Here is a 57,671-nt window from a genome sequence, read left to right as displayed (position 1 = left end):
CTTATTACTAGCTGCTATGGCCAATCCATCAAATTCTGATGTATATACGCAACAGTATGCAGAATTTGTCAAAACTTTTTCAAAAGTTGGTATTCCATCTTATTTACCTCATGCATTTTTTATTGCCGGCGGCGCCTTAGCTGTAGAAAATGCCATTAAAGTAGCAATGGACTGGAAAGTTCAAAAGAATTTTGCTAAAGGTCATAAAGAAGAAAAAGGTTTTAAAGTTTTACACTTCGAAAGAGCTTTTCATGGACGTAGTGGTTATACTTTAAGTTTAACCAACACATTACCAGATAAAACCAAATGGTTTGCTAAATTCGATTGGCCTAGGGTTTCTATACCAACCGTAAAATTCCCTCTGGCTGATGACAATTTAAAAACTGCACAAGAAACAGAAGAGTTATCTATTGCGCAAGTAAAACAAGCCTTTACTGAAAATAAAGATGAAATTTGCGCTATCATTATCGAACCAATCCAATCTGAAGGTGGTGATAACCATTTGCGTGAAGAATTTTTAATTCAGCTTCGCCAACTGGCAGATGAAAATGAAGCCTTTCTAATATTCGACGAGGTACAAACTGGAGTTGGATTGACTGGGAAATTCTGGTGTCATGAGCATTTTAGCGAAGCCGCTCGTCCGGATATTGTTGCTTTTGGCAAGAAAATGCAAATCTGTGGAATTTTAGTAGGCAACAAAGTTGATGAAATAGAAAATAACGTATTCAATGTTCCCTCACGTATCAACTCTACATGGGGTGGTAATTTGGTAGATATGGTTCGTTCTACTCAAATTTTAAACATTGTTCATGAAGATAAACTTTGTGATAACGCAGCAAATGTAGGCGCCTATTTGCAGCAAAACCTAGCTGATTTAGCTAAAAAATACGACAAAATGAGTAATGTTCGTGGTCGTGGTTTGCTTACCGCTTTTGATTTTCCTACCAAAGAAATGAGAAATGAATTTGTGCAAAAAGGAATGGAGCATAATGTAATGTTTTTAGGTTGCGGCAACCAAACTATTCGCTTCCGCCCTGCGTTATGTATCGAAAAACAACATATCGATTTAGGTATGGAGGTAATGGAAAAGATTTTACCAACTTTATAAATTAGAAAAACAGTGGCACAATTTCATCGCAAATTGTGCCCTTCTTTCCGTTTTACTCCTCGCTTTTAGCTTCGTCGTGCTCACTACAATAAGGTTTATAAAATTCAGTTACTCCTATTAAACTAAAACATCAAATGCAAAACAAAAACAAACGCATTTTCATTATTCTCGTTATTTTAGTTGTGGTAGTTTGGGTAGCAAAAGATTTATTCAATCAACCAGAAATTGGCGATTTAAAGGGCGGATTTGAAGAAGTTGCCAGCTACAGAAATGAAAACAATACTGGCCCAGTACAAAGAATTTATGCTGTAAGTGTAAAAGATACTGCAGCAGCAGAGCTCATAAAATATGGCAACTTAAAGCCACATTCTAAATACGGCAATACCAAAGTTTATTTTTTTGTAAAAGGAACACAAATTCCAACTCAGCTAAATCCCGGTCAAATCAATTTTGATAAAAAATACAATTCATCATGCTATGCTTTGTACGAAAAAAGTGCAATGGGTAACTTTGGCTTAATTAAAACACCTTTTAAATAAGTTTTTAGTGATTTATACAACTTGCAGATTTTGATGTACAGATTTCGTTTTTAAACCCGATAGAACCAAATAGCCCGCAGCGAGGTACGAGCAAGGCTATAGGTGATAGCGGGACTGCAAAACCTATAAAAAACAAAACGCTCATTTTCAGAAAAACAATAAATTATACAGCGCTATTTTCTAACTAAACAAAAGCCGAAAAACCAGTAATCGCTCTACCAACAATCAACGTGTTAATTTCTTTCGTTCCTTCATAAGAATAAATTGCCTCAGCATCTGCAACAAAGCGAGCTACATTATATTCTAACAAAATTCCATTACCACCCATTACTTCCCTAGCCTTACTTACCACATCTCGGGTACGTAATGAGCAAAAAACTTTAGCCAATGAGGCATGTTCATCTTTTAACAAACCTTGGTCTTGCAATTGCGACAAGCGGAAACACAAAGTTTGCATGGCTGTTAAGTTAGAGAGCATTTCTACCAAATGATTTTGTATCAATTGAAAAGAAGCAATGGGTTTACCGAATTGTTTTCGTGTTCTTGTATAATCTAAAGCATTTTCATAGGCTCCGCGGGCACAACCTACCGCTTGCCAAGCAACGCCAGCTCTGGTCATTTGTAAAACCTTGGCAGTATCTTTAAACGAATTGGCATTTTGTAAACGGTCTACTTCATCAACCTTACAATCTGTTAGCGTAATTATGCCATTCTGCACAATCCGCAAAGCCATTTTATCTTGCATTTTTTCTACTGCAAAACCCGGATTATCTTTTTTAACGATAAAGCCCTTTACCTCTTGGTCATCTAAATCTCTTGCCCAAATTATTAAAATATCAGCAAAAGTTGCATTGCCAATCCATTTTTTCTGTCCATTTAACGTCCATGTATTGCCCACTCTTTTACAGGTGGTAGTTAAGCCACCAGCAGCGGCTGAGCCAACTTCTGGTTCGGTTAAGCCAAAAGCACCAATGGTTTTAAATTGCTGCATAGATGGAAGCCATTGTTGTTTCTGTTCTTCAGATCCGCATAAATAAATGGAGCCCATGGCTAAACCACTTTGAACCCCAAAAAATGTAGAAATTGAAGTATCAATCCTGGCCATTTCCATTGCTAAAATACCTTCCATTAAGTTAGATTTTCCCGGACAGCCATAACCTTTATAAGTTAAGCCACAGATATTTAGCTCTGCTAATTTAGGGATAATCTCAAAAGGAAATTCTGCTTTATTCCAATAGTGATTTACAATTGGTTTAACTTCCTTCTCTAAAAAAGCCCTAACCTTAAGTTGTAATTCTCTATCTTCATCATGCAGTGCTTCATCTCCCAAATGATAAAAGTCTCCCTCAATAGGCGGCAACTCTTTTACTTTATTAGTTCCGCCCATTAATTTCATCATTCCAGCCAACTGCTTTTCATCAAGAGATGAAATTGTTTCTACCATTTTTGGTAAATCAACTTTTTTAGATAAAGCATCTAGCTGATTAAAATCAATATGCTTAAAAAGTTTGTATGCGTTTTTTAAGGATGAAAATACATTTGCCATAATTATTCGTTTTTAGAGTAACAAATAAAATGGAAGATTGTTGGTTATTAGCTTTTAGTGATCAAAACTTACAACAAATTAAACAAGTTGTCTACTCCTATTAATTTCCTTGAAGTAAAACCTTCACCATATTTACCACCTATTTGCTTACCAAATTCTCTGGCTCTGCCAACAACAGCTTCTAAAAATTCTGGTGATGAAATGTAGGTTTGTGGTTCACTATCATCCGGACTATCAAACTGTGTTTTAAAAGCTCTAATCGACTCTATTTTTTGGTCCATGAATTCGCTTATATCTATAATTACATCTGGTTTAATATATCTATCTTGAATGTATTGAAGAACTAATCGAGGTCGCCAAGCTTGTTGTTTCTCACCATCAACAATGGTTTCGATTTTAATAAGGCCTGATAAGAAAATTGCATCATTAGACAAATCTCCAGCCCTACCATGGTCTGGATGCCGGTCGTCTAAAGCGTTGGTTAAGATAATTTCTGGTTGATACTTGCGTACCATTTTAATGATTTCTAACTGATGTTCTTCATCATTTTTAAAAAACCCATCTTTAAATCTGAGATTTTCGCGTGCATGCAAACCTAATATCTCAGCTGAATCGGCTGCTTCTTGATCTCTAGTTTCGGCTGTGCCACGTGTGCCTAACTCACCTCTTGTAAAATCTACAATGCCAACTTTTTTACCCAATGCAATATGTTTTAAAATTGTTCCGGCGCAGCTTAATTCTGCATCATCAGGATGAACAGCAAATACAAGTATATCTAGTTTCATGTAAGTTTTAATTTTGAAGGAGTGCATTTTGAATGAGTGAATATAAAGTACTTTAAAAAATTCAATCCTTTTCTCATTCTCTCATTTATTACTTCAGCAACCGCTGGATTTTCTTTTTAATTTTTGAGGAACTTGGTTTGGTGAATGAATAAAAATAATCAACCGCTTCCCCTTCTTTATTGATCAAATATTTATGAAAATTCCATCTTGGAGTTGAATTAAAATTTCCGTTTAACTTTTTATCGCTCAAAAACTTAAATAATGGATGGGTTTGATTTCCTCTAACCATTATTTTCTCGAACATAGGAAACTGCACACCAAAATTAACCTCACAAAACTCATTAATGGCTGCATCATTTAAAGGCTCTTGGCCTCCAAAATCATTTGAGGGAAAACCTAAAACTTCAAAACCCTGATCTTTAAACTCTTCTCTAAGATCTTGTAGTTCTTTTAATTGAGGTGTAAAACCACATCCAGATGCTGTATTTACAATTAATAAAACTTTTCCCTCAAAATCGGCTAACACTTTTTCCTTTCCATTTAAAAGTTTAAGCTTAAATGGATAAATTGTTTTTTTAGAATTCATTTTGCTTTTATTGATAGTAGCCTGAGCTAACGATGATGGATTCGATATCCCGCTCTTCGTTGGCGTTGTAGGTAGTTTTAAGATTATGGCCCACAACTCTTGCTACTAATTGATAAGAGAACGCTGCAAAACCACCTTTAGTTTGTTTAACAATATCATAAGTTGTTCTACCCACTTCTCTATCTATCAACTTTGTTAATATTTGGCCTTGTGTAATGGTTAATTCTTTAATTTCTGTATTAAACATGCGTTTAATTTCAGCATCACAAGCTTTAACTAATTTTTTCTGCTCCTTTTTTTCATTAACAGCTGCCAAATCACGTTCTAATTGCTCGTAACGTCTTTTTGCAAACAAAGCATATGGCATTACCTTTAATACATTATATCTTAATCTGTTAAATGCAGCTTGTTCTTGTGCCGATCTCCAAATCCTGTTTCCATTAATGATAACCTCATGCAAACCAATCCAAGGGATCATTACACCATTGTCATTAGTGGCCGCAACCCTTATCGTGTCATTTTTGCCAAGCTTTGGGTATATAGCACCAGTAGTACTTTCTTGCGCTTTTATTGTTTGCGCAGTAAGTATGACAAATAACAGAACAAAGAGACGAGAATATTTCATAAATTTATGCCTATACAAAGTTAGCGCTATTTTTATATATTCGTTTTTTTCTATAATCGAATATAAACTTTTAAAGTTAAAAATACTACAATTTTACCTGAAAAATACAAATGAAGAATACTTTAGTAATTGATATTGAGGCAGAAAAGCAAGAAATTTTAAAAAGGTATAGGGCGCTTTTGCGTGCATCAAAATCTACATTACAAAAAGGAGATAAAAAAGAGATTAGAAAAGCATTTGAAATGGCATTAGAAAGCCATCAAGATATGCGCAGAAAATCTGGTGAACCTTATATTTATCATCCTATTGCCGTAGCTCAAATTGCTGCAGAAGAAATTGGCCTTGGTACAACATCTATTGTTTGTGCTTTATTGCATGATGTTGTTGAAGATACCGACATCACTTTAGAAGATATTGAGCGTGAATTTGGCAAAAAAACAGCCAAAATTATTGATGGGTTGACAAAAATTTCTGGAGTTTTTGACTACAACAGCTCATTACAAGCAGAAAATTTTAGGAAAATGCTGCTTACACTTGCAGATGATGTTCGTGTAATTTTAATCAAACTTGCTGATCGTTTGCACAACATGCGAACTATGGATTTTATGCCTAGGCAAAAACAGCTTAAAATTGCTTCAGAAACTATTTATTTGTATGCTCCATTAGCACATAGGTTAGGTTTGTATGCCATCAAATCTGAGTTAGAAGATTTGTCGATGAAGTATTTGGAGCCTGATACTTATAAATACATCGCTAATCAATTAAATGAGAAAAAGGCCGAGCGAAATACCTTTATTAAAACATTTGTTGAACCAATAAACGAAATTTTAGCCGAGCAAGGATTAGTTGCCAATGTTTACGGTCGCCCAAAATCTATCCATTCTATTTGGAACAAAATGAAAAAGAAAAACATCCCCTTTGAGGAAGTTTATGATCTTTTTGCCATTAGGATTATTTTAGATAGCGCACCCGAACATGAAAAGGCAGATTGCTGGAAAGCCTATTCAATTGTAACTGATTTATACAGACCAAATCCAGATCGTTTGCGAGATTGGGTATCATCTCCAAAAGGAAATGGTTACGAATCGCTACACACTACCGTAATGGGGCCGAAAGGACAATGGGTTGAAGTACAAATACGTACCCAACGGATGAACGAAATCGCCGAAAAAGGTTTTGCTGCCCATTGGAAATATAAAGAATCAAGTAATGATAATGGTTTAGACCAATGGATCCAAAAGGTTAGAGAAATGTTGAGCAACCCGGAGGCCAATGCACTCGACTTTTTGGACGATTTTAAAATGAACCTATTCTCTGATGAGATTTTCATTTTTACACCAAAAGGCGCTTTATTGCAACTTCCTCTTGGTGCAACTGCATTAGATTTTGCTTTTGAGATACACACCGATGTAGGTGCTAAATGTATTGGCGCAAAAGTAAACCACAAGTTAGTTCCACTTTCTTACAAACTTCAAAATGGAGATCAGGTAGAAATTATCACCTCTGGTAAACAAGTACCTAAAGAAGATTGGCTTAACATCGTGGTAACGGCGAAGGCTAAATCTAAAATCAAATCATCTTTAAAAGAAGAGAAGAGAAAAATTGCTGAGAGCGGCAAAGAGACTTTAGAACGTAAGCTTAAATCGTTAAAAATTACTTACAACACCGATAACTTGCAAAAGTTAAGCTACTATTTTAAGCTGAATTCTACTCAAGATTTATTTATCGCGGTAGCAAACGGAAAAATTGAGCTTAAAGATTTAAAAGAATATTTAGCCAGCGAGAAAGAAGTTGAGAACCGCAGCAGTTTTCATGCACCTGGAGAAGGGCAGCATATTGAAGCCTTACTTAACAAAGTTAAAGGGCCAGAATCTGATGTACTTTTAATTGGCGAAGATTTACAAAAAATAGATTATAAACTTGCCGCATGTTGCAATCCGATACCGGGAGATGATGTTTTTGGTTTTGTAACTGTTGGCGAAGGCATAAAAATACACCGTACCAATTGCCCTAACGCAGCACAGCTGATGGCTAATTATGGCTACAGAATAGTAAAAGCAAAATGGAATAGACAACAAGAGTTAACATTTTTAACAGGATTACATATTGTTGGTATTGATGATGTGGGCTTGATTAATAACATCACAAAAGTTATTTCTAACGATTTTAAAGTTAATATGCGCTCGATAACTGTTGATACCAATGATGGAATTTTTGATGGATCAATTAAGATTTTTGTAAACGATAAAGATCACTTAGATAATTTGATTAAAAATTTGTTGGAGGTAAAAGGTGTAACTGGCGTTACCAGGTTTGATGCTTAGTCAGTTGGCAGTTTTCAGTTGACAGTTTTCAGTTGACAGTTTTCAGTTGACAGTTTTCAGTTTGCAGTTATAAGTTATGGGTTTTGAGTTTTCAGTTTGCAGTTATAAGTTATGGGTTTTGAGTTAAAACCTTGCCAAAAACAATTGAGCAATAGAACAATTTAATGATTGATCAATTAAACAATTTCAGAAGTAATCAACATCTTTACAATTTGTTAATTAATTATAGGTGTAATCATTTTAATCGGTGTAATCATTTACCTACCTTTGGAGAGGAGTTTAAAACTATGTCTGAACAGAATACGAGTGAGTTGGTTAGAAAAATATTCGAAGCCTATCTCGAGAACAAAAACTTACGTAAAACACCTGAGCGTTTCGCAATTTTAGAAGAGATTTATTCTAGAAACGACCATTTTGATGTAGAGACACTTTACATCCACATGAAAAACCAAAAATATCGTGTTAGTCGTGCTACAGTTTATAATACTTTAGAGCTTTTGGTTTCATGCGATTTGGTTACCAAACATCAATTTGGTAAAAACATGGCTCAATTCGAAAAATCTTATGGTTATCATCAACATGATCATGTAATTTGTATAGATTGTGGTAAAGTAGTAGAATTCTGCGATCCACGTATCCATCAAATTCAAAGCATGGTTGGCGATTTACTTAAATTCGATATCAAACATCATTCATTAAACATGTATGGCGTTTGTTTCGATTGTAGCGCTGCTGCAACCATAAAAAATGTGGCTACACAAAAATTAAATGCAACAAATTAATAAATCAATCATATTTCTATTCTTAATTTAAAATAATGACGCAAGTAGACGTACTACTAGGCCTGCAATGGGGCGACGAAGGTAAAGGTAAAATTGTTGACGTGTTAAGTCCGCAATATGACATGATAGCTCGCTTTCAGGGCGGACCAAATGCTGGTCACACTTTAGAGTTCGATGGTAAAAAATTCGTTTTAAACACCATTCCTTCAGGTATTTTTAATGAAGGCATTATGAATTTAATTGGTAACGGTGTGGTTATCGATCCAATTATTTTAAAGAGAGAGTTAGATAACTTAAAAAAAGCCGGACATGATCCGGTTTCAGCTGGCAAATTGGTTTTAGCACGTAAAGCGCACTTAATTTTACCAACGCACCAACTATTAGATGCTGCAAATGAGCAAAAAATGGGTGCTGGCAAAATTGGTTCTACGCTAAAAGGTATTGGTCCAACTTATATGGATAAAACTGGCCGAAATGGTTTACGCGTTGGCGATACTACTTTACCAGATTTTAAAGGCAGATATAATAAATTAGTAGAAAAGCATAAAGAAATTTTATCTCACTACGAGTTTGAATATGATTTAGCTGAAAAAGAAGCTGCGTTTTTTGAGGCGATTGAATTCATCAAAAACATTCCTCATGTAGATAGTGAGCATTTTGTAAACAGCTATTTAAAAGAAGGCAAAAAAGTTTTAGCAGAAGGCGCTCAAGGTACATTGCTGGATGTAGATTTTGGTTCATATCCTTTTGTAACTTCATCAAACACTACAACTGCGGGTGCTTGTACGGGTTTAGGTATTGCGCCAAATAAAGTGGGGGATGTTTTCGGGATTTTTAAAGCCTATTGTACACGTGTTGGTGGCGGTCCCTTCCCTACTGAGTTAGATAACGAAGTTGGAGAAAACCTTCGTCAGGTTGGACATGAGTTTGGTGCAACCACAGGTAGAGCTCGCCGTTGCGGATGGATTGATTTACCTGCTTTAAAATATGCGATCATGCTAAATGGCGTAACCGAATTAATCATGATGAAGGCGGATGTATTGGATGGTTTTGACACGATTTATGCTTGTACGCATTATGAGCACAATGGCGAAACGATTGATTACATGCCATATGACATCATCTCGATACAACCAAAACCAGTGTTAAAAGCCATTGAAGGTTGGAAAACTGATTTAACTGGCATCACTACGAAAGAACAAATTCCTAGCCAACTGGCTGATTATATTGCGTTTTTAGAAAAAGAACTAGAAGTGCCAATTAAATATTTATCGGTAGGACCAGATAGAATGCAGACTTTGATGTTGAAATAAAATCTGTCATCAATTAGATAAAAAAATCCTTCAAGTAATTGAGGGATTTTTTATTTGATTTAAAAATTAAAACACTTTAACTATTGCGCATTTAATTACCTTTGCTCAACTTTATGAGCACTCCATCAATTCACATCTTTAAGCAAAAAGCTTTACAATTTGCTTCATATTTTGAGGTATTTTGTTGCTTAGATAGTAACAATTATAAAGACCAATACAGTAAATATGATTGCCTGATTGCTTTTGGTAAAACTCAAGAACTCAACGTTAGTTATGGTGATGCTTTTGCAAAATTGAAATCATTTTATGAAGTGCAAAAAGACTGGATGTTTGGTTTAATGAGCTATGAATTAAAAAACGAAGTTGAAGATTTAAAAACCAATCATACCGACGAGCTTGATTTCCCCGATTTATACTTTTTTATTCCTGAGTATTTAATTGCCATACAAGGTGATGAAATATGTGTACTAAAGGGCGATACACAAATTGCACAAACCATCAATAATGTTCAATTAAGCGATTATTTACCGAAACCAAAAGTAAAAATTGAACATCGTTTTACGAAAAACGAATATATTGATACCGTAGAAAAATTGCAAAACCACATTAAACGTGGTGATATTTATGAAGTAAATTTTTGTCAGGAGTTTTTTGCAGAAAATGCGGAGATTAATCCTTTACACATATTTCAAGAACTTAATCAACTCTCTCCTACTCCTTTTGCTGGCTTTTTTAAAATTTACGACAAATATATTTTATCGGCTACGCCTGAAAGATTTTTATGTAAAAGAGGCAATAAACTCATTTCTCAACCTATAAAAGGTACCGCAAAGCGAAGTTTAAATACTAATGAAGATGAACTGATTAAACTAAATTTAAAATCGAGTGTTAAGGAGCAAGCAGAAAATGTGATGACTGTTGATTTGGTTCGCAATGATTTAACTAAAAGCGCTGTTAAGAGTTCCGTAAAAGTTGATGAGTTATTCGGAATTTATACCTTCCCTCAAGTGCATCAAATGATTTCAACCATCAGTTGCGAGCTCAATCCTGAAACGCATTTTATCGATGCTATTAAAAATACCTTCCCAATGGGATCAATGACAGGCGCTCCAAAAATTAAGGCCATGGAATTGATAGACGACTATGAAAAAAGCAAACGTGGTGCTTTTTCGGGTTCTTTTGGATGTATTTCGCCTAATGGGGATTTTGATTTTAACGTGATTATCAGAACCATACTTTATAATGAAGCATCAAAATATTTGTCTTTTCAGGTAGGCGGAGCGATAACTTATGCGGCTGTTGCAGAGGATGAATATGAAGAATGTTTGTTAAAAGCTTCGGCGATAATGAAGGTTTTGGGGCAAGCGCCAGTACTTTGACAATCTCCTTCTTGGGTTGTCAAAGTTTGAAACACTAAAACCTCAAACTTTGTCAATCTTTGAAAGATTGGCAAAGTAGGAAAATAGACCAACAAAAAAGGTGGAAAGTAAGTCCTTCCACCTTTAAACCTTCGGCTCTTCAACCTTATTTTTTATAATATCTCATCGCCTCTGGCAAATCTCTTTGTATCCTTGCAATTCTCTGATCATCAGACGGGTGAGTACTTAAAAACACAGGTGGTTTTTGAGAACTAGAACTTGCCTGAGCCATTCTCTGCCAAAATCCAATAGCTGTTTGAGGATTATAACCTGCCATCGCCATAAAAGAAAGCCCCATTTTATCTGCTTCTAGCTCTTGGTTACGTCCATAGTTTAAAATTACTAACTGCCCGCCAATACCATAGGCTTGGTTAATGTAATTTGCATATTTTGAATTACTTGTAGCAACTCCAACTGCTGCGCTACCTACTTGTGCCGCCGTCATTTGAGAAGCTCTTTCTGCAGAGTGTTGTGCAATTGCATGAGCAATTTCGTGACCCATAACCGTAGCTAATCCAGCCTCATCTTTGGTGATTGGTAAGATACCAGTGTAGATGGCTACTTTACCACCTGGCATACACCAAGCATTAATTTCTTTACTTTCAATTAGATTAAATTCCCATTTATAGCTTTGAATTTGTTCTCCATAACCATTTTGGTTCATATATTGAGTTACTGCAGCTGCTATTTTAGCTCCAACTCTTTTTACCATTTGTGTGTTAGCAGAATTTGTAGAAACCACTTTTGTACTAGGATCACTCAATAATTGCTGATAACCAATTGCAGCTTGTTGTTGTAGTTGGCTGTCATCAACCAAACTTAATCTGCTTCGGCCAGTTAATGGCACAGTAGAACATGATGATATTGCTAATAAACTTGTAGCAACACCTAGGATCATTAATTTTTTCATTAGATTTTTCTTTTTACCTCGTTATTCAAATTGATAACAAACATCTATTTAGATAGTTTGCAAATTTGAATTTTAGTTTTGTTTTTTCTTAAACAGGTAAACTTTAGATTCTTTGCCTTTGAGTAGTCGCTCTAAGTTTTTTTGATGAGTTACTAATATAAGTAAGCATACACAGATACCATATAAAACCTCAGATTTAACTGAAGTTTGTAAAATAAATACTGTTCCTATTGGAAATGCAAACCCGGCACATATAGAACTTAGCGATACATATTTTGTACTCAATAAAACTACCACAAAAACCAGAACACAAATTAACGCTGCTTGGTAGTTGACTGCTAAAATCATTCCAAAAAGGGTTGCTACACCTTTGCCACCTCTAAAACCTGCAAAAATTGGAAATAAGTGACCCATAACCGCAATTACCCCTAATGCCAATTGATAATTTACGAATTGAGTAGAATTTTGTGGACCAGTAACTGATAAGCCTATAAAATAAGCCAAGTTACAGGCTGTATATCCTTTAAAAATATCGATAAGCATTACCGCGATACCAGGTTTTTTACCTAAAACCCTAAATGTATTGGTTGCACCAGCGTTGCCGCTGCCATATTCTCTAACATCTATACCATAAAAAGCTTGGCCTAACCATACAGCGGTGGGTATAGAACCAAAAAGATAGGCAGCAATTAGAGCCGAAATGGAATATATCGATATCATGACCTACAATTATACTAAAAAAATCAATTGTAAGTTGAGAGAATTTTTGGTCATTAGTAAGCTTTTAAACTTAAATCTAAACTTTTCACAGAATGTGTTAATGCTCCCATAGATATGTAATCTACACCACATTTAGCATAGTCAATTACATTTTCTTCTACAATGCCGCCAGATGCTTCAGTTATAAACCTGCCATTAATTAATCCTACCGCTTCTTTTAGCAATGGAAGTTCAAAATTATCTAGCATTATTCGGTCTACATTACCTTCTGATAAAACCTCGCTAAGCTCTTTTAAATTCCTTACTTCAATTTCTATGGCTAATTTTTTTGAAGTTTCTTTTAAATAAGCATTTGCGGCTTTAATGGCATTTGCAATTCCACCAGCATAATCAACATGATTATCTTTAATCAAAATCATATCGTACAAGCCTATTCTGTGATTCACACCACCACCAATTTTAACAGCCCACTTTTCTAAATATCTTAAACCCGGTGTTGTTTTGCGTGTGTCTAAAACTTTAGTTTGGTATGGTTTTAATAAATCAACAATTCTGTTTGTTTTAGTAGCGATACCACTCATGCGCTGCATACAGTTTAAAACCAAGCGCTCTGCCAACAAAATCGAATGTGTACTTCCTTCAACTGTAAATGCAATATCACCATAGTTTATTTTTTCTCCATCAGCTATGCTCACATTCACTTTTAAATCAGAATCAATTTGATTAAAAATTTCTAATGCTAATTCTACCCCAGCCAAAATACCGCCTTCTTTTACAATCAGCTTTGCTTTACCTTGGGTATTTTTTGGTATGGTAGATAGGGAAGTATGATCTCCATCACCAACATCTTCGGCAATGGCATTTTTAATAAATAGGTCGACTAATTTTTTATCCAAAACAGTAATTTTTACTCAAAAATAAGAATTTATGAACTAAATAACTATTCTCTATCGGGTTCTATCCTCAATTCGTTGATTAAGAAAGCATTATTAGCTTTTATTAATTTTAAAGTAATAGTCACTCTAAATTTTCCAGTTTTGGTCTGTAGTGAAAGTATCCCGTATCGATAATTTGGATTACTGCTAATGCGATGGATTATAGTAGATTTTGATGGGGAATTTTTTATGAAAAAATCTTTTAAAATTTGTTCAGACTGTGCTTTACTGTATACATCTTCTTGGTCAATTACAATTAACTCTACAGATGAGGCAAAATGTTTTGCGATATCTTTAGCATTTCCTGTTCTAAACTGAGCAGATAAATCATCAATAATATCGGCCTGTAACCCATTATTTGATGGAATTTGCCATAGCAAGAATAATAAAGCAAGTAAAGGTTTCATCATGTGCGTTTGTAAAACAACCTTTTCAAGCTAAAATTATGCCATTTATAAATCATTAAGCATAAAACCTTTCCTTTAAAACTCTAATTGGCTTATATTTGTTTTAAAATATTTCATCAATTTATACCAATTTAATGGAAGCTAAAAAACTTGTACTACTAATTCTTGATGGCTGGGGTTACGGAAAAAAAGATAAATCTGACGCTGCATACGCGGCAAATACTCCCTTTTTTGATTCGATGCTCCAAAATTATCCAAACTCTAAATTGGAGGCATCTGGTGAAGCCGTGGGTTTACCTGCCGGACAAATGGGTAATTCTGAAGTGGGCCATATGAATTTAGGTGCAGGAAGAGTAGTATACCAAGAACTTGGCCGTATTAATAAAGCCATTACAGACAGAACTTTACATAGCAACGATGTGTTGGTTAAAGCTTTTAATTATGCAAAACAGAACAATAAAGCTGTACATTTTATCGGTTTAGTATCTGATGGTGGTGTACATGCACATATAGAGCACTTAAAAGCTTTGTGCGATGCAGCTCATGAACAAGATCTTAAAAATGTTTTTATCCACGCATTTTTAGATGGTAGAGATACAGATCCAAACTCTGGTTTAGGTTATATTCAAAATCTAAGCAATCATTTAAAAACCTCTGCCGGAAAAATTGCTAGCGTTATCGGAAGATATTACGCAATGGATAGAGATAACCGCTGGGAAAGAGTAAAGTTAGCTTACGATTTAATGGTAAACGGTGTTGGAGAAAAAGTTACAGATATTGGGCAAGCTATACAACAATCTTACATTGATGGAATTACAGATGAATTTTTAAAGCCATTAGTTGTTGTTAACGATCATAATGAACCAACTGCCACTATAAAAGCTGATGACGTGGTAATTTGTTTCAATTATAGAACTGATAGAGGCAGAGAAATCACTTCGGCCTTGTGCCAAAATGACTATCCAGATTTTGGGATTAAAAAATTACCATTACACTATGTTACCATGACAACTTACGATGAAAGTTTCAGTAACGTTGCTGTAGTATTCACCAAAGATGATTTATCGAATACTTTGGGTGAAGTTTTAGAAAGTAACCACAAGAACCAAATCCGCATTGCGGAAACAGAAAAATATCCTCATGTAACGTTCTTCTTTTCTGGCGGAAGAGAAAAGGAATTTGAAAATGAAAAAAGAATTTTAGTTCCATCGCCAAAGGTTGCTACTTATGATTTGCAACCAGAAATGAGCGCCGAAGGAATTACAGAAGCAATTAGTAAAGAGTTAGCTTCTGGATGGCCAGATTTTGTTTGCTTAAATTTTGCCAATCCGGATATGGTTGGGCATACTGGTGTTTTTGATGCGGTTGTTAAAGCGGTTGAAACTGCAGATGCTTGCGCACAAAAAGTGGTAACTACAGGTTTGCAAAATGGATATTCATTTATCATATTGGCAGACCATGGTAATTCTGAATTTATGCTAAATAATGATGGCTCGGTAAATACAGCACACACTACAAATCTTGTTCCTTGTATATTAATTGATAAAGATTATAAAAGCATAGCTGATGGAAAACTAGGCGATATTGCTCCTACAATTTTAAGAATAATGGGATTATCAATTCCAGAAATTATGACGGGAGATTGTTTAGTATAATGAGAAAATATGCCCTTTTTTGTGCTTTGGCACTGTTTGCAAGTTGTAATTTAAAAAGCAATGAGAAAGCAGAAACTCAAACTTATTTTAGTGTAAGCAATTATTTTAAGAACGAAGTAGCTAGGTTATCAAAAAACAATCCATCAATTACTAAAACTGTGTTGGTAAATGGCAAAGCCGAAGAAAGGAAACTCCAAATTAAAAATTGGCAACAAGAGTTAAGTTCATTTATAGAAGCTGATATTAATAAAGCATCTTGGAAAGGTTCTTTTCAAATGATAAAATCTGACACTTCAGAAATTTACACAACGCAAAGCGATAAAATTCCTGTTAAGAAGCTAATTATAATCAAAACAGGTGATGGAGTGAAAAGTGTAAAGATTTTTTTAGCAAACGAAAATAACCTCTACACTTCTAATGATAGTTTAGTTTATAATTCTGATGAATTTTACGAAATTAAAAAGACACAAAAAATTAAGTTAATGGATAGCAAAAGATATGTGATCCGTGGAAAATTCAATTAAACAAAAAATGCCTCGAATAAATATCGAGGCATTTTCATTTATTTTATTTTCTATTTAAGACTTGTGATTTGTGCCTTAACATAATCAACCAAACCAACAATATCTTTTCTCAAAGGCTGCATGGTTAAGATTTTTTGAAAATCAGCAATCGAACTGTTAAAAATAGCTATGCATGCAGTTTTTTCGGCTTGCTTCTTAGCTCTATAAGATTTAAAAATAGCGTAATCCTTGTAAGCAATGCCCCTATTCTGAAGAATTTGAACATCTTCTTCCCCACTTATTTCAATTGCCTTAGAAAAATCTTTTATTGCGGAGGTATAAAAATTTTCTCTCATTTGGTTAAGCGACTCTTTGGGAGCATTTGCCACATTAAGTCTAGCTTTACCTCTATAGTAATAAGCAGAGTAATCTAATGGTTTTACTGCAATTAATCTTGTGTAGGCAGAAATTGATTGCTCATAATCGCCACATTGAAAGTAAGAATAACCTAACATTTTAAGCACACTTGCGTTAGCCTGGCCCCCATCAGCTTTTTCTAATTGAACTACCGCATTTTTATAATCACTTTTCATAAATGCCTGTCTACCCATTTTCTCAAAATTTCCTTGAGCTTTAGACGTTGAAAATGATCCAGTAATAAATAATAAGACTAATGCTTTTTTAAAATAACTCATCAAGCGTTTTTTGTTTAATTAAAATTACAAATTTTAAGTTAATGTTTGACTACAAACATGCTGCCAATATACAAAATCAATTCATTTGTAAATTATAAGATAAACGTTAATTTAGGTTAAATATGATATCGGGCTAAATTTATTTTGAAGGCTGACTTTTTTTCAGACAAACTGAGTAAAAATACTTTTGGCACAAGAGTTGAAATTACAAGCCATAACATAGTTATAACACTTTTTTATCGACAATGCTGTCAGATTGTCGTTTTATATATTTTAAAAGTCCTACTTAATGAGTAAACAAGATCACTTTGATTTTAGTCAAGCGCTACCAATTATAAATGAAGATACTGAGTTCTTTCCATTAATGTCTCAACAAGACGAAGATGAAATGAACAGCGAAGAAACGCCAGAAATACTTGCTATTTTACCACTCAGAAATACGGTTTTGTTTCCTGGTGTTGTAATTCCTATTACGGTTGGCCGTGATAAATCTATCAAACTTATAAAAGAGGCTTACAAAGGTGATAGAATTATTGGTGTAGTTTCACAACGTGATGTTTCTATCGAAGACCCAACATTTGAGCAATTAAATAGCGTTGGCACTGTAGCACATATTATTAAAATGCTACAAATGCCCGATGGAAACACCACAGTAATTATACAAGGTAAGCAACGCTTTCAGTTGGTAGAAGAAGTACAGTCTGAGCCATATATTAAAGTTATCATTGCTAAATTTAATGAATCTAAGCATAAAGCTGATAAAGAATTTAAGGCCTTAGTAGCATCTATTAAGGAGATGTCTTCTCAAATTATCCAGCTTTCACCAAATATACCAAGCGAAGCAGGAATTGCACTAAAAAATATAGAAAGCACCTCATTTTTAATCAACTTCATCTCATCTAACATGAATGCAGATGTTGCAGATAAGCAAAAAATGCTAGAGATGGGTAATTTGCGCAAACGTGCAGAAATGGTAATGGAGTTGCTAACAACTGAACTTCAGATGTTAGAATTGAAAAACCAAATTCAATCTAAGGTTCGCACCGATTTAGATAAGCAACAGCGTGATTATTTCTTAAATGCTCAACTTAAAACCATTCAGGAAGAATTAGGCGGTAACTCATCAGATTTAGAATATGAAGCCTTATTAGCTCGCTCTAAAAAGAAAAAATGGGCTAAACCAGTTGCCGATCATTTTGCAAAAGAGTTAGAAAAATTGGGCAGAATGAACCCACAAGCTCCAGATTATTCTATACAAATGAATTATTTGGAGTTGTTGTTAGATTTACCTTGGAATGATTTCACCAAAGATAACTTCGACCTTAAACGTGCTCAAAAAATATTAGATAAAGACCATTTCGGTTTAGAGAAAGTTAAACAACGTATTATTGAGTATTTGGCTGTGCTAAAACTGAAACGCGACATGAAAGCGCCAATTTTATGCTTGGTTGGCCCTCCCGGAGTTGGTAAAACATCATTAGGTAAATCTATAGCCAAAGCTATTAACCGTAAATATGTACGTATTGCGTTAGGTGGTGTAAGAGATGAGGCCGAAATCCGTGGTCACAGAAAAACTTATATTGGCGCAATGCCAGGCAGAATTATCCAATCGATAAAAAAAGCTGGCGCAGCTAATCCGGTTTTTGTATTGGATGAGATTGATAAAGTTGGTTCTGATTTTAGAGGAGATCCTTCATCAGCTTTGCTAGAAGTTTTAGACCCAGAACAAAATAATGCTTTTAACGACCATTATGTTGAAGCTGATTACGATTTATCAAACGTTTTATTTATCGCGACAGCCAATTCACTAAGCACTATACAACCTGCACTTTTAGACAGGATGGAAATTATTGAGGTGAATGGATATACGATTGAAGAAAAAATTGAAATCGCTAAAAAATATTTATTACCAAAACAGAAAGAACAACACGGCTTAGAAAATAAAGCGATTAATTTGAAGAGCAATTTAATTGAAAAAGTAATTGAAGATTATACTCGTGAAAGCGGTGTACGTGGTTTAGAAAAGAAAATTGGATCATTGGTTCGTGGTATAGCTACCAAAATAGCGATGGATGAACCTTACGAGCCAACCTTACAACAAGCTGATGTGGAGCGTATTTTAGGAGCGCCAATTTACGATAAAGGTGCTTACGAAGGCAATGAAGTTGCAGGTGTAGTTACTGGTTTGGCATGGACATCGGTTGGTGGTGATATTTTATTTATAGAAGCAAGTTTAAGCCCAGGTAAAGGAAAATTAACCTTAACAGGAAATTTAGGGGACGTGATGAAGGAATCAGCAATAATAGCTTTAGCTTACATTAGAGCTCATGCAGGTTTGTTTGGTATTGATAACGCTTTGTTCGATCAGTTTGACATTCATGTACACGTACCAGCTGGTGCCACTCCAAAAGATGGACCATCAGCAGGTATAACCATGCTTACTGCTTTAACTTCTGCATTTACGCAGCGTAAAGTAAAATCTAATTTGGCCATGACAGGTGAAATCACACTTCGTGGAAAAGTATTGCCAGTTGGTGGAATTAAAGAAAAGATTTTAGCTGCAAAACGTGCAAACATTAAGGAGATTATTCTTTGCAAATCGAACAGAAAAGACATTTTAGAGATTAAAGAAGATTACATAAAAGATCTTAATTTCCACTATGTGACAGAAATGAAAGAAGTAATTGACTTAGCATTAATGAAAGATAAAGTAAAAAATGCTCAAGATTTAACTATTAAAATTAAGCCAGAAGTAAAAAATTAATGCATGAAAATTAAGATTGGGCTATTTGCTGTTGCTTTATTCATAAGTTCGAGCGTATTTGCTCAATCTTACAAAAATGAATTTGGTTTTAAAAGTGATAACGATGCTTACCTGTTTTATGGTCAGGATCGGTATTACACCAATGGATTGTTCATTTATTTTCGTCATGCTATCGACCAGCAAAAACTCGGGGGGAATTTAGAAAAATTAACCTATGAGATAACTGCTGGACAGAAAATGTTCAATGCCATATCTGGCAATGTTCCTGATCCCGCTAAACATGATCGTCCTTTTGCTGGTTATTTGTATGCTGGTGGAAATGTAAATCTGTTTTATAAAACCGAGAAAATTTTAAAAGTTGGCTTAGAAGTTGGAACTGTTGGGCCAGATGCTTTGGGAGAAGATGCGCAAAAATTATTACATGATATTGTAGGTTTTTATGAAATTGATGGCTGGCAATATCAAATTAAAAATGATTTGGCAGTAAACCTTTCTACCCAATATACACAGCTTTTACATCGCTCTGCTAAAAAAGATTTAGATTTTTCTTTTGAAGGATATGCCAATGTGGGCACAACATTTAGTGGTGCTGGAGCGGGAATTTTGTTCAGAGCAGGAAATCTTAACCAGTTATTTAATTCTGGCTATACCAACTCGGTAATTAGTAACAATGCTAAAACAGAAAAACTAGTTAAAAGAGAAACCTTCTTTTATGCAAAACCGCAATTAAACTTTGTTGCTTATGATGCTACCATACAAGGAAGTATGTTTAACAATGATAGCCCGATAACATTTGGCCGCAAACCATTAGTTTTTGCCCAGCAGATTGGTGTTAACTATAGTACGCCACGTTTTACTTTCGATTTTGGTGTGGTTTTTAAATCAAAAGAGGTTAAAAGTACCGCCAAGGCGCATCAGTTTGGAATGATTAGTATGTTGTATAGGTTTGGGAAATCTGGGAGCTAAAACGAAATAATAAAGAAAGAACAATGAAAATTGCTATTTATTGTTTCCCTACTTTGTAAGTTTAACTTCTTTACTTTCAATATACTGCTCAATGTATTGCTTTACTTCTGTTTTTTTATTATTATCACTAATGAAGTTATAAAGTGGCACTAAACCGTCTGATGCAATGCCCATAAAACGTGCCTTGTCTTCAGTTGTACTTAAAACCCAGTTTGAGATATTTAAAACTAATCTATTATTTATAGTTTCTGTTTTCAGTTTATTGAGATCACCACCAATAGAGCTATAGTATATTTTGGCAGATGAGTTTGCATTTAAGTTACTTAAATTAACAGGATCTAAGTAGCCACTCATCAGTCCAAAAGTTTTTTTCAAGGCATATCTTTGCCCTTCCATGCTAATGTTTTCTTTATCTCCTTCTGCAGCATTGGCTTGATAAACAACATCAAATTTTGCCCCTACGCTTATATCTCTTAAAACATGTGTTCCGTACTTTTTAACTAGTTGCTCAACCTTTAGGTTAGTAATATCTGCCTTAAAATCATCAGTTACAAAATCATTTAAAGCGGATTCATAATAAAATTCAAATCCTTTTCTGATCATATAATAAGAATAATATGCATAAACATAGTTTGAATTTGTAAAATTTGATGTAGGAAAAGAACTTTGAATCGTATTTCCAAATACCTTAAACCCTTTAGTTGCATCAAACGTATTAGACAATCTTTCAGAAAGATTTGCCGCATCCTTACCAATCACATTTTTCCATGATGATGTAGAACTTCTAGACATATTTATTCTATTTGTACCTGTTGCTGCATATTTTGCAACATTTAATACACTTGCTCTTACAGAAACCTCATCAACAAATTTATCAGTTACATCGTAACCATATCCTAAAAAATTATAAACATTGGATGGTGGGTATAAAGGCTTAACATCTTGCGTAGCTCCTGTAATTACCAAATCAATATCGGCTGATAGTTTCTCTTCTGGAAAAGGGTTTTCAGCCTCATTTTTGGTGCACGAGAAAAGTGTAGCTACTAAAGCTATAGATAATAGAATTTTTTTCATTAGTATTTTTGTGTGTTTCGCAAAGCTAACATTAAAGTCTAAGCTATTCAAATCCTGGCTTTTTTCTATTCTCCTTTTTTGAGGATAAAATTGCCTTATTATTTAATCTTTTTGCAATTACAGCTTTCGGAATTTTTGTGGGTTTCCGTTTCTTTTCAATTTGCAAACACTGAGTTAAAAGTTTTACAAGCTTGATCACCGTACGCTGTTTATTGAGCAGCTGGCTCCTATCCTCTTGCGAAACAATATGTAGGTTGCCTTCTGAGTCTAATCTATTAACCAGCCTTTCTACTAATAAAACTTTCTGTTCATCATTAAAAAGAACAGAATTTTGCGGATTAAAAATCAATTCAACTTTACTCGAAACCTTATTCACGTTTTGCCCACCTTTGCCTCCGCTACGCGATGTTTTAAAAGTAAGTTCTTTAATTAATTCTTCTTTGGTAGGTATCATTTTACAAAAATAAATAAATAATAAAGCAAAATCTTACATTTGTAAACTATGAGAAAAAACCTAGTTGTGGCCATAGATGGCTATTCATCGTGCGGTAAAAGCACATTGGCAAAAGCTTTGGCTAAAAAATTAGGTTTTATTTACATAGATAGTGGTGCCATGTACAGAGCTGTTACGCTATATTTTTTGCGCAACAAAGTTGATATGACCAATCAAGCTGCTATTGATGATGCTTTACAACATATCGAATTAAATTTCCATTCTCGTGATTACGAATCTCATATTTTGTTAAACGGCGAAGAAGTTTCGGAAGAAATTAGACAAATGCCCGTTTCTGAAAGTGTGAGCGAGGTTTCGGCCAACAAGCAAGTTCGCCATGATATGGTAAAGCAACAACAGCGCATGGGCAAGTCTAAAAACATTGTTATGGATGGCCGTGATATTGGTACCGCAGTTTTTGAAGATGCTCAGGTGAAATTTTTTATGACTGCCGATCCAAAAATTAGAGCAGAACGCAGACATAAAGAAATGATTGCCAAAGGCGACAATGAAACCACTTTAGAAGAAGTTTTTGAAAATCTAGCACATCGTGATTATGCAGATACCACGAGAAAAGAAAGTCCGCTGGTTAGAGCCGAAGATGCTATCATCTTGGATAATACAGATTTAACACAACAGGAGCAGCTTGATTTTGCATTAGAAAAAGTAAATCCATTTTTACCTAAAGCTTAATTATTTTAAATAATCGCTAACCTTTTTACTGATGAAAGATTTTACCTTTTCCCAAGTTTGTCCTTTTAAACTAATAGGATCTTCACTTTCATTCGCATCTGCGAAATAAGTTAATGCAGATGGCAGAGAGATTAATAACATTTGTTCAGGATATTTTTCTTTGTGATAAGATAACATATGTTGTAGATTATAATTTGATAGTAGCTCTGCCATATCCCAAAAATCCTTCTTTTTTCCACGCCCTAATATTGCATTAAATTTCATTGCTATAATATCCTCAGTGCTAAACATCCTTAGCCCATCAGTAACATCTAAATCCCTTATAATTGGATGTGGATAAGAAACAATATCAACCTTAACATTTTTAATAAATCCAAAAACTGCCCATTTTGCTGGCATAACTTCTGGTATAAAATCATTGCCGAACTCGTTTCTCAATGCAGTTATTATATTTTCTTTATCGAATTTGATTTTTGAGAAACTAAACAAATCAAGGTCAATCGATAATCTATGTCCATATTTTAAAGACAATGCCGTGCCACCAACTAAAGCGAAATCCCTTAGTTCCGGAATGCTTAGTAAACGTTTTAATATGGAGAGAGTTTCGGGCTCAACTGTGTTGTAGTATAACATCTAAAAAGTTCTATGGGTTCACCAATAACAGCACTAGCCAAATATAAACGATGCATCGGCAAATATTTCGCATTCATTAAAACATCTCTAACCAAATCATCTCCATAATACCTTCTGCAATTACGAATATCTTGTACATCACCGCGTTCAAAAACCCTTTCAATAATAAATGAAGCTTTTTTATCATAATCTAGCAACTCAAAATTCACATCCCAAAAAATGCGTTTTTCGAATACAGGAATATTTTTGTTGGTTGACATAACACAAATTTACTTATTATTTTCTACTTTTAAATTTAACAACATCAACTATGTTCAATAAATCCCTATTCAACTTTTTAGTTTTATTTGCTCTAACTTTATCTTCTTGCTCTGCACAAAAAGGATGGATTAATCTTTTTAATGGCAAAGATTTAAAAGATTGGACCGTAAAAATTGCCAAACACGAGGTGGGTGAAAACTACGCAAATACATTTAGAGTCGAAGACGGGATCATGAAAGTAAGGTACGATGGTTACAAAGATTTTAACTTTCAATACGGCCATATACATTACAACAAACCATTTTCTTATTATTTATTAAAAATAGAATATCGCTTTGTAGGCGAGCAAGCTAAAGGTGGCGAAGGTTGGGCAACGAGAAATAGTGGTGCAATGTTACATGGGCAAGATCCGAAAACGATGTTAAAAAATCAAGATTTCCCGATTTCTGTTGAGGCACAATTACTTGGTGGAAATGGAACAGATCTTAGACACACGAGCAACGTTTGCACACCAGGCACAACGGTGTTTCTTGATGATAAACTCTACAAAGGACATTGTTTCGAGTCTAAATCAAAAACTTATGCTGGCGACCAGTGGGTTACAGCAGAGTTTTTAGTCTTAGGCGATTCGCTAATTCAGCATATTTTAGACAAAGAAGTTGTTCTTCAATATACCAAACCACAAATTGGCGGTGGCAGTGTAATTAACTTCGATCCAAAAGTAAAAGAAGATGGCAAGCGATTAACTGGCGGATATATTTCTCTGCAAAGCGAAAGTCACCCTGTTGAATTTAGAAAAGTAGCCTTGTTTGATTTAGCACCTTATGCAAATGACAAAGTTAAGCTTGATAAAATGATTAATAAGCTAAAAGCTGATACAAACTAATAAACTTTGACAAAATGAAAAAATTCTTTTTGTTTATCATAGTATTATTTGCCGTAAATCTGAGCTATGCATGTGATTGTGATGTTGACCCTCTTACCTTATACCAAAAGTCAAGTTTTGTTGCGAAAGTTCTAATTAAAAAAAATCATGTTAATGAGAACTCAAATACAGACATATTTAAAGTTGATATCGAAACATTGAAGGTTTTTAAAGGGCAGAATATTCAGCATGTATATGTTAATGGTTACAATGGAGTACCGGCCAAGCTAATTACGTCTTGTGATTTTAAGCCCACAGAAAATGAAGAATATGTGATTTTTGGATCTACAGTTAATGGCAAGACATTTATTGGCTCTTGTTCAAGCTTTAAATACGGTCTCCCCGAAGCCATATCATTACTAGAAATTTTGAAAAAGAAAGCTAATAATTACACTTCAAATGCGCCTTTTTCAAGTAAACATTTAACATATATTCCACATACAATTTTCAAAAATTATCCTGAAAATTTTTACAGAAAATCATACATAATTAAACTAACCATAGATAAAGATAAAACCGTAACTGATGTAGAATTTGTTTCAGATTTTGATATAGATATCCAAAAAACCTTAGTTTCTGACATTAAAAACAAAATTGATTGGAAAAAGAGATTAGCAGATATTAATACCAATTACTCCTACTCATTTCTAACAGAATTTTTCACCTTCAATCTTCTCTAAAGATTAATTTTTGTTGAAACTCTTTTATGAAGAAATTTTATTTGCTAACGCTTTTGTTATGGATCAGCATTTTTGCCGTTGGTCAAAAATTCTACACTGTAGATCAAATTCCAAATCCTAAAACCAACGGACAAGATTATTTTGTTAGCAATCCTGATGGCATTTTGTCGAACGTCTCAGAAATGGACGAAAAACTCGTTCAATTAGAAAAAGAAACGAAAGTAGAATTTGCTATAGTTGTTGTACAAGATTTCAATCAAAATTTGGAAGATTTTGAATTTGCCAAAGCCATTTTTGATAAATGGGGCATTGGAAAAGCTGGCAGCGATAACGGTTTACTGTTATTCGTATCACAAAACAGAAGAAAATGGCGCTTTATAAGTGGCGATGGAGTTGAAGGATTATTACCAGACATTGTTTTAAAGCAAATTGGCAATCAAAACCTTGTACCAGCCTTTAAAGAAAATAACTACGATGAAGGCATTTTAAATGCAATTGATGCGGTAAGCAACACTTTAACTAATCCAAATGCAAGAGCCGAAATACAAGGCTTGGTAAACCAAGAAGAGCAAAAAAATTTCGATTGGATGATTGTTTTAGGCACCTCTCTTGCCTTGATATTGCTATTTTTTATTGTTTTCAAGTTAATAAATAAAAAGGCAAAAAAAAATACGCTTATAACCAATAATCCATTCCAAACGGTTAAGACAAAAGCTATTGGAGCTAAAAATTCTAAGTCTAAAAAGAAAATTAACCAAATAATAGAAAATCAAAACGGTTACGATGCTGTTTACGTTAAAGGCTGTGTCGGCATATTCTTTTTCATATTTATTGCTGTTTTTGCTACCATATTTGCCGGCGGATTTGGTCTTTTCGAAAAATTCAAAATCACCCACATTCCTTACATTTTATATGTTCTATTAGGTATTGGGCTATTTTTCCGTTATTATGCTTATGTTGGCAATTTAAGAAGGACGCATTTTGATGATGAAAATTTTTTCGATGCAGTTAAAGATTTTCATGCTAAATATTGGTGGCTAATTGTTTTTTCGCCTCCAATTATTATTGCCCTCCTTATCCACAGCTTTAAAAAAGCAAAAACGGTAGATAGATTTAAGCCTATTTTTGATAGTAAAAACAAACAAATGTCTCGTTTAGATAGAGACATAAATCTAGAAGGTGAGCCTTATTTAAGCAAAGGACAAAGAAAAGAAGAACTCATCAAAGTTTATGATTACGATATTTGGATAAGTGATGACCAAACAGAAAAACAAGTTAAAGTTTGGCCTGCAGAAGAGTATGATAGCTACACCGAATGTCCAAAATGTAATTTTAGAACATATCAACTTAACAAACAAGAAACCACCAAATCGCCATCTTATAGCAGCACAGGCACAGCCAAACTCACTAATGAGTGTGGATTTTGCAACCATGTAGAATTTATCAGGTGGATTACATTATCCAAACTTGTAAAGTCTAGCTCTTCAAGTAGTGGTAGTAGTTCTTCAAGCAGTAGCAGTAGCTCTTCGAGTAGCAGTTTTGGAGGCGGTAGTAGCAGTGGTGGTGGTGCTGGTGGAAGTTGGTGAAATAATTTTTGATTTGAAAATCATATCTATTAGCTCTAATTAATGCTAGTCCTGCTTTCGCTTATATTCCTCGTTACGTTTCACTTCACTGTGGGCTATTTAGCTCAATCAGGTTTAAAATGCTAGGTCTTTGCAACTATTTACGAGTACAAAACCGCAAAACATTTTTGCACTAAATTGTGTTAATTTTAAAATTTTAGACCAGTTTCTAAAAGGGTTTCCTACTTTTGACGCTTCAAATTATTTTAATTTCTAATACCTAAGCTCAATAACATAGAGCTAAATTTAAAAACATGACCTACAAATTCCCACTTATTTTACTTGTTTTATTAGCTTTCTCATTTAACATATCTGCCCAAGATATGTATAAAGTTACTGCAGATAAGCTTAATGTTCGCGAAACCAAAGACCCAACAAGTAAGAAAATTGGCTTTGTACCTCAAAATGAAAATGTACAGGTGTTAGATTCTACTGATGCTAAATTTTTTAAAATTAAAGTAACCAATGGCGAAGGTTTTGTGAGCAGCCAATATTTATTACGGGTTTCGCCAATGCCAGCAAAAAAAGCCGATGCTCCAAAAGTTATGGTACAGCAGCAAACGAGTAAAGATAATTCTAAAACTATTTTTATTGCTTTTGTTGCCATTGTTATGCTGGGCTCGTTATTTCTAATTTTTAAGTTTTTAAACAATAAAGTCTTAATGGTTTTGGCTACTTGTGTAGTTTTAGCAGTTGGTTATTTAAGTTATTTAACTTTTATCGTAGAAAAATCTGTTGCCGGTAAATACTTTAACCATGGTGATGGCGATTATAATTCATTTGAGTTTAAAAACAACAATGTGATTATTGAAGACGCTTACATGGATACCTTAATTACAACCAAGTACACGGTTGAAGGCGACATGATTAAATTTAAGCAGCAAGAAAATACAATTATGTTGCTTATTAGAGATGACAATACTTTGGTTGGTGAAGGTTTTACCAGAGGAACTTTTACTAAGCAGTAGTTTTAACCACAGATAAAAGAGATAAACACAGATTTAATTAAATTTAAGCTTGAAATATTAAAGCTCTTTGAGATTAAAAATCTGCAACATCTAAAAAAATGTGGCTAAAGCCTTTACAAGCAACTTTCATCCGTTGGCTAAAGCCAACGGCAAGTAAAAAATGAATCTCAAACCATATAAATTCCAGATTACAAATCTGGAATAGCTAGTGCAAATCTGGAATAGCTATCGAAAATATGGAATAGCAAGTTTCAAACATATAAATTCTAGATTACAAATCTGGAATAGCTAGTGCAAATCTGAAATGGCTATCGAAAATATGGAATAGCAAGATGATAGAATCTGTTACTAAATATTTATTACCGTTGGCTTTAGCCAACGGATTTTAACAACTAAACAACGGCTTTAGCCACATCTAAGCCATAACAGTTTATAATTTTAGCACAAGCTTTGCATTTTAAACCCGGTTGTAGCGAGCACGAAGCCGAGGAACGAGGCGAGTAAAGCGAAAAACGGGACTAACTTTAAAAAAGCTGCTGTTTTTGCTTTTCTAAAATCTATTTTTTGACGCGTATTCTCTATCGACTTTACGCAATACGTTATACTTATTTTACTATATCCTTAATTATCAGCAACATTTATTAAAAAAATCTTTTCTTTTAAAAAAGAAATTTCTACCTTTGCAGTCCCTAAATAGGGAACAAAGGAGATTATTAATTAATGGCTAAAAAACAAGTAGCAGAAAAAGAACTAGAGGCTAAAACAGCCGAACTACAAGGTGCAGACGCTCGTCTAACCGAGAAAGAAACAATTGAGTCAGAAGCTGATTCGGTTTCTATCGAACAAATCAAATCATCATTAGCAACACCAGATCAAGATTTTGATTGGGATGCAGATGATAAAGTATTTGGTAACTACAGTGACGCAGACCGTAAAAAGTTTGAAGATATGTATACAGATACTTTCAACCAAATCACTCAAGGCGAGATCATTAGTGGTATCGTTGTGTCTATTAACAACAAAGATGTAGTATTAAACGTAGGTTTCAAATCTGACGGTTTAGTTTCTACTTCAGAGTTTAGAGATACACCTGATTTGAAAATTGGCGATTCAGTGGATGTTTTCGTAGAAGCTCCAGAAGATGCGAATGGTCAGTTGATTTTATCTCGCAAGAGAGCAAAAACACAACGTTCTTGGGAAACCATTAACGCTGCGCTTGACAATGATACCATTATTAATGGTTTCGTGAAAAGCCGTACTAAAGGTGGTTTAATTGTTGATATTATGGGTGTAGAAGCTTTCTTACCTGGATCTCAAATTGACATTAAACCTATCCGTGATTACGATGTTTACGTTGGTAAAACAATGGAATTCAAAGTTGTAAAAATCAACCACGAATTTAAAAACGTTGTAGTATCTCACAAAATTTTAATTGAAGACGATTTAGAAAGCCAAAAAGTTGAAATCGTTTCTAAATTAGAAAAAGGTCAAGTATTAGAAGGTACTGTTAAAAACATTACTGATTTCGGTGTGTTCATCGATTTAGGTGGTGTTGATGGTTTACTTCACATTACTGATATTTCTTGGGGCCGCATAGAGCATCCAAAAGAAGTATTATCATTAGACGAAAAAATCAACGTTGTTGTTTTAGACTTTGATGATGAGAAAAAACGTATCGCTTTAGGTTTAAAACAATTAACTCCTCACCCTTGGGAAAATTTAGATGCTAACTTAGCTGTTGGTTCTAAAGTTAAAGGTAAAATTGTTACTGTTGCTGATTACGGTGCTTTCTTAGAAATCATTCCAGGTGTTGAAGGTTTAATCCACGTTTCAGAAATGAGCTGGTCACAAAACTTACGTTCACCTCAAGAATTCTTGAAAGTTAATGACGAGATCGAAGCTGAAGTTTTAACTTTAGACAGAGATGAGCGTAAAATGAGCTTAGGTATTAAACAATTAACTCAAGATCCTTGGGGTAATGTTGCTGATAGATATCAAATTGGAAGCAAACACAAAGCTGTTGTTAAAAACATGACTAACTTTGGTGTGTTTGTTGAAATTGAAGAAGGAATTGATGGATTAATCCACATTTCTGACTTATCTTGGAGCAAAAAAGTTAACCACCCTAACGAGTTTACTAAAGTTGGTGATACATTAGATGTTGTTGTTTTAGAACTTGATGTTGAAAACCGCAAATTATCTTTAGGTCACAAACAATTAGAAGAAAACCCTTGGGATACTTTCGAAACTATCTTTACCCTTGATTCAGTTCATACAGGTACAGTAGTTAAAGTAACTGATAAAGGTGCTGTTATTGCTTTACCATACGGTGTAGAAGGTTTCGTGCCTACTAAACACATGGCTAAAGAAGACGGTTCTGTAATTAAAGCTGAAGAAACCAATGAATTTAAAATCATTGAGTTTAACAAAGATGCTAAACGTATCGTAGTTTCTCACGCCCGTATTTGGGAAGAGGCTAAAGCTGAAGTTGCTGCTGAAGAAAGAGCTACTAAAAAGAAAGAAGCTAAAGCTTCTGTAAGTGCGGTTAAAAAAGTGAAAGATTCTGTAGAGAAATCTACATTAGGTGATCTTAGCGTTCTTGCTCAATTAAAAGAGCAAATGGAAGGCGAAGAAAGCAAAAACAAAAAATAAGCTTTTTAACTAGCTAATAATATAATCCCGATAGGCAAATGCTTATCGGGATTTTTTGTTTCAAAAATTCTTCATTGCGAAGAAGATTTTTAATCGACTGCGGCAATCTCCTTTTAGGTTTTAAACCATATAAGAAATATAAGTTCATTGAAGCTTTGTCTTATATTTCCTTAAATGCCTGATATGGTGAATATTAGAAAACGAATGCTACTTCCCATCGGCCACTGCTGTCCCGCTTTCCTTGCTGCTCCCGAAGAAAAATCGGGAGCATCCATCCAATCGGGTTTATAATTTAAAGCCAGTATTTTTTGGCAACATTTTCGTTCAAGCGTATAAACCTCACCCTATTAACGCTTTGTGCTTTGGCTTCTGTTTGTTCAGTCCCTCTCCTCAAGGAGAGGGAAAAAACGGAACTGCGTTTAACCACTAGCTTTAAAAGGGTGAGGTTATTAGAAAACGAATGCTACTTCCCATCGCCCACTCCTGCCCCGCTTTCCTTCCTGCTCCCGAAGAAAAATTGGGAGCATCCATCCAATCGGGTTTATAGCAGAAAGCAAGTGGTTTTTAGCAACATTTCCGTTCAATCGTTCTAAAGCCCACCAAATTTGCTATTTTTGATCATCAAACCTAATCAAATGAAAAAAATCTCATTATACTTCCTGCTTTTATTTTTAAGCATCAATTTATCTGCGCAGATAAAAGTAATGACCAATTCTCCTGGCATTAATATCATACCAAAACCAGTTATTGCACAATTAACGGCAACTAATAATGGTTTCACGATAAATGCTAAAACTCAGATTTATGTACAAAATGACTCACTGATTAATTCAGCTCAATTCTTGGCAAATTATATACAAAGTAATTATACCCATACACTTAAAATTACAACAACAAAAACTGCACAAAATTCGATTAACCTCATCTCACAAACCAATTTTCAAAACTTTAAAGACACTTATAACTTAACTGTTAAAGAAAATGAAATAACTATAAACGGAAATTCTAGTGCTGGTGTTTTTTACGGTATTCAATCTTTAATACAACTTTTGCCCACTACTAAAACTGCAAGCATTAAAATCCCATCCATTTCTATAATTGACTATCCCCGCTTCGAATACCGTGGCATGCACCTTGATGTTAGTCGCCATTTTTTTGATGTAGCAACCGTTAAAAAATACATAGACTATCTGGCTCTGCATAAAATGAATTATTTCCATTGGCATTTAACTGATGATCATGGTTGGAGAATTGAGATTAAAAAATATCCAAAACTAACCGAAGTTGGCGCTTGGCGTAATGGAAGCATTATAGGTTTATGGCCTGGTAAAGGAAATGAAAATATCAAATATCAGGTATTGCCAAATGATGTAAAAATTACTCCAGCAAATGCAACAATTAAAACAGATGGCATTAAACATGGTGGCTATTATACGCAAGAAGAAATTAAGGATGTAATTGATTACGCTGCTAAAAGATACATTACGATTATTCCTGAAATTGAAATGCCTGCACATAGCATGGCTGCTTTGGCCGCCTATCCAGAATTTGGTACCGACCCTAATAGTGGTTACAAAGTTGCAGAAACTTGGGGAATGCTGAATAAGTACAACAATGTGTTTGCTCCAACTGAAAAAACTTTCAAATTTTTAGAAGATGTATTAACAGAAGTAATTGATTTATTTCCAGCTCAATATATACACATTGGTGGCGATGAAGCTTCTAAAATTTGGTGGAGAAAAGATGCCGCTACGCAACAATTGATGAAGGCCAATAACTTGAAAGACGAAAGTGCTTTGCAAAGTTATTTTATTAATCGTATTGAAAAATTTGTGAACAGTAAAGGCAAAGCCATTATCGGTTGGGATGAAATTTTAGATGGTGGCTTAGCGCCAAATGCAGTTGTGATGAGTTGGCGAGGTGAAAAGGGTGGCATCGCCGCAGCAAAAATAAAGCAAAAAGTAATTATGACACCCGAAGAAAAGCTGTACTTAAATCATAAACAATTTATGAATGATGACAGCTTGGCTGCAAACAAATTTCTGCCATTAGAAACAGTTTACAATTACGAACCAGTGCCGGCAGAATTAAATGCTGAACAAGCCAAATACATTTGGGGCGCTCAAGGTAACTTATGGTCTGAGTATATTGCTAATCCTGCTAAAATAGAATACATGTTGTTTCCAAGATTGGATGCGCTAAGCGAAATTTTATGGAGCCCAAAGAATAGTAAAAACTATCCAGATTTTTTAAGAAGGTTAAAAAACCAGTTTAAACGGTATGATTTGATGGGCATAACTTATAGCAAAAGATATACTGAAAATTAATTTTCACTTCCGCTCCTGTCGGTCGGTGTTTCACCGACCGAAACAATTTTTACAGATCACAACAACAGCAGATTATTTAAATTAGAATTAATTTACAATTGCTGTAATTTTTTCATTTGATTGCTTACTAACTGTACAAATAATCAGTTTAATATGAGCAAAATGGAAAATAAAAAATCAAAAGTTGGATTTACCGCATTTCTTATCCTAATTTTGTCTACTACAGAAATGCATTCAGTACTGAAATACATTATGTTGTTAATTGCAACAATATCTTTTATAATCACTGCAACACAAATTTACGAGGAGTTAAAAGCAACTAGAAAATCTTTAAAGTCTAAAGAATAATGACAGAAAAGGCTTATCTCCAAAAAATTGAAGAACATAAAGGAATTATTCTTAAGGTAGTAAATCTTTATGCAGATGATTTAGAGGACAGAAAAGATTTATATCAAGAAATTGTTTTTCAAAGTTGGAGTGCTTACGGAAGATTTGAAGGTAATGCTAAATTTTCTACTTGGCTATACCGAATTAGCCTAAATGTTGCCTTAACTTTTCTAAATAAACGCAATAAAGTAAATCAACTAAAAGAAAATTCAAGGCAAGAGCCAACTTATGAACCGCAAGAACTTTCTGAAAGAGCAGACTTCCTTTACAGGGCAATTAAACAATTGCCAGAGACTGACAGAAGTATTATTATGCTACACCTTGATGGATTTGATAATGGCGAAATAAGCGAAATCATAGGTATTTCCAAAGGAAATACAAATGTTAAACTTCACCGAATTAAACAGCAACTCACAACTATATTAAACAGAAAATAAATGAATTTACAACAGGAATGGCAATATTTAAATGCCGAGTTTCTAAGTAAAAAAGAAGCAGCAATAATCGAAACTTTTAAGCTTGATCACAGATCCTGTAGTTTAATAGGAGACATTTTGTTTAAGTTAAAATGGAAGCTAAGATGGATAAGAATAATCAACATCCCTATGCTTATTGGGGCATTATTTATTAAAACCGACTTGCAATTTTTATTATTAGGTGTTTTTATAACTTACGAGATATGTAGATTTTTTGGACAAAGAGAATTTCAAAAAATTAAAACAGCAATAGATTTCGATACAACAACCAAACAAGTTTTAGAAGATAATCTTAAATCAATACAGCGGATTTTAAGAATGGAAAATCTTTTTGGATATGTTTTTTTACCCATAAGTGGTCCAATAGGATGGCTTGCTTATAAATTGTATGTCCATCAAGATATTGCCACAGTAATTAGTTTGCCAAACCTAAGCTGGCAGTTGTTTATTTGCATGTTGGTTGGCATCCCATTTATTTTTATTGCTCAAAAAATGAATGATAGCATCTTTAAAACACCTATAAAAGAATTAGAAAATAAAATTTCAGAATTATCAGAACAGAATTGATAAATAAATCTAATCTTTGAAAAGAAAATAGAATTATGCGAAAAATACTGGCCATACTTTGTACTTTAATTACACTATATGCTTTTAAAGAAACATTTTACATTTTTACGAGCAATGAAGTAGAAATTGTAAAGCAAAGACCAATTTTGATTATCATATCTTTAAGTATAAGCTTGCCTTTGGCACTATTGTGTTTATGGCTTTGGAGACCGAAAGCAAAAACCAAAGCTGATTAAAAATCAGACAAAAAGAATTAGCAAATTTCAAAATAACATGACGTTAGGTGAATATGTAAAAAAGAGAAATGGAGTACCTATCGGACATCCCCAATCACTATCTAGAAATTTACACCGATCTCTTGGCGCTAAAAACTTCTCTTCATTTTGGAATTATTGGAATCCGATTTTCGGATATTATTTGGGATTAAAAGTGTTTAAACCACTTAAACGATTTTTGCCATTATCCGTTTGCATACTTCTTACCTTTGTTTTTTGTGGTCTCATTCATGACTTCGTATCTCTAATTATTCGTGGAAAAACATCTTTTTTGTTTGCAACATGGTTTTTACTAATGGGTATTATGGTTATCATTACTAAAATCTTTAATCCAGATCTTTCTCAGAGACATTTGATAATACGTGCTTTAAATAATCTTTCAATTATTTTTATTTGTTTATACCTCGCTTATATTTTTAGCAGATTTTTGAATATAAGCATAATTATTTTTTGAAGCTGATTAAAAAACCAATCATCAAATTAAGCTATTTTTCGCTCGCCTTCAAGAGATTGTAAATGTATCCGTTCCATTTCCAACAATAGACTTTTTTTGGTTTCAAAAAATAAATGATTAAGCAAATCTCGATAAGCATTTAATGCTAAAAACAAAATATCAAGTTCCGAATCATTGTAAGTTTTTCCCCCGAAATAAAAAGGATTTTTCTTCTCCACAAATTTATCCAAATGATTTTTCGACTCTTGCTTAAAGCTTTTTGCAGTTGATAAGACTAACATCTTTTCTATATGCCCCTTAAGTTCCTTTTCAGTAGCCGAAAATATGGCAAGATTAGCTTCAATTTCGTCAATTGGTGTTGTGTATTGGATAAATTGTGTTTGCTCAATTGCTTTTGAATAAACTAATGCTGCCTCGTCGCAAACTGTATCCGTATTTAGAAAATCATCATATTTTTCTGTAAAAACCAAACCTTTATCTTCGGCTTTAAGCTTGAAATAGGTATAAATAAGTCGATCATTTTTAGCAATAGCAGCCTTAAGTTCTTTTAATTCTTGCTCAAGTTTCGGTAACAATTCATGCACATCATATTTTTGATATTTATTACCATCATATTCGAATGATTTGATATCCGTTTCTTGTGTTTGTACTTGTTTAAGAAAATTTATATCCGCTTCTAAAGCAAACGAACTATAAAGCAAATCAATACTTTCTGCTCCATAAAGTTCATCGAAATTAACAATACCTTCTTTATTATCAATATCAACTTTACTTGGCTGATAACTGTCATAGTATCCATTAAATAATTTCGGAAAAGCATTAGCCGATGCTTTTTTCAAATAATCTATCTTAAAGTCTTCAAACATATCAGATTTTACGTCACCTCTATAAACTACATTGGCAAACAACAAATTTGTAACTGCAGCTTGTGTAACTTCAATATCTGCAAACAATGAAGTTGCAGGCTCTCCATCATCTTCACCTTCCGGAAAATTACCACTCTTAATTGCGGCTATCCTATCTTCGGTACTCGGGTGACTAGCCCATTGGTTTTTTACTACCAATTTCGATTTGTTATAACGGTTAAAGTATTCTTCAGTAACGTTTGGCAAACCATTTACAAATTCAACTCCACTTTCATTGGCTATCATATCCATCATAAAACGATGCTGTGGATAAATGTTTTTAGGTTTAATGTTTTCGTCAATCTTTTGCTCATAATAAGTTATGGCTCTGTCGAATGAGTTATTAGCTAAATCTAAACGCATCATCGAAGAGATAAATGGTTTGCTGCCAAATGTATTTACTGCGATAGCATCTGCATGAAATTCCATCTCTCTTGATAAGTTCAAATGTTGCAAATTCACTACATTATAAAGTTTTCTCAATATCCATTGGATGCCTTCGATTATCTTAACCCCAAAAATTACAAAAAGAGCAAAATAGTTACTAATGTTAGCGAATCGTTGTATTAATTTACCATAGCTATCATTATCATAGAGCATGTTATAAATAATTTGATTTACGGTATAAACATAACTGCCCACCTTCATTGTTCTTTGAGAAAAATGACCAAACTCATGTGCCAATATCGCCTTTAATTCATTTTTAGATACGCTATTCACCAAAGCCATACCAATCTGTAAATTTTTCCTCACCGGCAAAATCATACTTAAGAAAGTAGAGTCGTAGAAAACTGCCGCATTAACTTCGTGAGAAACATAAATTCTTTTAGGGAAATCTGTATGTACATGATTTACAATTTTTCTAATTTCTTCATAAAGCATTGGCGCATCTGCTTCAGTTAACTCAATTAAATGCGAACGATCAATTTTATTTCTTTTAAAGATAAACTTCACCAAAAAAACTACCACAATTAAGCCCATTCCAATTAGTCCTGCACCCAACAAAAAGGTAATCCAATGAACTTTAAAACTAATTAAGATAATGCCCAAAAAACCGCAAAGCATAGCTAAACCAATAGCAAGTAATAACAGAAAAAAATAAGAAATGATAAAAAAGAAGATCGCAAGAATTGCCTTACGAGCCGCGTCTTTAAATTCTTGGCTCGTCAAATTTTCAGAAAGGTTTTTCATAAGAAGCGTTAAGTGAGTTTTGTATCGTAAATAAAATAATTATCGCTGATACTTACAAACTTTAGCCTAAAAACCTACTTTTCAATGCTGGTGTTGGTACCCAACAACTTTCTTGTTTGCCAAACCATCTGTATCGGTTTTTAGCAACGAAGTCATAAACTGCATCTCTTATATATTTCGGAACAACAATAAAAGCATATAAAAGTGGCCAAAGTCCATTTAATTTTTTGGCAACGCGTAATGCTGCAGTAGATTTTTGATAAATCTTTCCATCTGCTAACAATATGAAACTCCCCAATTGACTGTGGTTAACATTAAAAGGTTTTAGCTTTTCTTCTGCAAAATCACTTTGTAAAGGAGCAAATTTGAAAACATTATCATAATCACGCTCAATAGTAAATTGTACTGCACCATTGCAAAGGTTGCATATACCATCAAAAAATATCACGTTGTTAATTTTCATTAAGCTAATTTAATGCATATTAAATGTTAAAGTTTACATTTATCATTTTGTTACCAAAATATGTTGAATCTTATAAATACTTTATAACTTTAGTGATGCAAAAATGGCAACTTACCTTATTATTGCTTTTCATTTTTTCGGCCACAAAAGCTCAAGAAATAAAAAGAGCAAGAGATTATGGCATAAATATCGGCGTTGTAAATCCCGGAAATTTCAACAGCATTACTGATGTTGTGGGTGTAAAAGTTGGTCATACAACATTAATTGAAGGTGATTCTGTTAGAACAGGTGCAACAGCAATTTTACCGCATTCTGGGAACCTCTTTCAGCAGAAAGTACCTGCAGCTATATTTGTTGCTAATGGCTTTGGTAAACTTGCAGGCAGCACACAAATAATGGAGTTAGGTAACCTAGAAACGCCGATTGTTTTAACCAACACCATGAATGTTGCTACAGCAATAGATGCTATAATTAGCTATTCTTTAAAACAAAGTGGAAATGAAAATTTGCGTTCGGTTAATGCTGTTGTTGGAGAAACGAATGATAGTTTTTTAAATGATATAAAGGGTAGGCATGTTACAACTGCCGACGTTTTAACTGCTATAGCCAATGCAAAGGATGGAAGAATTGAGGAAGGAAATGTGGGTGCAGGCACTGGCACTATTTGTTTTGGATATAAAGGTGGCATCGGTACATCCTCACGTAAATTACCAAAAAATTTGGGTGGTTATACGGTTGGTGTGCTGGTGCAAACAAATTTTGGAGGTGTTTTACAAATTAATGGAGTTAACGTAGGTAAAGAATTAGGTAAATTCGATTTTAGCAATCAATTATTAAACAACGTTGATGGTTCTTGCATGATCATAGTAGCTACTGATGCTCCTTTAGACAGTAGAAATTTAGAAAGATTGGCTAAAAGAGCTTTTCTGGGTTTAGGTAAAACTGGAGGAATAGCTTCGAATGGTAGTGGCGATTATGTAATTGCATTCTCAACTGCCGAAAATCTTCGAATTGCACATAGTCCAAAACAAAAAGTTAATCAAAACAACACTTTACACAACGATTATACCTCTCCCATTTTCATGGCTGCCATAGAAGCTACAGAAGAAGCTATTATTAATTCTTTATTTGCCGGAAAAACAATGAAAGGCAACAAAGGCAATGTAGTAGAGGGTTTACCGATTGAAAAAGTATTAACCATTTTAAAAAAATATAATAACATCAACTAATGAATAAAAGGTTCGTTTCCATTAACAATCAATTATTTAAAGAGGAAGAGGCAAAACTAAATGTGACTGATTTGGCCATACAAAGAGGCTATGGAATTTTTGATTTCTTAAAAACAATCAACGGAAAAGCAGTTTTTATCGACGATCATTTTAACAGATTTTACGCGTCTGCAAATGCATTAAACCTTCCTGTTAAGTATAATAGAGAAACCTTATTAAACATGGTTTACGATTTAATGGAACATAATCAAATACCAAACTCTGGTATAAAAATGATTTTAACTGGTGGCTTTTCTCCAGATGGATATTTAATTGCTGAACCTAATTTAATTATCAATCAGACACCTTTTAAAATGGATGAAAGTAGTTTTGATAGAGGTTTGCGATTAATTACTCACAACCACCAAAGGCAATTATCAAACATTAAAACTATTGATTATTTGCAAGCCATACTTTTGCAACCAAAAGTAAAAGAACAACTGGCTGATGATATTTTATACCACAATAATGGAGCAATTAGAGAATGTCCGAGAGCAAACATTTTTATGGTAAAAGGAAATACAGTTGTTACTCCTAAAACTTCCATTTTATGGGGAATAACAAGAAGCAAAATATTAAATTTTAGCATTGCTGGATATAATATTGTTGAACAAGATTTTACATTAGATGATTTAGCTAATGCTAATGAAGCATTTATCACCAGTTCTACCAAAAATGTGATGCCAGTATTAAATATTGATGGTAAAGATGTAGGCAATGGGAAGGTTGGCTCCATTACCACTTTAATTAATGATGAATTTAAATCACTATTACAAAAGGCGATGGCTTAAACAAATTTAAAATTCCAACAAATCAACTTCCCAAATTAAAACATTTGCCTATATTTGCTCAATCCTTGTTAAATGCAGAAGAGAACCCTCCTAGACGGTAAAAAATTTCAAATCACAATTAAGAGACTTTGTCATCAGTTAATTGAGAATCACACCGATTTTAGCAATACAGTATTAGTTGGTATCCAACCTAGAGGAACATTTTTCGCCGATCGCGTACACCAAGAACTTTCCGAAATTTTAAAAACAACATCCATTAAAAAAGGTAATTTAGATATTACTTTTTTTAGAGATGATTTTAGAAGAAAAGATGGTTTGGTAACAGCAAGTAGCAATACCATCAACTTTTTCATAGAAGGTAAACAAGTTATCTTAATTGATGATGTGTTATGGACTGGAAGAACAATTCGGGCGGCTATGGATGCATTATTAGCTTACGGTAGACCAGAAAGAGTTGAATTGATGGTTTTGATCGACAGAAGGTTTTCGAGACATTTACCTATTGAGCCTAATTACATTGGACAGCAGGTTGATTGTGTAGATTCGCAGAAAGTAAAGGTGAGCTGGAAAGAACAAGAAGGCGAAGACAAAGTGATTTTATTATCAGATAAACAATAAGAAAAATGGAAGCAGACAAACTATCAACAAGACATCTTTTAGGCATCAAAGACATTAACCTAAATGATATTGAATTGATTTTCGAAACTGCTGATAATTTTAAAGATGTAATTAACAGACCCATTAAAAAAGTCCCATCGTTAAGAGACATTACCATTGCCAATATATTTTTCGAAAACTCTACTCGTACAAAACTTTCATTCGAATTAGCAGAGAAAAGACTTTCTGCAGATGTGGTAAACTTTGCAGCTTCATCATCATCAGTTAGCAAAGGCGAAACTTTAATTGATACTGTAAATAACATTTTAGCCATGAAGGTAGACATGGTAGTTATGCGTCACCCGTATGCTGGTGCTGGCCAGTTTTTAAGTAAACATATTAATGCACAAATTGTAAATGCTGGCGATGGTGCTCACGAGCATCCAACACAAGCTTTGTTAGATGCCTTTTCCATTCGCCAAAAATTAGGAGATGTTGCAGGCAAAAAGGTAGTTATTGTTGGCGACATCTTACACTCGAGAGTGGCAATTTCTAATATTTTATGTTTGCAAAAGTTAGGTGCAGAAGTAATGGTTTGTGGGCCAACAACACTAATACCAAGGCATATAGCTAGCCTGGGTGTTAAAGTTGAACATGATTTAAAAAAGGCTTTAAACTGGTGCGATGTAGCAAATATGTTGCGGATACAGTTGGAGCGCCAAGATATTAAATACTTCCCCTCGCAACGCGAATACGCCATGATGTATGGCTTAAACAAACAAATTCTTGATAATTTAGATAAAGAAATTGTAGTGATGCATCCTGGTCCAATTAATCGTGGTGTAGAAATTACCAGCGATGTTGCTGACAGTAAACAATCTATTATTTTAGAACAGGTAGAAAATGGAGTAGCTGTTAGAATGGCTGTACTTTATTTGCTCGCTAGTCAAAATGATTAAGCATTTCTAATACTTTTCTAATCTTTAACAACATTTCCAAAATCCAATCGTTAAAACTGTGTTATCAACAGATGTTAATTACTTATGTTGATAAGCATTGATACTATTTCTAATTTAGTACCAACCATATTTGAAACCTATGCAGAAGAAATTTCTATTAGTTCCCCTCTTTTTAGTTGGCGGTATCACCGCTAGTTTTGCCCAAATTAGTCCGCTAATAACCCTAAATAAAAATTACCAAACTGGTTTAGAACTGCTTCAGCACGAGAAATATGCAGCCGCATCGCAACAATTTAAAATTGTAGAGCAAGCAAGAAACAAAGCCAGTAAACAACAAGAAAGCAACGCAGAGTTATCGTTAATTAAAGAAAATGCAAAATTTTATGCGGCAGTTTGCGCTTTAGAATTAGGCAATGATGATGCTGAAAACTTGTTTATGGATTTTATTAGAGAATATCCATTAAATCCGAATACAAAATTAGCTTATTTTCATGTAGGTAAATCTTACTTCGCTCAAAAAAACTACACAAAAGCACTAGAATGGTTTGAGAAAACAGAGCCAACTTCACTTTCGCAAAAAGAACGAGTAGAATATCAATTTAAACAAGGTTATTCTTATTTTCAGATAAAAGATTACGATAAAGCAGAACCTTTATTTGAAGCTGCTAAAAAAGAAGATACGAAATTTAAAGAAAGTGCAACCTATTACTTTGCGTACATCAACTATCTGAATAAAGAGTACAAAACAGCACTTGCCAATTTCGAAAAATTAAAGGGCTCTCCTACTTACGAGGCAAGTTACCCGTACTACATCACTTCAATGTATTATTTAGATGAGCGTTATGATGATGTAATTGACTATGCTTTACCTGCCATGGCAAAAACAAAACAACAGTTTGAGCCAGAAATGTTAAGTTTAGTAGCCGCATCTTATTTTGCAAAGGCCGAATATAAAAATGCTGAAAAATACTTTGCAGAGTTTTATGCAAAGGATAAAAATCAAACTAAAAACAATCTTTTCATTTACCAATATGGTTATTCATTATTTCAAAATGAAAAATATAAAGAAACAGTACCTGTTTTAGAAAAATTAAATACAGACGATGTGTATTTACAAAACGGGATGTACACGCTAGGCAGAGCTTCGCTAAAATTGAATAACAAAGAGAAAGCAAGAAGTGCTTTTTTTAGAGCATCGAGATTAGATTTTGATAAAATTATACAAGAAGAAGCTTGGTTAAGCTACACTAGATTAAGCTATGAGTTAGATTTTAATGCGCAAGCTCTAGAATCGGTTCAAGGATTTATCAAACAATTTCCAACCTCAAAAAAATTAACAGAGGCTAGGGTTTTGCAGGGCGAGATTTTGCTAACCAGCAAAAATTATCAGACTGCTATTGATATTTTAGAGCCTTTGCCAAATAAAACTCCAGAAGCAAAAGAAGCTTATCAAAAAGCAACTTATTTCCGTGGTTTAGAATATTACAACGAAAGAGCGTTTCCTAATGCTTTATCTATGTTTCTGCGTTCGGGTAACTTTCCTCAAGATGGCGAAATACATGCATTAAGCGTTTATTGGATGGCAGAATCGATGTATGAGTTACGTAAATATGGAGAGGCTGTTAAAACTTTCGAGAAATTTTTAACCATGCCATCTGCAGAAAAAACTGATGTGTATAATTTCGCAAACTATGCTTTAGGTTATGCTGCTTTTGAAGATGAAAAGTATACTAAGGCTGCAAATTATTTCGAAAAGTTTTTAAATGGCAATGATAAAGATGCAAAAACAGTAACAGATGCTACCATCCGCCTTGCGGATGCATATTTTGTAAATAAAAACTACAGAGATGCCATGGTTTACTATAACAAAATCATAAATGGTAAATTAACTGGCGAAGATTATGCGTTGTTTCAAAGAGGTATGATCCAAGGTTTAGAGAAACAAGACGATGCAAAAATTACAACTATGCAAAGTTTGTTAAGTAAATTCCCTAATTCAAATTATGCAGACGATGCTGGTTTTGAAACTGCTTATACTTATTTTAACAAAGGTGATTTTGACAAATCTAAGTCAGATTTAGTTGATTTAGTTGCTAAATATCCTCGTAGCAGTTACGTTCCTCGTGCTTTAGTTACTATCGGTTTAGTTCAATATAACCAAGACCAAGATGATATGGCTTTAGAATCATTTAAAAAAGTAATTAGAGATTACGCCAGTTCACCAGAAGCAAAACAAGCCTTAGAATCTATTAAAAACATCTACATTGATAAAGGTGATGCAAATGGATTTATAGCCTATGCAGGCACAACTCCGCTGGGCAACTATTCTATGAGCGAGCAAGACAACATTGTTTTTCAAGCTGCAAACAATAGATATTTGCAAGGTGATGCTAAAGGAGCTTATGAAGCAATAAATGCTTATTTTGATAAATTTCCAAAAGCAATTCATGATAAAGAGGCTAAATTTATTAGAGCTGAATCTTTGGTGAAATTAGGTCGCTCTGCAGAAGCCATTCCAGATTACGACTACATTTTAAACGATTGGACTAGTGATTATACGGAGCGTTCACTAATCAGCGTATCTAAAGTTTTAATGGACGAGAAAAAATATAATGAAGCTATTGTTTATTTAAAAAGATTAGAAACCACAGCCGATTATAAAGTTCACTATACCTACGCTATTAACAATTTGCTAAAGGCTTACAATGCTTTAGGCATGGCCGATGATATGAGTAAGTATGCTGAAATTATCAAGACATCTGATAAGGCATCTGAAGAAGAAAAAAATAGCGCTGATTTATATATTGGTAAAGCTTCCTTAATAAAAGCAGATACCACGCAGGCAATTAAATCTTTTAATAACGTTGTAGCCAAAACAAAAACGTTGGCCGCTGCCGAAGCAAAATACAATTTGGCTGCTATACAATATGCCAAAGGCGATTATAAAACTTCGCAAAAAACATGTTTTGATTTAATTAATAATATGCCTTCTTACGATTATTGGGTGGCTAAATCATTCATTTTGTTATCAGATAATTATTTGGCTTTAAAAGATAAACTTCAAGCTAAAAGTACGCTATTAAGCATTATCGATAATTATGAAGGCAATGATGATATCCTTCCAACTGCAAAAGAAAAATTAGCAAAAATTAACTAAGCACAAATGACACTACAAAAAACTATATATAGCACCATCATCTTTTTAGCAGCTGGATCTTTTACCTTAAAGGCACAAGATGTTAAACCGCCAGAAAAAATTGTAACTGAAGAAATTGAGGTAATACGACCTTATAAACCCGTTTTAGCCGAAGCTGTTAAACTAAGAAGAAGTCCTGATTTAAATAATGTAGGCACTTATAAGGCTAAGTTCAATTACCTAGTTACCGATCGTAGACTTTCATTAAACTCAGATATTCAAAAGTTACAAGCTCAACAGTTGGCTGATGAAAAATCTGCTGAATTAATAAACAATTATGTGAAAGGTGGCTTAGGCTCGCTAAGTACCTTTTTGGCTGAAGCTTATGTAGGTACTGGGAATGATCAAGCTTTACAAGCTGGTGCATTTTTTAGGCATTTTGGTCAAGAAGGAAAATTGAACATGCAGAATGAAAACACACAACAATTGAGTGCTTTTGGTCGCAGCATTGGCGAAAAAGCCACATTAAATGGTCGTGTAAATTTTCAAAGACACGGTGTTTATTTTTATGGTATTGATGATTTAAATCCTACTTTAAACCCTAACCCAGAAAAGCAAGCGATTAATTTTTTTGAAATTGAAGGTGAAGCAATCAATAAATTTACTACTGATGAAAACGCTTTAAGTTACGCAGCAAAAATTAATGCTTACCTATTAAACGACAAATTTTCGGCTAAAGAAAATGCAGTTACCATTACAGGTTATCTAAATAAAAGAATTAGCAAATTTAATTTAGGTTTAGCCAGTTCATTAGAACTTGGTAGCACCAAAGATATCAACACCAATATTTCTAACAACTTGTTCCGTTTAAATCCTTATATCAAATTACAAGCAAATGGAGTAAAAATTACTGCTGGCGTAAATTTGGTTCAAGAGTTTGGCGAAGTTTCTAGCACAAGATTTTTTCCAGCTGTAACTGCAGATTTTACTTTAATTCCTGAATTTTTACAAATTTTTGGAGAGGTTAAAGGTGATGTAACTAGAAATACTTTAAAATCTTTTACTGATGAAAATCCTTTCTTAAATGCTAATATCGCTATACAAAATACTGTAGAAAAGTTAAGTATTAGTGGCGGTATAAAAGGTACAGGCGGACCAGGATTTGGTTACAAAGCTAAGTTCTACAGTAAAAGAATTACAGATATGCCATTGTTTGTAAACAACTTTAATAGTTTCAATAAATTTGATGTAATTTATGATTTCGGAAACATGAAGTTATTAGGCTTAGAAGGTGAGTTATCTGTCCAAGTAAGTGATAATTTAAAGTGGACAGGTAACATAATAATGGAAGATTACAAACCTGCCGTGGAGCGTGAAAGCTATTTTAAACCACAGTTGCGTGTAAGCTCTAATTTTTCTTATACCTATAACAAAAAATTAAGTTTTAATGCTAGCGTAGCCATCCAAGATGACAGCAAAGCAAAGATTTTTAATACTGACCCGCAAGTTGCGGGAGTATATCCAACTTTACCCGATTTCTCAAATGAAACTATTGTAACTGTTAAAGGATTTGTAGATTTAGGCATTGGAGCCGATTATAAAATCAACAATAAATTTTCTGTTTTTGCAAAAGCTAACAATATTTTAAACACAAAGTACAGCAGATTTCTTTATTATCAACAAAATGGCATTAACATATTTGGTGGTTTAAGCTACTCATTTTAAGAGCCAAATAAATTAATTATTGGTTGGTACCAAATTATAATTTATTTTTACCAGAATGGATATATTATTATACCTTATCACACTTTTAAAAACCCGTAAAACAGTTGGTATAACTGGTTTGGGGACTTTTTATAAGCAAAAATCACCTGGTAAATACGATGCAGTTCAGCACGCTTTTGTACCACCTAGTTACACCATTGCTTTTACAGAAGATATAAAAGAGCAAGAAGAACTAGCCAACTATATCAGTTCTGAAAGAAATATTACAGTAGAATCTGCAAATTACTACATCAGCGAGTTCGCAGAGCGGATACAAAATGAGCTTGCAGATAAACAACAAGCAGATTTAGGTGAGTTAGGCAAACTAGTTTCAAACGACAACGAAATTAAGTTTTTGCCAGCAGATAGTGAGGCTATTGGGGTTGACTTTTATGGTTTACCAAAAGTTACTGAAATTGAGCAGGATGATTCGATTTCACAAACATCCAGCAATGCTGAAGAAAACCTTTTAGAGGAAATTGTTGAGGAAAATAAATTAGAAGAAGAAAATCCTGGACAAGAAACTGATGTTGAAGAAAATGTTCTTTTAAATGATGAGCAAGAAGTTTATGAAGAAATTACTGAAGTAGTAAATACTCCAATAAAATATCATCACTTAAATGAAAATCCGCCAGTTATTGAAACTGTTGAAGAAGAAACAAAACCAGAAATAGTTGAAGAAGTTATTGAGACCCAACCAGTAAATGTTGTAGAGCCTCAATATGAAGAAGAAGAAGTTAAAACAGGATTACCTTTCTTCATGAAATTTTTGATTGCACTATTGGTAATTATCGCTTTGGGAGCAATTGTTTACTTTATCAGCCCTAATTACTTTAACAACTATTTCAATAAAAACTTTGGCAATAAAGAACAAGTGATAGTTCCAGTAATGGCTGACTCAGTAAGTAATTCCATCGATACAATTGCTGTTGATACTTTAGCTCAGAACAATAATTTAGTTAAATTAAGTACTGATAGCGTTACAACTCCACCTACTGATAGCAGCAAAGTAACCACTTATGAAGTATTAGTGAGTGCTGTTGCTACAGAGAAAAAGGCGAATAGAATTATTGCAAATTTAGCAAAAGAAGGTGTACAAGCTAAAAAGATAAAATTGTCTAAAACAATGATTAATATCAGTGCAGGTACATTTTTGACAGAATACAAAGCAAAATTATATAGAGATAGTTTAAGAGTAGTTTTAAAAAACCAGGGAATTTACATACAACCCATCAAACCCAAAAAATAACACATGAATACATTGCTTTTAGCAGTTCAAGACACAGTGAACCAGATGATCGATTCTACAAATGTTGCAGCCCCAACTGTTGCAACAGCTCCTAAAGAACTTCGTTTTATAGATTTATTATTTGCCGGAGGTTGGGTAATGGTGCCATTGGCATTATTGGCTTTTTTAGGTTTAGTAATATTTATTGAACGCTACCTTACCATTCGCAAATCATCAAAAGATGAATCGAATTTAATGTTTCAGATTAAACAAAATATACACGATGGTAGATTAGATAATGCCATCGCTTTGAGTAAAAATGCAAAATCTCCTTTGGGTAGAATGTTAGAGAAAGGCCTAAAAAGAATAGGCAGACCAATTAAAGATATTGAAGGTGCAATTGAAAATACAGGTAAATTAGAAGTTTCTAAGCTAGAAAAAAACATAGGTGTTTTAGGTATTATTGCTGGTATTGCACCAATGCTTGGTTTCGTAGGTACAATTATAGGTGTAATTACCATTTTTCATGATGTATCTATCAAAGGAGCAATTGAAATTGGAACTATTTCTGGTGGTTTATACACTAAAATGATTACTTCAGCTACTGGATTAATTATTGGTATCATCGCCTATGTTTTATATCACATTTTAAATATGATGGTAGAAAAAATCATCCTTAAAATGGAAACTGATGCAATTGAATTTATAGATTTATTAGAAGAGCCGGGCAAATAATGAATTTACGCAAAAGAAAAAAAGGTACGGTTGAAGTTCATACTTCTGCACTTAACGATATCATGTTCTTCTTGCTTTTGTTTTTTCTATTGGCATCTGCAGTAGTAAATCCACAGGTAGTTAAACTGTTATTGCCACGTTCAGAATCAGGACAACAATCTACTTCACAAAAAACAGTTACGGTAACTATAGACGAGAATTTAAATTATTTCGTTGATAAAGAACAAGTAACTTTAGACCAAATTGAAAGTAAAGTACAAACTTATCAGCAAGCCGCAAATGATGTAACCATAGTTTTATATGTGGCAAGAGGTGTTTCTATTGAAAATACCATGCAGGTTTTTGATGTAGCGAACAAACTAAAATTAAAAGTTGTTTTAGCAGTAGAACAGAAGAAAAATTAATGACAAGCCAAGAAGAAAATAACTACCCAAAAGCAATTGCAATATCTACAGGCATAATGGCCTTATTTATTGTATTGAGCATTTTTTGGGCTATCGGATCTTTTCAACCACCAGAAGATATTGGTATGGGTGGTATGGTTGTAAACTATGGAACTTCGGTAACTGGTATGGGTACAGATTATACCAGCATTGAAGAACCTTCTATGGACGAAAATGCGAACAATAAAATGCCTGATAAAATTACTCCAGAACAGCAAGTTACACCAACTGTTTCTTCTCAAATGAGTGATAAAGATATTGCCACGCAAAACAGTGAGGATGCAGTTAGTATAAATACCAAGGATAAAAAAAGTAACAATGCGCCAACTAGTGCAAAAGAAACAAAGCCTGCAGAACAAGCCATAAATCAAAATGCGCTTTACAAAGGCAAAAAAAATAATGGCGCCGGACAAGGTGATGGAACTGGAAACACTCCAGGCAACCAAGGTAGCATAAACGGAGATCCTTTAGCTCCAAATTATGGCGAAGGTGGTTCTGGTAATGGCAACACTCCTATTCCACTTAGACGTTTTTCTAACTTAGTAATTCCTACCGACGATGGACAGAAAACTGGAAGAATTGCCATTAGAATTTACTTTAATAAAGCTGGCGCAATTACAAGGGCAAATCAAGAACTAAAAGGTTCTACTTTAACAGATACAGAATTAGTAAATAAGTGTATCAAAGCTGTCTTAAACTCCTCATTAAGTAAATCTGATGTTGGTGGCGATAGCCAAACAGGTGTAGTTATCTTTAATTTTAAAGTAAAGTAAGCTGATTTTTCATCAAAAATGACTTACCAACAAACGTTAGATTTTCTTTACAGTAAACTTCCAATGTTTACTCGCATTGGCGATGTTGCACTAAAAAAAGATTTACACAATACCATAGAAATGTGTGCTAGGTTAGATAATCCTCAGCATAAATTTAAAACTATCCATATCGCTGGTACAAATGGCAAAGGTTCAACATCACACATGTTGGCAGCTATTTTGCAAAAAGCAGGCTACAAAACTGGGCTTTATACATCTCCCCATCTAAAAGATTTTAGAGAACGAATTCGCATTAATGGTAAAATGGCTTCAAAGGCTTTCGTTAAACAATTTGTTAGTGAGCAAAAGCAAATCATAGAAGAAATTAAACCTTCATTTTTTGAAGTAACCGTAGCAATGGCCTTTGATTATTTTGCAAAAGAACAAGTTGATATTGCTGTAATTGAGGTTGGTTTAGGTGGCAGATTAGATTCAACGAACATCATCACTCCAGAGCTTTCTGTAATTACAAACATCAGTTTAGATCATACCAATTTACTTGGAGATACTTTAGCAGAAATAGCTTTCGAAAAGGCAGGAATTATTAAGCCAAATGTACCAGTTATAATTGGCGAAAAACACGAAGAAACTATTGAAGTTTTCAAGGTAAAAGCAAAAAAAGAAAAAGCACCGATATTTTTTACTGAAGAGCAATTATCAATCACTAATCAAACCATAAAAGGCTCTTACTTAGTGTTAGATATTGTAAAAAATAACGAGATAATTTTCAAAAAACTTTCTCTTGATCTAACCGGAACTTATCAGCAAAAGAATATTTTAACCGTTATCCAATCAGTTTTAAAATTAAGAGAGCTTGCATTCAATATTTCAGACCAAGCAATTTATCAAGCACTAGCTAACGTAAAAAAACTCACTGGTTTGCAAGGCAGATGGCAAACGCTAAGCAAAAGCCCTTTAATTATTTGCGATACTGGTCACAACACAGCCGGTATAACCGAAATTCTTAAAAATATTTCAAACACCAAATATCAAAACTTACACATGGTTATTGGTATGGTAAAAGATAAAGATATTGATGGCGTTTTAACGTTATTACCACTACAGGCTACCTATTATTTTTGTCAACCAAACTTAGAACGTGCTTTACCCGCAATAGAATTAGCTCAAAAAGCTGCTTCAATCCACCTAAAAGGAAAGGTTTTTACATCTGTTGTTGATGCATTTAAAAATGCAAAAGAAAAAAGCACTCCTAACGATCTTATCTTCGTTGGTGGTAGCACATTCGTAGTAGCAGAAATTTTATAATAATATCACCTTTACTTCACAATCATATTGCTATTTTTACCAACTTACAAAAACCAAAAGAATGAGAAGAATACTTTTTTTAGTTGTGTTAATTTCAACTTTCACTCAGCTTCAGGCTCAAAAGTGGGTAAAGCCCAATACAACCACTACACAATATCCAACAACTGTAGATAGACCAAAATTGGTAGTTGGCTTTGTAGTAGATCAAATGCGTTGGGATTATCTATATCGCTTTTACGATCGCTACTCAAAAGGAGGCTTTAAGAGATTAATTAACCAGGGCTTTTCTGCAGAAAATGCATTTATACCATATACACCAACACAAACTGCTTGTGGCCATGCATCAATCTACACAGGTTCGGTACCTGCGCTAAACGGTATTATAGCAAATTCTTGGTACGACCCTATGGTTGGTAGAGATATGTACTGTGTTGAAGATAAAAGTAAAAAAACTGTTGGCAGTACGTCAAATGCTGGTTTAATGTCTCCAAAAAATCTTCAGGTTAATACCATTACTGATGAGCTTCGTATTGCAACAAATTTTCAGGCAAAAGTGGTAAGTGTATCAATGAAAGATAGAGGTGCAATTTTACCCGGTGGCCATTCGGCAAATGCAGCTTATTGGCACGATGGTTTAAGCGGAAATTGGATTACAAGCACTCATTACATGGATAAATTACCTGCATGGGTTAATGAATACAATGCTTTAAAAGTAGCTAATAAATATTATGAGCAAGGATGGAACACGCTGTATCCTATAGAAACTTATGTGTTAAGCGACTCGAATAACGTAGCTTACGAAGGAAGATTTAAAGATGAAACTGAATCTTCTTTTCCTCATAATACCAAACAATATATCGGCAAAAATAACGAAATGATTAAGAGTTTACCTTTTGGTAATACCATGACTATCGATTTTGCTAAGCTAGCAATAGAAAAAGAAGAATTGGGCAAAGATCAAATTACCGACTTTTTAGCCATTAGTTGTTCATCAACAGATTACATTGGCCACCAATTTGGTCCAAATTCTATAGAAATTGAAGACACCTATCTAAGATTAGACAGAGATTTAGAAGCGCTTTTTAATTATCTAGATAAAACCGTTGGTAAAGGCAATTACTTATTTTTCATCTCTGCAGACCATGGCGTAGCACACACGCCAGAGTTTTTAGCAAAAAATAAAATTCCTGCCGAAAGATTTACATCAAGATCACTTTACAGAGGTTTAGATACTTTAATGCAGCAAAAATTCCAACTTAAAAAATCTATTATCACCATTACAAATGATCAGGTAATTTTTGATCATGAGGTAATCGAAAACAGTAAGTTAGATTTTACAACCGTTAAAAATGCTGCAATAAATTACCTTAAAAAACAAAAAAGCGTAAGCAACGCAATAGATTTAACAAATCTTCAAAACACTACAATACCTGCCGAATTAAAAACCCGACTAGCAAATGGTTATAATCCAAAATTAAGTGGCGATATTCAAATTATCAATCATGCTGCATGGTACAATTCTAGCTCACCTTCTGGCATTGGCCATGGTGGTTGGTACAATTACGATGCGCATATTCCCTTAGTTTTTATGGGTTGGAATATTAAACCAGGCAAAACATCTAAACAATATTACATGACAGACATTACTGCAACACTTGCAACACTGCTGCGTATACAAATGCCAAATGGTTGCATCGGCACACCAATTACCGAAATAACAAAATAGATTTCTATTTTTTAGAAAGGCAAAAGCAGGACTACGATTATCGTTAGTCCTGCTTTTCATTTATAGTCCTCATTCTCCGCCGCGGCGGATACATTTCGGGCTATCATTTCAATCAGGCTTATTAAACATTAAACAGTGCAATACACAAAAGTTGCAAATCGCATAAAACATACAAAGTAGTTTATGTAGCTAGTATTTAACTACAAGCCATAAAAGTTTATTGTGCTATGCAAATGAGTTAGGATATGTGTTTTGCTTTATTGCAACTTTAAATAGTAGCATTAACCAAAATTATATAAACGGGATATGAGTGTAAATCTCCCGATTTTTCATCGGGAATTGTAACGGTTAGCCCGACTAACCTTAATCAAAGCTTTTGAAACTGCTTTTCAAATCATAAGCGTGTTTCTTAATCATTCTTCTGTATCTATTGTATGATTAACATTGCCAATCCTTAGTTTTTATTAACTTTGTACACCAAATAGAAAACCTACATGGAACAAATTCAACCCTACAAGCCTCAAAATAAAATCCGTTTTGTTACAGCTGCTGCATTATTTGATGGTCACGACGCTACTATAAATATCATGCGCCGTATTTTGCAATCATCTGGTGCAGAGGTAATTCATTTAGGGCACAATAGGTCGGTAGAAGAAGTTGTTAATTGTGCAATTCAAGAGGATGTTCAAGGTATCGCGATGACATCTTATCAAGGTGGACACATCGAATATTTTAAATACATGTATGATTTGCTGCAAGAAAAAGGTGCAAAACACATAAAAATATTTGCTGGTGGTGGTGGTGTTATTCTCCCTTCAGAAATAGAAGAATTACAAGCACACGGTATTACAAGAATTTATTCGCCAGATGATGGTCGTAAAATGGGTTTGCAAGGCATGATCAATAATATGCTAGAGCAAACAGATTTTATTACTACAAAAGCAATAACTAACGAATTAGAAAACATTCCAAATAAAGAGGTTAAAAGTATTGCATCTGCAATAACTGTTGCAGAAAATGACCCTGAGGGTGCTCAAAATTTTGTTGATGAGCTAAAAAAACTAACCTTAAAAAATCAAGCACCAGTTTTGGGTATAACAGGTACAGGTGGTTCTGGCAAATCATCCCTAGTTGACGAATTGGTAAGAAGATTTTTAGTAGAAGTTAAAGATAAAACCATCGCAATTATATCTGTAGATCCATCAAAACGTAAAACCGGTGGAGCATTGTTGGGCGATAGAATTAGAATGAATGCTATAAATAACCAAAGGGTTTACATGCGCTCATTAGCAACTCGACAAGCAAATTTAGCTTTATCAAAAAACGTTCAAGAGAGTATAGATATTTGTAAAGCAGCTGGCTACGACTTAATTATTGTAGAAACATCCGGTATTGGTCAATCAGACACAGAAATAACCGAACATTGTGATATTTCTCTATACGTAATGACACCTGAATTTGGCGCAGCAACGCAGTTAGAAAAAATCGACATGTTAGATTTTGCTGATCTTGTAGCGATAAATAAATTCGATAAACGTGGCGCATTAGATGCTTTACGCGATGTGCGTAAACAATACAAGCGCAACCACAATATTTTTGATGCCAAGGATGAAGAAATTCCTGTTTATGGAACAATGGCTTCTCAGTTCAACGATCCAGGCATGAACAATTTATTTGTGGCATTATTAAAAGGCATAAAAGAGAAAACTGGCACCGATTTTATTTCTTTAATGGAAATGACGGATGTGCAATCAGAAAAAATTTATATAATTCCACCAGATCGTATTCGTTATCTATCTGAAATAGCTGAAGCTAGTGAAACCTACAATGAATGGGTAGATAAACAATGTAAAATAGCCAGAAAATTATATCAACTTAAAGGTGTAATTGATTTCTCTAATGATTTTGAAAATTTCGGAGAGGGATTGAAAGATGCCTACACATTTTTAGAAGAACAATTAGATGGCGATTGCAAACGTTTACTTCGCCAATGGCCAGAAACGAAAGAAAAATACAAACAAGAATTTTTTGTTTACAAAGTAAGAGACAAAGAAATTAAACAGCCTTTGTTTTATGAGTCTCTATCTAAATTACAAATTCCAAAAGTTAGTTTACCACGATACGAAGACTGGGGAGATATTTTACGGTGGTTATTAACTGAAAATGTACCCGGAGAATTTCCTTATGCAGCTGGTGTTTTCCCCTTAAAACGTGATGGAGAAGACCCAACAAGAATGTTTGCCGGTGAAGGTGGTCCAGAACGCACCAATAAACGCTTTCATTATGTATCATTAGGTCAACCTGCACATCGCTTATCAACAGCTTTCGATTCAGTAACATTATACGGAGAAGATCCCCATATTCGCCCAGATATTTATGGTAAAATTGGCAACTCTGGTGTAAGCATTGCCACATTAGATGATGCTAAAAAGTTGTATTCGGGATTTGATCTTTGTGCTTCATCAACATCAGTTTCCATGACAATCAATGGCCCTGCTCCTATGTTGTTAGGATTTTTCATGAATGCTGCAATAGATCAACAATGTGAAAAATACATTGTAGAAAATGGTTTACAGCAGGAAGTTGAGGCAAAAATTTCTGAAATATATCAGAAAAAAGGGATCGACAGACCAAAATATCAAGGAGAACTGCCTCAGGGTAACAATGGTTTAGGCCTAATGTTATTAGGAGTTACTGGTGATGAGGTTTTGCAGCAAGATGTTTATTCAAAAATAAGAGCTTACGCTATAAGCTCGGTTAGAGGAACAGTGCAAGCAGATATTTTAAAAGAAGATCAAGCTCAAAATACTTGTATATTCTCTACAGAATTTGCTTTGCGAATGATGGGCGATATCCAAAAATATTTTATTGATGAAAAAGTAAGAAATTTCTATTCTGTTTCTATCTCCGGTTATCACATTGCAGAAGCTGGTGCAAATCCTATTTCGCAATTGGCATTTACGTTGAGTAATGGTTTTACTTTTGTAGAATATTATTTAAGTAGAGGAATGCACATCGATGATTTCGCACCTAACTTATCATTCTTCTTTAGTAATGGTATCGATCCAGAATATTCAGTTATTGGTCGTGTAGCACGTAGAATTTGGGCGAAAGCGATAAAAAACAAATACAAAGGAAACGATAGATCTCAAAAATTAAAATATCATATCCAAACTTCTGGTAGATCATTGCATGCACAAGAAATTGATTTCAACGATATCAGAACAACATTGCAAGCATTATACGCAATTTACGATAATTGCAACTCTCTTCATACCAACGCTTATGATGAAGCAATAACTACACCAACTGAAGAATCTGTACGTAGAGCAATGGCCATTCAATTAATCATTAACCGTGAACTAGGCCTAGCAAAAAATGAGAATCCATTACAAGGTGCTTTCATTATCGAAGATTTAACCGACTTGGTAGAAGAGGCCGTGTTGGCAGAATTTAAACGTATAAATGACCGCGGTGGTGTTTTAGGAGCAATGGAAACCATGTATCAACGTGGTAAAATACAAGAGGAGAGTTTATACTATGAAACACTAAAACATACTGGTGAATACCCAATTGTTGGTGTAAATACTTTCTTAAATAAAAATGGCTCACCAACAATAGTTCCTGGTGAAGTAATTCGTGCTACAGAAGAAGAAAAAGAATTTCAAATTAATTCCCTTAAAGCTTTTCAAGATAGAAACGCTACAAAAACAGGCGAAGCATTAAAAAATCTGCAAAAATCAGCAGTAGCCGGTGCAAATATATTTGAACACCTAATGGAAGTTTGTAAAATCTGTTCTCTCGGGCAAATTAGTAACGCATTGTACGAAGTTGGCGGTCAATACCGCAGAAATATGTAATATCTTAGAACAAAAAAGGCTCCAAAATGGAGCCTTTCTAATATTACAAATTACAGCTAAGAATGTATCCAGCTAAATTTATATTCCATCGTTGGATTTTTCATTCTTTCAGCAACCCTTAACAAACGAGCTGGTAAGTTCATGATATAATCTCTCGCTTTCTCACCAGCCTCATTTAATTCAGTTATGCTATCAACTTTCCACTCTTCTATCAATTGTTGCATAATTTCTACGTAATCAACAGCAGTATAAACGCCTAAACGTTGTGCTGCATCTGTAAAATGACCAAATGTCTGACCAATTTTTAATCCCATTTCACGTAAAAAATGAGCAGGCATCACAATTTTTTTGCGCATCATATCCTCAAAAGCAATCATTGCTTCGCTAGGATCTACTTCAAAAATCTTCGACATGAAATCTTTATATGCTTTAGCATGTCTAGCCTCATCTGCTGCAATTACACCACACATTTTCGAAAGTAACGTATCCCCGTCTTTTTTAGCTAAAGAAGCTACTCTCCTGTGCGAAATATTAGTAGCTAACTCCTGAAAACTTGTATAAACAAAATTTCTATACGGATCATGACCTGTACCAATATCAAAACCATCTGCAATTAAATATTGGGTAGATATTTCCATCTGGCGCATATCAACACGTCCAGTTAAATACAAATATTTATTCAAAAGATCACCATGACGATTTTCTTCTGCAGTCCAATATCTATTCCATTTCATCCAGCCTCCTTCTTCATCCCTCGAAATATCATCCATCATCATCAACCAAGATTCATAAGTAGGCAAAGCCTCTTCTGTAATCGTATCGCCAATTAAAACAGCAACTAAATCATAAGATAAATCTTTAGCATTTTCTCTTAATATTTTAATATCCTGAAAAAAAGATTCACTTGTAGAATCTGGCAAAAAATCAGATGGTTGCCAATTTGTATCTATAGGTTTTAAATAAGTAGGCATCATTTTTAACATGTATTTTTCAACATGCATTAAAACTTCCTTTCTTGATCCAAAATTGATATTCATTTTATAGTAATTAATGTACAAAGATAAGCATAATGCACAGTGAAACCTTATGTTATTTGTAATTTAAACATAGTTAAACTCAAATAGTTTCTATCTAATTAAGAAGAACATGTTTCCAGTTATGAAGAAGAAGATCTGCGCTGCAGCCATGATCGTCATTCCCGCTTTCCGTTATACGGGCCGTATGCAACTGGCCCCTTCGGTTTACGCTCCAATCGGGTCTGGTCTGCAGGGCAGGTACAGCTGTCGAAGTGTTCCGGTCATGTGGCCCAGCATTCGTGCCAGATAATTCACAGTTATGCAGATGCTGCCTTTTCTCAGGCTCGTGAGGGAAATGTACGTGTAAACAAGAAAGCCCCGCAACTTTCGTTACGGGGCTTCTTTTAAGATCTGGCACCGACCTACTCTCCCACATGTTA

General features: G+C 34.1%; 50 protein-coding genes (1 of these 50 running past the window's edge). 34 read left to right on the top strand and 16 right to left on the bottom strand.

Annotated elements, in window-relative coordinates; translation table 11 throughout:
* Together lat and AC07XU_RS07645 are read left to right on the top strand one after the other, a co-directional pair.
* Positions 1–1,108: the 3' portion of an L-lysine 6-transaminase gene (gene lat / locus AC07XU_RS07650; protein WP_494943049.1), read on the top strand. The gene continues 224 nt to the left of window position 1, outside the view; only the last 1,108 of its 1,332 coding nucleotides appear in the window; its start codon lies off the left edge, out of view; the stop codon is at positions 1,106–1,108.
* 134 nt (positions 1,109–1,242) lie between these two features.
* Positions 1,243–1,647 (top strand): hypothetical protein, encoded by a 405-nt coding sequence (locus AC07XU_RS07645; RefSeq protein WP_494943048.1) that lies wholly within the window; start codon positions 1,243–1,245, stop codon positions 1,645–1,647.
* Positions 1,648–1,831: 184 nt separating this feature from the next.
* On the opposite strand, the gene AC07XU_RS07640 is transcribed toward AC07XU_RS07645, so the two are convergent.
* The 4 genes from AC07XU_RS07640 to AC07XU_RS07625 all read right to left on the bottom strand — a co-directional run bounded on the left by AC07XU_RS07640 (position 1,832) and on the right by AC07XU_RS07625 (position 5,189).
* A complete protein-coding gene (locus tag AC07XU_RS07640; protein WP_494943047.1) occupies positions 1,832–3,193 on the bottom strand; it encodes an acyl-CoA dehydrogenase family protein in 1,362 nt (453 codons plus the stop codon).
* Positions 3,194–3,261: 68 nt separating this feature from the next.
* On the bottom strand, positions 3,262–3,978 hold the full coding sequence (gene bshB1 / locus AC07XU_RS07635) for a bacillithiol biosynthesis deacetylase BshB1 (RefSeq protein ID WP_494943046.1): 717 nt from the start codon (positions 3,976–3,978) through the stop codon (positions 3,262–3,264).
* An 88-nt stretch (positions 3,979–4,066) separates the two neighbouring features.
* Positions 4,067–4,564 carry a glutathione peroxidase gene (locus tag AC07XU_RS07630; protein ID WP_494943045.1) on the bottom strand — a complete coding sequence of 166 codons (498 nt, stop codon included), beginning with the start codon at positions 4,562–4,564 and terminating at the stop codon, positions 4,067–4,069.
* 7 nt (positions 4,565–4,571) lie between these two features.
* On the bottom strand, positions 4,572–5,189 hold the full coding sequence (locus AC07XU_RS07625; RefSeq protein WP_494943044.1) for a DUF4294 domain-containing protein: 618 nt from the start codon (positions 5,187–5,189) through the stop codon (positions 4,572–4,574).
* Between the two features lie 110 nt (positions 5,190–5,299).
* On the opposite strand from AC07XU_RS07625, the gene AC07XU_RS07620 reads away from it, so the two are divergent.
* From AC07XU_RS07620 to AC07XU_RS07605, 4 genes are all read left to right on the top strand, one after another.
* Positions 5,300–7,513, top strand: a complete 2,214-nt coding sequence (locus tag AC07XU_RS07620; protein ID WP_494943043.1) for a RelA/SpoT family protein — start codon at positions 5,300–5,302, stop codon at positions 7,511–7,513.
* Positions 7,514–7,800: 287 nt separating this feature from the next.
* Complete coding sequence (locus tag AC07XU_RS07615) at positions 7,801–8,295, top strand: Fur family transcriptional regulator (protein ID WP_494943042.1); 495 nt, start codon at positions 7,801–7,803, stop codon at positions 8,293–8,295.
* 35 nt (positions 8,296–8,330) lie between these two features.
* Positions 8,331–9,608 carry an adenylosuccinate synthase gene (locus AC07XU_RS07610; protein ID WP_494943041.1) on the top strand — a complete coding sequence of 426 codons (1,278 nt, stop codon included), beginning with the start codon at positions 8,331–8,333 and terminating at the stop codon, positions 9,606–9,608.
* Between the two features lie 113 nt (positions 9,609–9,721).
* A complete protein-coding gene (locus AC07XU_RS07605; protein ID WP_494943040.1) occupies positions 9,722–10,987 on the top strand; it encodes an anthranilate synthase component I family protein in 1,266 nt (421 codons plus the stop codon).
* A 145-nt stretch (positions 10,988–11,132) separates the two neighbouring features.
* Here the strand turns inward: AC07XU_RS07605 and AC07XU_RS07600 are convergent, their stop codons facing one another.
* The 4 genes from AC07XU_RS07600 to AC07XU_RS07585 all read right to left on the bottom strand — a co-directional run bounded on the left by AC07XU_RS07600 (position 11,133) and on the right by AC07XU_RS07585 (position 14,001).
* Positions 11,133–11,936 (bottom strand): M48 family metallopeptidase, encoded by an 804-nt coding sequence (locus tag AC07XU_RS07600; RefSeq protein WP_494943039.1) that lies wholly within the window; start codon positions 11,934–11,936, stop codon positions 11,133–11,135.
* Between the two features lie 72 nt (positions 11,937–12,008).
* Complete coding sequence (gene plsY / locus AC07XU_RS07595) at positions 12,009–12,656, bottom strand: glycerol-3-phosphate 1-O-acyltransferase PlsY (RefSeq protein WP_494943038.1); 648 nt, start codon at positions 12,654–12,656, stop codon at positions 12,009–12,011.
* Positions 12,657–12,709: 53 nt separating this feature from the next.
* The gene (nadC, locus tag AC07XU_RS07590; protein ID WP_494943037.1) at positions 12,710–13,552 is read right to left on the bottom strand and encodes a carboxylating nicotinate-nucleotide diphosphorylase; all 843 of its coding nucleotides are present in this window, start codon (positions 13,550–13,552) and stop codon (positions 12,710–12,712) included.
* A gap of 44 nt (positions 13,553–13,596) precedes the next feature.
* Positions 13,597–14,001 (bottom strand): DUF4783 domain-containing protein, encoded by a 405-nt coding sequence (locus AC07XU_RS07585; protein WP_494943036.1) that lies wholly within the window; start codon positions 13,999–14,001, stop codon positions 13,597–13,599.
* 131 nt (positions 14,002–14,132) lie between these two features.
* On the opposite strand from AC07XU_RS07585, the gene gpmI reads away from it, so the two are divergent.
* Complete coding sequence (gene gpmI, locus AC07XU_RS07580; RefSeq protein ID WP_494943035.1) at positions 14,133–15,653, top strand: 2,3-bisphosphoglycerate-independent phosphoglycerate mutase; 1,521 nt, start codon at positions 14,133–14,135, stop codon at positions 15,651–15,653.
* Positions 15,653–16,177, top strand: coding sequence for a hypothetical protein (locus AC07XU_RS07575; protein ID WP_494943034.1), 525 nt, complete (start codon positions 15,653–15,655; stop codon positions 16,175–16,177). Before gpmI ends, AC07XU_RS07575 begins: the two co-directional genes overlap by 1 nt.
* 50 nt (positions 16,178–16,227) lie before the next feature.
* Here the strand turns inward: AC07XU_RS07575 and AC07XU_RS07570 are convergent, their stop codons facing one another.
* The gene (locus AC07XU_RS07570) at positions 16,228–16,851 is read right to left on the bottom strand and encodes a tetratricopeptide repeat protein (RefSeq protein ID WP_494943033.1); all 624 of its coding nucleotides are present in this window, start codon (positions 16,849–16,851) and stop codon (positions 16,228–16,230) included.
* Positions 16,852–17,140: 289 nt separating this feature from the next.
* On the opposite strand from AC07XU_RS07570, the gene lon reads away from it, so the two are divergent.
* Both lon and AC07XU_RS07560 read left to right on the top strand, forming a co-directional pair.
* Positions 17,141–19,615 (top strand): endopeptidase La, encoded by a 2,475-nt coding sequence (gene lon, locus AC07XU_RS07565; RefSeq protein ID WP_494943032.1) that lies wholly within the window; start codon positions 17,141–17,143, stop codon positions 19,613–19,615.
* A gap of 3 nt (positions 19,616–19,618) precedes the next feature.
* Positions 19,619–20,581, top strand: a complete 963-nt coding sequence (locus AC07XU_RS07560) for a lipid A deacylase LpxR family protein (protein ID WP_494943031.1) — start codon at positions 19,619–19,621, stop codon at positions 20,579–20,581.
* Between the two features lie 48 nt (positions 20,582–20,629).
* Here AC07XU_RS07560 and AC07XU_RS07555 read toward each other — a convergent pair whose 3' ends face one another.
* The gene (locus AC07XU_RS07555; RefSeq protein ID WP_494943030.1) at positions 20,630–21,655 is read right to left on the bottom strand and encodes an MAC/perforin domain-containing protein; all 1,026 of its coding nucleotides are present in this window, start codon (positions 21,653–21,655) and stop codon (positions 20,630–20,632) included.
* Positions 21,656–21,698: 43 nt separating this feature from the next.
* On the bottom strand, positions 21,699–22,109 hold the full coding sequence (gene arfB, locus AC07XU_RS07550; RefSeq protein ID WP_494943029.1) for an alternative ribosome rescue aminoacyl-tRNA hydrolase ArfB: 411 nt from the start codon (positions 22,107–22,109) through the stop codon (positions 21,699–21,701).
* A gap of 48 nt (positions 22,110–22,157) precedes the next feature.
* On the opposite strand from arfB, the gene cmk reads away from it, so the two are divergent.
* A complete protein-coding gene (cmk, locus tag AC07XU_RS07545) occupies positions 22,158–22,841 on the top strand; it encodes a (d)CMP kinase (RefSeq protein WP_494943028.1) in 684 nt (227 codons plus the stop codon).
* Here the strand turns inward: cmk and AC07XU_RS07540 are convergent, their stop codons facing one another.
* Positions 22,842–23,474, bottom strand: a complete 633-nt coding sequence (locus AC07XU_RS07540; protein ID WP_494943027.1) for a nucleotidyl transferase AbiEii/AbiGii toxin family protein — start codon at positions 23,472–23,474, stop codon at positions 22,842–22,844.
* Positions 23,429–23,734, bottom strand: coding sequence for a DUF6922 domain-containing protein (locus AC07XU_RS07535; protein ID WP_494943026.1), 306 nt, complete (start codon positions 23,732–23,734; stop codon positions 23,429–23,431). The genes AC07XU_RS07540 and AC07XU_RS07535 overlap by 46 nt, the downstream gene beginning before the upstream one ends.
* Positions 23,735–23,784: 50 nt before the next feature.
* Here AC07XU_RS07535 and AC07XU_RS07530 point away from each other — a divergent pair, with 50 nt between their 5' ends.
* The 10 genes from AC07XU_RS07530 to AC07XU_RS07485 all read left to right on the top strand — a co-directional run bounded on the left by AC07XU_RS07530 (position 23,785) and on the right by AC07XU_RS07485 (position 34,578).
* Entirely contained in the window at positions 23,785–24,621 is an 837-nt protein-coding gene (locus AC07XU_RS07530) for a 3-keto-disaccharide hydrolase (RefSeq protein WP_494943025.1), read from the top strand.
* 14 nt (positions 24,622–24,635) lie between these two features.
* Positions 24,636–25,340, top strand: a complete 705-nt coding sequence (locus AC07XU_RS07525) for a hypothetical protein (protein ID WP_494943024.1) — start codon at positions 24,636–24,638, stop codon at positions 25,338–25,340.
* Between the two features lie 26 nt (positions 25,341–25,366).
* Entirely contained in the window at positions 25,367–26,926 is a 1,560-nt protein-coding gene (locus tag AC07XU_RS07520; RefSeq protein WP_494943023.1) for a TPM domain-containing protein, read from the top strand.
* Between the two features lie 293 nt (positions 26,927–27,219).
* Entirely contained in the window at positions 27,220–27,933 is a 714-nt protein-coding gene (locus AC07XU_RS07515; protein ID WP_494943022.1) for an SH3 domain-containing protein, read from the top strand.
* Positions 27,934–28,653: 720 nt separating this feature from the next.
* A complete protein-coding gene (gene rpsA, locus AC07XU_RS07510; RefSeq protein WP_494943021.1) occupies positions 28,654–30,585 on the top strand; it encodes a 30S ribosomal protein S1 in 1,932 nt (643 codons plus the stop codon).
* 635 nt (positions 30,586–31,220) lie between these two features.
* Entirely contained in the window at positions 31,221–32,912 is a 1,692-nt protein-coding gene (locus AC07XU_RS07505; protein ID WP_494943020.1) for a beta-N-acetylhexosaminidase, read from the top strand.
* A 162-nt stretch (positions 32,913–33,074) separates the two neighbouring features.
* Positions 33,075–33,260, top strand: a complete 186-nt coding sequence (locus AC07XU_RS07500) for a hypothetical protein (RefSeq protein WP_494943019.1) — start codon at positions 33,075–33,077, stop codon at positions 33,258–33,260.
* Positions 33,260–33,736, top strand: a complete 477-nt coding sequence (locus tag AC07XU_RS07495) for an RNA polymerase sigma factor (protein ID WP_494943018.1) — start codon at positions 33,260–33,262, stop codon at positions 33,734–33,736. The genes AC07XU_RS07500 and AC07XU_RS07495 overlap by 1 nt, the downstream gene beginning before the upstream one ends.
* Positions 33,737–34,342: a hypothetical protein gene (locus AC07XU_RS07490; RefSeq protein WP_494943017.1), complete on the top strand. Its 606-nt coding sequence runs from the start codon at positions 33,737–33,739 to the stop codon at positions 34,340–34,342.
* Positions 34,343–34,377: 35 nt separating this feature from the next.
* Positions 34,378–34,578: a hypothetical protein gene (locus AC07XU_RS07485; RefSeq protein WP_494943016.1), complete on the top strand. Its 201-nt coding sequence runs from the start codon at positions 34,378–34,380 to the stop codon at positions 34,576–34,578.
* 519 nt (positions 34,579–35,097) lie between these two features.
* Here AC07XU_RS07485 and AC07XU_RS07480 read toward each other — a convergent pair.
* Together AC07XU_RS07480 and AC07XU_RS07475 are read right to left on the bottom strand one after the other, a co-directional pair.
* A complete protein-coding gene (locus AC07XU_RS07480; protein ID WP_494943015.1) occupies positions 35,098–37,167 on the bottom strand; it encodes a M48 family metalloprotease in 2,070 nt (689 codons plus the stop codon).
* Between the two features lie 61 nt (positions 37,168–37,228).
* Positions 37,229–37,630, bottom strand: a complete 402-nt coding sequence (locus AC07XU_RS07475) for a thiol-disulfide oxidoreductase DCC family protein (protein ID WP_494943014.1) — start codon at positions 37,628–37,630, stop codon at positions 37,229–37,231.
* A 23-nt stretch (positions 37,631–37,653) separates the two neighbouring features.
* Here AC07XU_RS07475 and AC07XU_RS07470 point away from each other — a divergent pair, with 23 nt between their 5' ends.
* From AC07XU_RS07470 to AC07XU_RS07410, 13 genes are all read left to right on the top strand, one after another.
* Positions 37,654–38,859: a DmpA family aminopeptidase gene (locus tag AC07XU_RS07470; protein WP_494943013.1), complete on the top strand. Its 1,206-nt coding sequence runs from the start codon at positions 37,654–37,656 to the stop codon at positions 38,857–38,859.
* On the top strand, positions 38,859–39,689 hold the full coding sequence (locus tag AC07XU_RS07465; protein WP_494943012.1) for an aminotransferase class IV: 831 nt from the start codon (positions 38,859–38,861) through the stop codon (positions 39,687–39,689). Before AC07XU_RS07470 ends, AC07XU_RS07465 begins: the two co-directional genes overlap by 1 nt.
* A 72-nt stretch (positions 39,690–39,761) precedes the next feature.
* Positions 39,762–40,307 carry a bifunctional pyr operon transcriptional regulator/uracil phosphoribosyltransferase PyrR gene (gene pyrR / locus AC07XU_RS07460; protein ID WP_494943011.1) on the top strand — a complete coding sequence of 182 codons (546 nt, stop codon included), beginning with the start codon at positions 39,762–39,764 and terminating at the stop codon, positions 40,305–40,307.
* Between the two features lie 5 nt (positions 40,308–40,312).
* Entirely contained in the window at positions 40,313–41,245 is a 933-nt protein-coding gene (locus AC07XU_RS07455; protein ID WP_494943010.1) for an aspartate carbamoyltransferase catalytic subunit, read from the top strand.
* A 139-nt stretch (positions 41,246–41,384) separates the two neighbouring features.
* Positions 41,385–44,402 (top strand): tetratricopeptide repeat protein, encoded by a 3,018-nt coding sequence (locus AC07XU_RS07450; RefSeq protein WP_494943009.1) that lies wholly within the window; start codon positions 41,385–41,387, stop codon positions 44,400–44,402.
* A gap of 6 nt (positions 44,403–44,408) precedes the next feature.
* Positions 44,409–46,106 (top strand): TonB-dependent receptor, encoded by a 1,698-nt coding sequence (locus AC07XU_RS07445; RefSeq protein WP_494943008.1) that lies wholly within the window; start codon positions 44,409–44,411, stop codon positions 46,104–46,106.
* A gap of 55 nt (positions 46,107–46,161) precedes the next feature.
* A complete protein-coding gene (locus AC07XU_RS07440; RefSeq protein WP_494943007.1) occupies positions 46,162–47,394 on the top strand; it encodes an HU domain-containing protein in 1,233 nt (410 codons plus the stop codon).
* A 3-nt stretch (positions 47,395–47,397) separates the two neighbouring features.
* Complete coding sequence (locus AC07XU_RS07435; protein WP_494943006.1) at positions 47,398–48,108, top strand: MotA/TolQ/ExbB proton channel family protein; 711 nt, start codon at positions 47,398–47,400, stop codon at positions 48,106–48,108.
* Positions 48,108–48,512 carry an ExbD/TolR family protein gene (locus AC07XU_RS07430; protein ID WP_136876954.1) on the top strand — a complete coding sequence of 135 codons (405 nt, stop codon included), beginning with the start codon at positions 48,108–48,110 and terminating at the stop codon, positions 48,510–48,512. Before AC07XU_RS07435 ends, AC07XU_RS07430 begins: the two co-directional genes overlap by 1 nt.
* Positions 48,512–49,324: an energy transducer TonB gene (locus tag AC07XU_RS07425; RefSeq protein ID WP_494943005.1), complete on the top strand. Its 813-nt coding sequence runs from the start codon at positions 48,512–48,514 to the stop codon at positions 49,322–49,324. The genes AC07XU_RS07430 and AC07XU_RS07425 overlap by 1 nt, the downstream gene beginning before the upstream one ends.
* Before the next feature lie 18 nt (positions 49,325–49,342).
* The gene (locus AC07XU_RS07420) at positions 49,343–50,629 is read left to right on the top strand and encodes a bifunctional folylpolyglutamate synthase/dihydrofolate synthase (RefSeq protein ID WP_494943004.1); all 1,287 of its coding nucleotides are present in this window, start codon (positions 49,343–49,345) and stop codon (positions 50,627–50,629) included.
* Positions 50,630–50,690: 61 nt separating this feature from the next.
* Positions 50,691–52,355, top strand: coding sequence for an alkaline phosphatase PafA (pafA, locus tag AC07XU_RS07415; RefSeq protein ID WP_494943003.1), 1,665 nt, complete (start codon positions 50,691–50,693; stop codon positions 52,353–52,355).
* Positions 52,356–52,849: 494 nt separating this feature from the next.
* The gene (locus AC07XU_RS07410; protein WP_494943002.1) at positions 52,850–56,215 is read left to right on the top strand and encodes a methylmalonyl-CoA mutase family protein; all 3,366 of its coding nucleotides are present in this window, start codon (positions 52,850–52,852) and stop codon (positions 56,213–56,215) included.
* Positions 56,216–56,271: 56 nt separating this feature from the next.
* Here AC07XU_RS07410 and AC07XU_RS07405 read toward each other — a convergent pair whose 3' ends face one another.
* Positions 56,272–57,252 carry an acyl-ACP desaturase gene (locus AC07XU_RS07405; protein ID WP_494943001.1) on the bottom strand — a complete coding sequence of 327 codons (981 nt, stop codon included), beginning with the start codon at positions 57,250–57,252 and terminating at the stop codon, positions 56,272–56,274.
* Between the last annotated feature and the right edge of the window lie 419 nt (positions 57,253–57,671).

It is taken from the genome of Pedobacter sp. GW456-11-11-14-TSB4 (genome assembly GCF_059424425.1).
The sequence above is the reverse complement of the archived record's forward strand: the minus strand, read 5'-3'. Positions and strand labels throughout refer to the sequence as shown.

Bases quoted from the DNA above. Each gene is read 5' to 3' on its own strand.
- AC07XU_RS07540 (WP_494943027.1), bottom strand. From the start codon at position 23,474: ATGTTATACTACAACACAGTTGAGCCCGAAACTCTCTCCATATTAAAA.
- AC07XU_RS07600 (WP_494943039.1), bottom strand. From the start codon at position 11,936: ATGAAAAAATTAATGATCCTAGGTGTTGCTACAAGTTTATTAGCAATA.
- AC07XU_RS07625 (WP_494943044.1), bottom strand. From the start codon at position 5,189: ATGAAATATTCTCGTCTCTTTGTTCTGTTATTTGTCATACTTACTGCG.
- AC07XU_RS07585 (WP_494943036.1), bottom strand. From the start codon at position 14,001: ATGATGAAACCTTTACTTGCTTTATTATTCTTGCTATGGCAAATTCCA.
- AC07XU_RS07475 (WP_494943014.1), bottom strand. From the start codon at position 37,630: ATGAAAATTAACAACGTGATATTTTTTGATGGTATATGCAACCTTTGC.
- AC07XU_RS07480 (WP_494943015.1), bottom strand. From the start codon at position 37,167: ATGAAAAACCTTTCTGAAAATTTGACGAGCCAAGAATTTAAAGACGCG.
- AC07XU_RS07465 (WP_494943012.1), top strand. From the start codon at position 38,859: ATGAATAAAAGGTTCGTTTCCATTAACAATCAATTATTTAAAGAGGAA.
- cmk (WP_494943028.1), top strand. From the start codon at position 22,158: ATGAGAAAAAACCTAGTTGTGGCCATAGATGGCTATTCATCGTGCGGT.
- AC07XU_RS07440 (WP_494943007.1), top strand. From the start codon at position 46,162: ATGGATATATTATTATACCTTATCACACTTTTAAAAACCCGTAAAACA.
- AC07XU_RS07410 (WP_494943002.1), top strand. From the start codon at position 52,850: ATGGAACAAATTCAACCCTACAAGCCTCAAAATAAAATCCGTTTTGTT.
- plsY (WP_494943038.1), bottom strand. From the start codon at position 12,656: ATGATATCGATATATTCCATTTCGGCTCTAATTGCTGCCTATCTTTTT.
- pafA (WP_494943003.1), top strand. From the start codon at position 50,691: ATGAGAAGAATACTTTTTTTAGTTGTGTTAATTTCAACTTTCACTCAG.
- AC07XU_RS07555 (WP_494943030.1), bottom strand. From the start codon at position 21,655: ATGAAAAAAATTCTATTATCTATAGCTTTAGTAGCTACACTTTTCTCG.
- AC07XU_RS07640 (WP_494943047.1), bottom strand. From the start codon at position 3,193: ATGGCAAATGTATTTTCATCCTTAAAAAACGCATACAAACTTTTTAAG.
- gpmI (WP_494943035.1), top strand. From the start codon at position 14,133: ATGGAAGCTAAAAAACTTGTACTACTAATTCTTGATGGCTGGGGTTAC.
- AC07XU_RS07630 (WP_494943045.1), bottom strand. From the start codon at position 4,564: ATGAATTCTAAAAAAACAATTTATCCATTTAAGCTTAAACTTTTAAAT.
- AC07XU_RS07430 (WP_136876954.1), top strand. From the start codon at position 48,108: ATGAATTTACGCAAAAGAAAAAAAGGTACGGTTGAAGTTCATACTTCT.
- rpsA (WP_494943021.1), top strand. From the start codon at position 28,654: ATGGCTAAAAAACAAGTAGCAGAAAAAGAACTAGAGGCTAAAACAGCC.
- AC07XU_RS07470 (WP_494943013.1), top strand. From the start codon at position 37,654: ATGTTAAAGTTTACATTTATCATTTTGTTACCAAAATATGTTGAATCT.
- AC07XU_RS07645 (WP_494943048.1), top strand. From the start codon at position 1,243: ATGCAAAACAAAAACAAACGCATTTTCATTATTCTCGTTATTTTAGTT.
- bshB1 (WP_494943046.1), bottom strand. From the start codon at position 3,978: ATGAAACTAGATATACTTGTATTTGCTGTTCATCCTGATGATGCAGAA.
- AC07XU_RS07505 (WP_494943020.1), top strand. From the start codon at position 31,221: ATGAAAAAAATCTCATTATACTTCCTGCTTTTATTTTTAAGCATCAAT.
- AC07XU_RS07500 (WP_494943019.1), top strand. From the start codon at position 33,075: ATGGAAAATAAAAAATCAAAAGTTGGATTTACCGCATTTCTTATCCTA.
- AC07XU_RS07610 (WP_494943041.1), top strand. From the start codon at position 8,331: ATGACGCAAGTAGACGTACTACTAGGCCTGCAATGGGGCGACGAAGGT.
- AC07XU_RS07405 (WP_494943001.1), bottom strand. From the start codon at position 57,252: ATGAATATCAATTTTGGATCAAGAAAGGAAGTTTTAATGCATGTTGAA.
- lon (WP_494943032.1), top strand. From the start codon at position 17,141: ATGAGTAAACAAGATCACTTTGATTTTAGTCAAGCGCTACCAATTATA.
- AC07XU_RS07615 (WP_494943042.1), top strand. From the start codon at position 7,801: ATGTCTGAACAGAATACGAGTGAGTTGGTTAGAAAAATATTCGAAGCC.
- AC07XU_RS07445 (WP_494943008.1), top strand. From the start codon at position 44,409: ATGACACTACAAAAAACTATATATAGCACCATCATCTTTTTAGCAGCT.
- AC07XU_RS07435 (WP_494943006.1), top strand. From the start codon at position 47,398: ATGAATACATTGCTTTTAGCAGTTCAAGACACAGTGAACCAGATGATC.
- AC07XU_RS07535 (WP_494943026.1), bottom strand. From the start codon at position 23,734: ATGTCAACCAACAAAAATATTCCTGTATTCGAAAAACGCATTTTTTGG.
- AC07XU_RS07495 (WP_494943018.1), top strand. From the start codon at position 33,260: ATGACAGAAAAGGCTTATCTCCAAAAAATTGAAGAACATAAAGGAATT.
- AC07XU_RS07450 (WP_494943009.1), top strand. From the start codon at position 41,385: ATGCAGAAGAAATTTCTATTAGTTCCCCTCTTTTTAGTTGGCGGTATC.
- AC07XU_RS07520 (WP_494943023.1), top strand. From the start codon at position 25,367: ATGAAGAAATTTTATTTGCTAACGCTTTTGTTATGGATCAGCATTTTT.
- AC07XU_RS07525 (WP_494943024.1), top strand. From the start codon at position 24,636: ATGAAAAAATTCTTTTTGTTTATCATAGTATTATTTGCCGTAAATCTG.
- AC07XU_RS07420 (WP_494943004.1), top strand. From the start codon at position 49,343: ATGACTTACCAACAAACGTTAGATTTTCTTTACAGTAAACTTCCAATG.
- pyrR (WP_494943011.1), top strand. From the start codon at position 39,762: ATGCAGAAGAGAACCCTCCTAGACGGTAAAAAATTTCAAATCACAATT.
- AC07XU_RS07575 (WP_494943034.1), top strand. From the start codon at position 15,653: ATGAGAAAATATGCCCTTTTTTGTGCTTTGGCACTGTTTGCAAGTTGT.
- arfB (WP_494943029.1), bottom strand. From the start codon at position 22,109: ATGATACCTACCAAAGAAGAATTAATTAAAGAACTTACTTTTAAAACA.
- AC07XU_RS07515 (WP_494943022.1), top strand. From the start codon at position 27,220: ATGACCTACAAATTCCCACTTATTTTACTTGTTTTATTAGCTTTCTCA.
- AC07XU_RS07620 (WP_494943043.1), top strand. From the start codon at position 5,300: ATGAAGAATACTTTAGTAATTGATATTGAGGCAGAAAAGCAAGAAATT.
- AC07XU_RS07605 (WP_494943040.1), top strand. From the start codon at position 9,722: ATGAGCACTCCATCAATTCACATCTTTAAGCAAAAAGCTTTACAATTT.
- AC07XU_RS07570 (WP_494943033.1), bottom strand. From the start codon at position 16,851: ATGAGTTATTTTAAAAAAGCATTAGTCTTATTATTTATTACTGGATCA.
- AC07XU_RS07425 (WP_494943005.1), top strand. From the start codon at position 48,512: ATGACAAGCCAAGAAGAAAATAACTACCCAAAAGCAATTGCAATATCT.
- AC07XU_RS07560 (WP_494943031.1), top strand. From the start codon at position 19,619: ATGAAAATTAAGATTGGGCTATTTGCTGTTGCTTTATTCATAAGTTCG.
- AC07XU_RS07490 (WP_494943017.1), top strand. From the start codon at position 33,737: ATGAATTTACAACAGGAATGGCAATATTTAAATGCCGAGTTTCTAAGT.
- AC07XU_RS07530 (WP_494943025.1), top strand. From the start codon at position 23,785: ATGTTCAATAAATCCCTATTCAACTTTTTAGTTTTATTTGCTCTAACT.
- AC07XU_RS07485 (WP_494943016.1), top strand. From the start codon at position 34,378: ATGCGAAAAATACTGGCCATACTTTGTACTTTAATTACACTATATGCT.
- AC07XU_RS07455 (WP_494943010.1), top strand. From the start codon at position 40,313: ATGGAAGCAGACAAACTATCAACAAGACATCTTTTAGGCATCAAAGAC.